A 57,006-nucleotide genomic window follows, 5' to 3' on the forward strand; every position below is an offset into this window, starting at 1 on the left:
GCCCCCAGGGCTACAGCTTCTCCACCCCCGTCACGGGCGGGCGGGTGGGAGACCCCCGGGGTCTGGGGCGGAGCCCCAGGCGCCGGGCCGCCCGACCCCCTGCACGGGCGGGCGGGTGGGAGACCCCCGGGGGGGTGCAGGGGGCGGAGCCGTTCGGCCCTGGGCAACGGGCCGGCGCCCCCGGGGCACCCAAAAAATCGGGGGACCCGGCGAGCCACCCCCGCTACGGTGAACCCCATGTACTCGTACTACTTCTTCCGCTGACCCGCACCGCGCCCAAGCGGCCCGCAGGGGTGCAAAGACAAACCCCGCCGCGCCGCGACACCGCGCTGCCCTCCGCCAGGAAGAAGCCCCCGAGTACCCCCAGGGAACAACCATGCGCCCCCGCGCCCAAACCAGCCCCTCCCAGCTCACCCTCACCGCCGTCTCCAAGGCATACGGAGACCGCCCCGTGCTGGAAGACGTCTCCCTCACCATCCGCCCCGGCGAGAAGACCGCCGTCATCGGCGAGAACGGCTCCGGCAAGTCGACCCTGCTGCGGCTGCTCGCCGGAGCCGAGCAGCCGGACGCCGGCGAGGTCACCGCCGTCTTCCCCGGCGGCACCGCCCACCTCGCCCAGACCCTGGACCTCGCCCCCGACCGCACCGTCCAGGACGCCGTGGACCACGCGCTGGCAGAGCTGCGTACCCTCGAAGCCGCCATCAGCGCTGCGGAGACGCGCCTCGCGGACGCCGACGAAGCCCAACTCGCCGCCTACGGCGACCTGTTGACGGCGTACGAGGAACGCGACGGCTACCGCGCGGATGCCCGCACCGACGCCGCCCTGCACGCCCTCGGCCTCGCCCACGTGACCCGGGAGCGCGCACTCGGCTCGCTCTCCGGCGGGGAACGGTCCCGCCTGGCACTGGCCTGCGTCCTGGCCGCTGCCCCCGAACTGCTGCTGCTCGACGAGCCGACGAACCACCTGGACCGCCGGGCCACCGACTGGCTCGCGGATCAACTCCGCGCCCACCGGGGCACCTTGGTGGTCGTCACCCACGACCGCGCGTTCCTCGAACGCGTCTCGACGACGATCCTGGAGGTGGACCGGGACCTGCGTACCGTCGTCCGGTACGGCGACGGATGGGCCGGATACCGTACGGCCCGGGCCGCCGCGCGGCGCCGCCGGGAGCTGGCGCACCAGGAGTGGCGCGAGGAGCTGGCCCGTGCCCGGGAGCTGGTCGACGCCGCCGGGCAGCGGCTGGCCGCCGACGGCAGGGACCCCCGCCAGGGCTTCGGCAAGCACCGCCGTTCCTCGGAGGGCAAGCTGTCCGCACAGGTCAGGTCGGCCAGGACGCGCCTGGACCGGTTGGAGCGCGAGCCGGTCGCGGCCCCTCCGCCGCCCCTGCGCTTCAACGCCCGTCTGACCACGGCGGCGGCCACCCCCGACGGCCCGCTCGTCGAGCTGACCGGGGTGAAGGTCGGCCACCGCCTCGACGTACCCGGCCTGACCGTCACACCCGGCCGCCGCCTCCTCGTCTCCGGCCCCAACGGCGCAGGCAAGACCACCCTGCTCCGTGTCCTCGCCGGCGACCTCACCCCGGAGGCGGGCGAGGTGCGTCGCACGAGCCGTCATATCGGATACCTGCCACAGGAGTTGAGCCATACCCCGAGCCGCCTGCCCCTCCTCGGTGCGTACGCCACGGGGCGGCCCGGCCTCCCCGAGGAGTACGCCGACGAGCTCCTCGCGCTCGGCCTGTTCCGGGAGGAGGACCTGGACGTTCCGGTCGCCGCGCTCTCCGTCGGGCAGCGGCGGCGGCTCGAACTGGCCCGCCTGGTGACCCGCCCCGCCGATCTCCTCGTACTGGACGAGCCGACGAACCACGTGTCGCTCGCGCTGGTCGAGGAGGTGGAACAGGCCCTCGCCGACTACTCGGGCGCGGTCGTCGTGGTCTCGCACGACCGCCGCTTCCGGTCCTCCTTCGCGGGCGACGAGTTGGAGCTCCGCGCCGGAGCAGCAGTGGGCTGACCCGCACCCGCCCGGCCACGGCGCCCGCGATTCGGGACGGGACGCCGTGGCCCGGCTATAAACGAACACATGACCCTGCACTGGAAACTCGTCGTCGACGCCGCCGACCCGCACGCCCAGGCCGACTTCTGGGCCGCCGCCCTCGGCTACGCGGTCGAGGACAACAGCGTGCTGATCAACCGGCTGCGGTCGGCCGGCGCGATCGGCCCCGAGATCACCCTGGAACACGGCGGCCGGATCGCCTTTCGGGATCTGGTCGCCGTCCGGCATCCGGACGATTCCTACGACCCCGAGAGCGGCACGGGGCTCGGCCGGCGCATCCTGTTCCAGCGGGTGCCCGAGCCGAAGACGGTGAAGAACCGGCTGCACATCGACGTGCACTCGGCGCCCGGAACCCGGGAGGCCGAGGTCAGTCGTCTGACCGGACTCGGGGCGAGCGCACTGCGCCAAGTGAAGGAACCCGGAGGGGAGTTCACGCTGATGACGGACCCCGAGGGCAACGAGTTCTGCGTCCACTAGGGCCGTCCGGGGCCACCGAGGCTCGGCTTTCGATCCACGTCCGTCCACGCAACTGCCCGCATTTTGACGCTAGTTGGGGCCAAGGCGGGCCCAAGTGGGCTCAAGCGGGGCCAAGCGGGACCTCTTCGACCCCCGCACCCCTGCCACGTCCGGAATCCGAACACCCCTGGCCGATTTACGTTCTTGACGCCTCCTGTACCCCTCCTTGACCATCGGGCTCACGTTTCCGTCCCATCCCCCCACATGGAACACGGAGCCCCCCATGCACAGCTCCCACTCCCGGCGCACCCCGGTCGCGGGCGCGGCGCTCGCCACCGCCGCCCTCGCCGTCGGCCTGCTCGCGCCGACTGTCCACGCGGCCCCGGCGGCACCGGTCACCCCCACACCCGCAGCGGCCTCGGCGCCCGACATACCCGTCGCCAACGTCAAGGCGCACCTCGCCCAGCTCCAGCAGATAGCCAAGGCCAACGGCGGCAACCGCGCCCACGGCCGCTCCGGCTACAAGGCCTCGCTCGACTACGTGAAGGGCAAGCTGGACGCGGCCGGATTCACCACCTCCGTCCAGCAGTTCAGCTCCTCCGGCGCCACCGGCTACAACCTGATCGCCGACTGGCCGGGCGGCGACACCTCCCGGACCGTCATGGCGGGCGCGCACCTCGACTCGGTCACCGCGGGCCCCGGCATCAACGACAACGGATCCGGCTCGGCCGGCATCCTGGAGACCGCGCTCGCCGTCTCGCGGGCCCGGCTCAAGCCCGACAACCACCTGCGGTTCGCCTGGTGGGGCGCCGAGGAGCTGGGCATGGTCGGGTCCCGGAACTACGTCAACTCGCTTTCCACCGGCGACCGTTCGAAGATCTCCGGGTATCTGAACTTCGACATGATCGGCTCGCCGAACCCGGGCTACTTCGTCTACGACGACGATCCCACCCTGGAGAAGGTCTTCAAGGACTACTTCGCCACCCTCTCCATACCGACCGAGATCGAGACGGAGGGCGACGGCCGCTCCGACCACGCCCCGTTCAAGAACGCGGGCATCCCCGTGGGCGGCCTCTTCTCGGGCGCCGACTACACCAAGACGGCGGCCCAGGCTCAGAAGTGGGGCGGCTCGGCGGGCAAGGAGTTCGACGCCTGCTACCACTCCTCCTGCGACACGAGCACCAACATCGACGACACCGCACTGGACCACAACAGCGACGCGATCGCGTACGCGCTCTGGCAACTGGCCGGCGGGACCTCGTCGTGACGTACACCGCGCCCGCCTCCGCCGGGACGGCGAACGGCGGCCGCAAGCCCACCTCCTGAGTTCCCCGACGCGTCCCGTACCGGGCCTCCACGAGATGCATGCGTGTGCATAGAATGCACACGCATGCGTTTTGGGTTGCATCTGGCTTACCTACGGAGGGGACCATGGCTCGCGATTTCCTTTTCCTGCTCGGCAGCACCCGCAGCGGCGGCAACACCGAGACGCTCGCCCGGCAGGCCGCCGAGCAGCTCCCGGCAGGCGACACCGCCCGCTGGCTGAGCCTCGCCGAGCTCCAGCTCCCCGAGTTCCGCGACCTGCGCCACACCGAGGACCGCGGCCAGGCCGCCCCCACCGGGGACGCGGCGACACTCCTGGAGGCGACGCTGGCCGCCACCGATCTGGTGATCGCCTCGCCGCTGTACTGGTACAGCGTCTCCACCCCGGTCAAGCACTACCTCGACCACTGGGTGACCTGGCTCTACGACCCCGAGCTCGACTTCAAGCAGCGCATGGCGGGCCGCACCCTGTGGGGCGTGACCGCGCTCGCCGGCGAGGACCACTCGCAGGCCGACCCACTGGTGGGGACCCTGCGGAACTCTGCCGCGTACATGAACATGAACTGGGGCGGGGTGCTGCTCGGCTCCGGCATACGGCCCGGTGACATCGAGGGCGACGCGGACGCGGTGGCCCGTGCCAAGACCTTCTTCAGCTCCGCCCCGGAGTCCGCAGCGCGCGCATGACATGGGCCACCAGGGTCTCGATCCGCTGTTCGTCGGGCAGCACCCGCCCCAGCGCGTGGCGGTAGTAGAGCGGCCCGTAGAGCATCTCCACGGCCAGCGGAAGATCGGCGTCCGGGGGCAGTTGGCCCTGCTCCTGGGCGCCCCGCATGCGCTGGTAGACCAGCGCGACGCGCGGGATGACGAGTTCGTCGTTGACCGCCCTGGCGAGCCGCTCGTCGTGCAGCAGCTCGGCGAGAATGCCGGTGTACGCGGGCCCCACCACCGGCGAGGTGAACAGCCGCACCAGGCTTCCGATGTGCGTGCGCAGATCGGCTTCGATGTCACCGGTGTCGGGCAGTGGTGAAGCACTGGCCACCAGCTCGGTCACCGCGTCGAGCAGAATCGCGCCCTTCGTCGACCACCAGCGGTAGATCGTCTTCTTGCTGACTCCCGCCCGGGCCGCGATGGCCTCGATGGTGACCTTCCCGTATCCGTTCTCCGCACACAGTTCGAGCGCGGCCGACAGCGTCGCGCTGCGCGATTTCTCGCTGCGGCGCCTGGGGCTCGGGTCGGAAACGGACGGGGTGATCATGCCCTCACTCTACGAGCACGCCCCGAACCGGATTGACAGTCGGGCGTACGACTCCAACAATGACGCAGGAAACGGAACGTGTCGTGTCGAGCCGCCACGGGGGTCGGCTCGCACGACCGGTCCGTTCCGGACACTTCACGTCCTGTTCTGGACGCTTCGCATCCTGTTCCGGACGTTCAATGGCCTCTTTTGGGCTGTTGCGCCGTAATGGCCTCGGCCTTCCGGGGTGTCACGCCGTGATGTCCTTCGCCGTGAAACGGGCCCAGGCCGCCGAGCCGAAGACCGCGACGTACAGGGTCTGGAGCTCGAAGTTCTTCACCAGCTGGTCCCAGTAGACGGGCTCGCGCAGAACGTCCGCGAAGGACAGCCAGTAGTGCGGGAAGAGGTACGGCGCGATCGCGGACAGCTGCGGTATCTGGCCCAGGATCTGGACCGTGATCAGCAGCCCGACGGTCGTGGCCATCGCCGCGATCCCGCTGTTGGTCAGCGTCGAGACGAACAGCCCGAGCGCGGCGATCCCGGACAGCGAGGCCGCCACCACCCCGGCGACCGCGACGGCCCGCAGCAGCCCGTCCACGAAGGAGATCTGCGTACCGGAGATCGTCGTGACGTCGCCGAGCGGGAAGAGCAGCGCACCGACCGCGAGCGCGGATGCCGCCACCGCGAGCGTGGCTATCAGACAGAACGCGAGCACCGAGGCGTACTTGGCGAGAAGCAGCCGTGTGCGGCCCGCCGGGGCGACGAGCAGATAGCGCAGGGTCCCGGAGTTGGCCTCGCCGGCCACCGCGTCGCCCGCCACCACCCCGACCGCCATCGGCAGGAACACCGGCAGGGTGGCCGCGAGGCCCGCGAAAACGAGGAAGAGACCGTTGTTGGTGATCTGCGCGACGAAGGCGGGGCCGTCTCCGCCACCGCCGCCCCGGCCTCCCCCGCCGCCGCCCGTCTGGATCTTCACCGCGATGCCGATCAGGACCGGCACGGCGGCCAGCACCCCCAGCAGTGCGAGCGTGCGCCAGCGGCGCAGCACCGTGACCAGCTCGGAGCGGAACAGACCGAGCGACCACAGGACGCCCGGCTTCCGCTCGGGAGCGGGCTCCGGCTTCTCGAGCGCTACGTCCATGGCCTCAGCCCGCGACATCGAAGCCCTCCCCGGTCAGCGCGACGAAGGCGTCCTCCAGGGACGCCCGCTCGGCCACGAAGCCCCGCACCCGCACCCCGGCCCGCACCAACTCGGCATTGATGTCGGCCAACTCCGTGTCCTCTGGCGGCAGTTCCGCTGTTACGCGGTTCTCGTCCACCGTTACGTCGGCGATCCCGCGCTCCTTCAGGAGGCGGGCCGCCGCCCCGGTGTCCGGGGTGGTCACCACGAGCCGACCTCGTGCACTCGCGGCGAGCTCGGCCACCTCGCCCTGCACCACGAGCCGGCCCTGGTTCATCACGGCGGCGTGCGAGCAGACCTGCTCGATCTCGTCGAGGAGGTGCGAGGAAAGGAAGACGGTCGTCCCATCCTCGGCCAACTCCCTGATGAGCGCCCGGATTTCGCGCATGCCCTGCGGGTCGAGGCCGTTGGTCGGCTCGTCCAGGACGAGCAGTTCCCGGCGCTGGAGCAGCGCCGCCGCGAGGCCCAGGCGCTGCTTCATGCCCAGCGAGTACGCCCGCGCCTTCTTGCCCGCCGCCGCCGTGAGGCCCACCCGGTCCAGGGCGGCCGTCACCCGGGCGGTGCGGGTGCGCGGGTCGGCGGTGGGGTCGGCGGCGTCGTACCGCAGCAGGTTGTCGCGGCCGGACAGGAAGCCGTACAGGGCGGGGCCCTCGATCAGGGCGCCCACCCTGGGGAGCACGGTGCGGGCGGCTCTCGGCATGGGGCTGCCCAGGACGCGCGCGGTGCCGTCGGTCGGCTCGATGAGGCCCATCAGCATGCGGATGGTGGTGGTTTTGCCCGAGCCGTTGGGGCCGAGGAAGCCGAAGACGCTGCCGCGGGGCACGGTGAGGTCGAGCCTGTTCACGGCCAGCTGGCCGCCGCGGTAGCGCTTGGTCAGGCCGTGCGTCTCGATGGCCGCCGGTTCTTTCCCCACCCCGCCCCTTCCCACTGTGACATTGTGCGGCTCCGCCGCGTGGCCTCCGAGGGCGTGAATGGGCCGAGGTCCGTTCCCGGGGGCCTGCCCCCGGACCCCCGCTCCTCAACCGCCGGAGGGGCTGACTTTTGCTCGGCGAAGCTGGACATGCCCCGAGCGGCATTCCTTTGTGCGCAGGGCCGGGAAGGGGGCGACCAGCCCTCTTCCCGGCCCCCCTGCTACTTGGCCGAGTTGGCCGCGTTCACCAGTGCGTCCTTCGTCACCGCGCCCACGTACACCTTGCCGTTGTCCGTGATCAGGGCGTTCACCAGGCGGGTCTTGAAGACCGTGCCCGTGCCGAACTTGCCGGAGACCTTGTCGCCGAGGGAGTCCAGGAACTTCTGGGCGTCGCCCCCGCCCTTGGTGTTGTCCGCCTTCGGCATGCCCTTGCCGCCGGTGTCGAGCTCGGCGATGGCGGTCCAGCCCTTGCCGATCACCTTGGTGTTCTTGGCGTTCTTGGCGTCTCCGAAGGAGCCGAGGCCGCCGGGCAGGCTCTGCTCGGGCAGAGACGTCTGCTTCTGCCTGCCGTCGTCCTCGGTGACCTTCGCGCCCTTGGGCGCGCTGAACCTGAAGGTGTCCGCCGACGGCTTCGAGAAGTCGACCTTGGTGAAGCCCGCGTCGACCACGGCCTTGCCGCCCGCGCTCGGCGAGAGCGTGAACTTCAGCGGCACACCCGTCTTGGCGTCCACCGCTATGCGGACCGAGCCGATCGTCGAGCCGGACTGCTTCGGCTTGATCAGGAGCTGGTACGCGTCGCGCCCGGCCACCTGGGACGTGCCGTCGACCGACACCGCGGTGGTGGGGTCGACGTTCTTCAGGAACTCGTCGGCCAGCGCCTTCGGCGTGGTCGGCATGCCCGCGTCCGGGGTCTTCCCGCCGTGGCCCTCCGCCGCGTCCGCCGCGGACTTCTTCGAGTGGAAGACCTGGTTGGAGCCGCTGTCGTACGCCCAGACGTCGTTGCCGTTGTGGATCAGGCTGTACTCGGCCGCGTCCTCCAGGATCGACACCTTCTGGCGGTCCGGGCCGTCGGCCGCGACGCGCAGGGTGTGCGTGCCCGAGGCGAGCTCGGTGAGCTTCGCGTCCGGGGACGCCGACTTGTCCGAGCCGCCGCCCTTGGGGGCGAACGAGCCGAGGCTGCCGAGGCCGGGCAGGCCCAGGTCGGTCGTGATCTTCATCGTGCCGGAGAGCTGCTGCGTGTCCGACGCGGCCATCTTCTCGATGAGCTGCTGCGCGCTGATCTTCGGCAGACTGGGGTCACCGGAAGCGGCGAGCGCCGGGACCAGTCCAATGGTCGCCGCCGCGACCCCCGCCACCCCGACCGGGACGAGATAGCGCGCCGCCTTCCGGCGGCCCGCGCCGAGGTCCCTGGCCTCGTCGGTGGCCTGTGCGCTGTCGTTCGGTGCCATGTGTGCCCTACCTCCGTGGTCGGCGGCGTCCGTCCGTCGTGCTCAGTTCCACCCCGCGCCGCCATTCTCACCCGAATTGGTCAGGAGTGGTGCTTCCAATCTGACCAAAACGACCGCCTCGGCGCGTCAGCCCCCGGGAGCAACCTCACGTACCTCTCCGGTATGACAGAACCCCGAGGCGGCTAGCCCGTCCAGTAGGGGTCGGCGGCGCGTCCGGCCTCCCGGCCGAGTCGCCCGGGTCACACATGCATGGCTCGAAGTGAGTGCCGAGGCGGCCGGATCCGTATCCCTGGGTGAGAGCAAGCGGCACCGTCAAGCCCTGCTGAAGCCCTACCAAGGGGGTTCGCCATGCTCAGGAATCAGCGCATCGCGGTCGGCGCGACAGCCGGGGTCTTCGCCCTCGCGCTCGCCGTCGGCGGATGCGGAAGCAGCAACTCCGGCTCCGGTGGTTCCACTTCCACCACCAGCCCCTCCACCAGCAGCAGCTCAAGCGGCAGCACGGCCCTGCCCGCCGCCGACACCCTCTCCACGGCCAAGGTCGACAAGGTCGGCACGGTGGTCGTCGACAGCAAGGGGTTCGTGCTCTACCGCTTCGACAAGGACACCGCGAAGCCGACGCCCAGGTCGAACTGCTACGGCACCTGCGCCGCCCAGTGGCCGCCCGCCCCCGCGACCGGCAACGTCACGGTGAAGGGCATCGACAAGTCCCTGGTCGGCTCGGTCATCCGCAACGACGGCACCAAGCAGCTCACCCTCGCGGGGTGGCCGCTCTACCGGTACGCCAAGGACGACGAGCCGCACGAGGCGTACGGCCAGGGCGTCGGCGGCATCTGGTTCGCGGCGACGCCGACCGGCGCGAAGGCCATGACGAGCGACACCGGCAGCAGCTCGGGAGGCGGCTCCGGCTACTGACGGCTGAGGCCGGCCGTCAGCCCGCGCGGTGCACGACCGCGTCGCAGAGCTCTTCCAGCGCGGACTTCGCATACCCGGAGGGCAGCGGCGCGAGCGTGGCCCGCGCCTCCTCCGCGTACCGGACGGTGTCCCTGCGCGCCTGCTCAAGGGCCGGGTGGACGCGCAGCCGGCGCAGCGCCTCCGCGTGCCGGGCGTCGTCGCTGAGGTCGCCGTCGAGCAGCGCCACGAGCTCCAGGTCGTCCGGGCGGCCGTACTGGGCGGCCTGCGCCCGCAGGTGCAGCACGGGCAGCGTCGGGATGCCCTCGCGCAGATCGGTGCCCGGGGTCTTGCCGGACTCGTGCGAGTCGCTGGCGATGTCCAGGACGTCGTCGGCGAGCTGGAAGGCAGTGCCCAGGCGCTCGCCGTACTGCGTGAGGATGTCGACGACCGTCTCGTCGGCGCCGGACATCATCGCGCCGAACCGGCCGGAGACCGCGACGAGCGAGCCCGTCTTGCCGGACAGCACGTCGAGGTAGTGGTCGACCGGGTCGCGCCCGTCGCGGGGGCCCGCCGTCTCCAGGATCTGGCCGGTGACGAGCCGTTCGAACGCCTCGGCCTGAATCCGTACGGCCTCGGGACCGAGATCCGCCAGTATGTGCGAGGCGCGCGCGAAGAGAAAATCACCCGTGAGAACCGCGACGGAGTTGCCCCAGCGGGCGTTGGCGCTGTCCACGCCGCGCCGCACATCGGCCTCGTCCATCACGTCGTCGTGGTACAGCGTCGCGAGGTGCGTGAGCTCGACGACCACCGCGGAGGGCACGACGCCCGGCGCGTACGGATCGCCGAACTGGGCGGCCAGCATCACGATCAGCGGGCGGAATCGCTTGCCACCTGCACGGATGAGGTGCTGCGCGGCCTCCGTGATGAACGGAACCTCGCTCTTGGTGGCATCGAGCAGTCCCGCCTCGACAGCCGCCAATCCGGTCTGGACATCGGCTTCAAGTGCCTGGTCCCGCACGCTCAGCCCGAACGGCCCGACGACGGTCACGAGGGGTACTCCTGTCTGCTGACGATCACACGGATTGTCGATGTGTCGCTGCCTTCACTCAAGTCAGCGTATCGGGTCGCTGTTCGATCACCGTGGGCGCCTTCCCGTCACCCCTCGCGCACAGTCCCTTCGACCCCGGTATGTTCTTGATCAGCTCATACGATCAGGAGTGGACCTTTTGTCCGGAACGATGACCGACATCCCCGACGATCCGGCCGCGGAGCAGCCGCCTCCGCGGGACGACCACGCCTTCCTCGGTCAGCCGCGCGGTCTGCTCACCCTCTCCGGCCTGGAGGTCTGGGAGCGGTTCTCGTTCCTCGGGATGCAGGCGATCCTCGTCCTGTACTTCGCCGACTCGGTCGCGAACGACGGCATGGGCATGGCCGCGGGCACCGCCGCCTCCGTCTCGGCCGCGTACGGCACGCTCGTCTATCTGGTCTCGGTGGCCGGCGGCTGGCTCGCCGACCGCATCCTCGGCTCGTACCGCGCGGTCCTGTACGGCGGCGTCCTCATCGCCTGCGGCCACTACGCGATGGCCGTGCCCGCCCCCGCTGCGACCTGGGCCGGGCTCGGTCTGATCAGCGCGGGCACCGGCCTGCTCAAGCCCAATGTGGCGTCCATGGTCGGCAAGCTCTACCGCACCGACGACGAGCGGCGGGACGCCGGATTCGCGCTCTACTACATGGGGATCAACGTCGGCGCCTTCGCGGGCCCGCTGATCACCGGCTGGCTCGGCGACCACAAGGGCTGGCACTGGGGCTTCTCGGCGGCCGCGATCGGCATGACCTTCGGCCTGATCCAGTACGTGCTCGGCCGGCGCCACCTGGCCGGACGCAAGCACGCGGCCGAGTTCGCCCTGCCGCCCGAGGGCATGCGCCGCGCGGTCCACCTCATGGTGCTCGGCGCCCTGCTGGTCGCGGCGCTCGCCGTGCTGCTCGCGCTCGGCGGCTGGCTGACGATGGGCCGCTTCGTCGACCTGCTCACCCTGATCTCGGTGATCGCGCCGGTCGTCTACTTCGCGGTGATGTTCGCCAGCCCCCGTGTGAGCGCCGAGGAACGCGGCCGCCTGAGGCCCTACGTGGTCCTGTTCCTGGCCTCGGTGGCGTTCAACTTCATCCTGTTCCAGGCGTACTCGACGATGATGCTGCTCGCCTCGACCAACGCCGAGACGACCATCCTCGGCTTCCACTTCCCGGCGAGCTGGTACGCCTCCGCGCTGGGCGCGTTCGAGGTGGCGCTCGCGCCGGTGGTGGCCGCCGTGTGGGCCCGCATGGGCCCGCGCCAGCCGCACGCCTCCAACAAGATCGCCTTCGGCGTGATCCTGGGCGGCCTGTCCTTCCTGCTGATGGTCCTGCCGACGGCCGGGCACGGCGGCGACACGTACAAGATGGCGGCCTGGTGGATCGTCGGCTCGTATCTGCTGCTCGGACTCGGCGACATCCTGCTCGAAACCTCCGGCATGTCGGCCACCACCAAGCTCGCCCCTAAGGCCTTCGCCAGCCAGACGATGTCGCTCTGGTTCCTCTCCCTCGCGCTCGCCAACGGCATCCAGGCGCAGACCGTGAAGGTGTACGGAAAGGTCTCCGACCCCGCCTACTTCGGCCTGAACGGCGCCATCGCGGTGGCTGTCGGCATCGCCGTGATCCTCGCCGCCCCCTGGCTCAAGCGCACCATGCACCCCGTCCACTGAGGTTGCCGCCATGCACATCCGCACCGAATTCCCGTACCAGACGCAGCGCGAGGATGTCCGGATCCCGCTGTCCGACGGCACGTTGCTGTACGCGCGCGTCTGGCGCCCGGTCACCGAGGAGCCCGTTCCGGCGCTGCTCGAATACCTCCCGTACCGCCTGACCGACTGGACGGCGCCGCGCGACTGGCAGCGCCACCCCTGGTACGCGGGGCACGGCTATGCGTCCGTACGCGTCGACGTGCGCGGGCACGGCTGCTCCCAGGGCCTGCCGGGCGACGAGTACGACGCGACCGAACTCGCCGACGGTGTCGCGGTCGTCAACTGGCTCGCCCAGCAGCCCTGGTGCACCGGCAGGGTCGGCATGTTCGGCATCTCCTGGGGCGGCTTCAACAGCCTCCAGATCGCCGCCCTCGCACCCGAACCGCTGAAGGCGATCGTCACCGTCTGCTCGACCGACGACCGCTACGACAACGACGTGCACTACATGGGCGGTTCGGTGCTCGCCGTCGACATGCACGCCTGGGCCGCCACCATGCTCGCCTTCGTCTCGCGCCCGCCGGACCCCGCGTTCGTCGGGGAAAAATGGCGAGAAATGTGGCTTGAACGCCTCGAAGCGGTGAAGCCGTTCATCCACACCTGGCTCGCCCACCAGACCCGCGACGACTACTGGAAGCACGGCAGCGTCTGCGAGGACTACGGCGCGATCGACGCGGCCGTCCTCGCGGTGGGCGGCTGGCACGACCCGTACCGCGACACGGTCCTGCGCCTCGTGGAACACCTCCCGCCCGACCGGGTACGCGGCCTGATCGGCCCCTGGTCCCACCAGTACCCGGACCGCGGGCTCCCCCCTGGCCCGGCGATCGGCTTCCTCCAGGAGACCCTGCGCTGGTGGGACCACCATCTCAAGGGCGAGGAGACGGGCGTGATGAAGGAGCCGCTCCTGCGCTCCTGGATCAGCGAGTCGCACCCGCCGGCCACGGTGTACGCGGAGCTCCCGGGCCGCTGGGTGGGCGATCCGGCCTGGCCCTCGCCCCACGTCACACCCGTCTCCTACACACTCCGGGGCGCGCCCGTGCGGGTGCGCTCGCCGCAGCACACGGGCCTGGACGCGGGCCGCTTCTTCCCGTTCGGAAACGACGCGGACCTCCCCCCGGACCAGCGCGCCGAGGACGCCCACTCGGCGGCCTTCGACTTCCCGGTACCGGCGGACTCGGGCCCGCTGGAAATCCTGGGCCGCCCCCAGGTCACCCTCCGCCTGCGCATGGACGTCCCGTACGGCCAGGCGATCGCCCGCCTCTGCGACGTGGCCCCGGACGGCTCGTCGACGCTGGTGACGCGGGGGGTGCTGAACCTGTCGGCGCGGCATGGACGCGACCGGGCGGAGCCGTGGCCCCTGGGCAGGACGGAGGATGTGGCGTTCTCCCTGAACGCCATCGGGCACACCTTCCCCCCGGGCCACCGCATCCGGCTGGCCGTCTCCTCCGCCTACTGGCCGTGGATCTGGCCGCAGGCCGACTCGGTGGGCTTCACCCTCGACCCGGTGGGCTCCGCCCTCCGACTCCCGCTCAGGGAGCACACGTCGAACGACACGATCGCCTTCGCGGACCCCGAGCAGTCCGAGCCGCTGGGCGTCTCGTACCCGGCCCCGCTGGACGAGCCGCGCCCCGAGCGCCTGGTGGTACGCGACGTGGCGAAGGGCGAGTGGCGCCTGGAGGTGGATCCGCGGTACGGGGGCACGCGGGTGTACCCGGACGGGCTCGAATTCACGGAGGACGCGAAGGAGACGTACACGATCGACGAGTCCGACCCGCTGTCCGCGCGGACCCGCTCGGACTGGCATCTGCGGTTGCACCGGCCGGAGTTGGCGTGGGACGTGACGATCGACACGCGCTCGGAGATCACGTGCGATGCGGCGGATTTCATCACCTCTGACGAGGTGGTGTGCCGGGAGGGGGGCGAGGTGGTGTTCCACCGGACATGGGAGCGGCGCATCCCCCGGAACGCGGGGTAGTTCCCCCACCCCGCCCCTTCCCACTGTGACACTCTGCTGGAAGGGGCGGGGTGGGGAGGATCTCAGCCCGCTGCCACCGACATCGCCAGCCGCGGCGACGCGTACTCCGTGCCGCACACGAACCGCATCACCGGCCCGAAGGACGACGCGGCCGGAAGGCCGGTGAAGTACAGGCCCCGCACCGTCGACTGATAGCCCGCGTCCAGCACCGGCGCACCCCGCGACGTGGACAACTGCGTCCGCAGCCCGTGCCCGAGGAAGTCGAGCGCCGCCACGTCCATGCGATAGCCCGTCGCCGCCATCACATGGTCCGCCGAGAGCTCGCGCCCGGACCCCCCGCTCAGGGTGAGCACCGGCCGGCCCTCCTCGACCCGGGCCCGTACGATCCGCCGCCCGTCCGTCACCGCCACCCGCCCGGTGAACCGGTCCCGCAGCCACCACGCCCCCAGCGGCCCCAGCACGTTGCGGACCAGATAGTGGCGGGCCGGCGCGGGCAGATGGCGGAAGTGGGTCGCGTGGTACGAGAAGGCGTGCAGCGACCACGCCCTGCCGAAGGGCGAGTTGGGGGTGAAGCGGGGCTGCTGGTCGGGGGCCGCCCCGAACCGCACGGCCCCCGCCCCGCGCGCGACGACCCGCACGCGGGCCCCCGCCTCGGCCATCAGCACCGCGTCCTCCAGGGCGGACTGGCCGGCCCCGATCACCAGGACCTCACGCCCCGCGAACGCGGACAGGTCGTGGTGCTGGGCGGCGTGCGAGACGGGCCCGGTCGCCGAGGGGCCGTCCGGAACCGCCGCGGCCAGTTCGCGCGGCAGCCGGGCCAGGCCCGAGAGCCCGGTCGCCACCACGACGGCCCGCGCCTCGAAGCTCTCGCCGGAGTCCAGCTTGAGCGCGAAGTGCCCGCCGGGCACCCGGTCCACCGAGACCACCCTGACCTGCTCCAGATCGGGGAAAAGCCGCTCGGCGAACCACTGCCCGTACGCCGCGAAGGTCTCCACGGGGATCAGGTCCCAGTCCGATTCGAGCCGCCGCGCCCCGGTGTCCGCGCAGAAGTCGAGCAGCCCGTACCCCCGCTGCGGAGCATCGATGCTGGAGGCGACCGGCGTCGACTTGAGGACCATGCCCGCCGGCATGTGCTTCCGCCAGCTCACCATCGGCGAGCCGAAGACGCGGACCGGTATGCCCCGGGCGCGCAGATGGGCGGCGGCGGACAGGCCGAACGGCCCCGCCCCGATGACCGCCACCGGACGTGTCGCAGTGCTCACTCGCAGTCCCCTTCTCGGAATGTGACTCACCCCGCTCACGGTCTCGACAACCGTACGGGTCAGGTGAGTTGGTACTGGATCTACTTCGTCACCGCGCGGCGGGAGCTCCGCCAGAGCCGGTACAGATGCTGTGCACCGGGGCCCACGAAACGGGCCATCATCGTGAAGAAGGGTCTGAGGTCGTCCCCGGCGACCCACGCGTACTCGGTGCCGGCCGGGCGTTCGGGCGCATGAGGCGTGGTGTAGCCGCTGCGCCGGTAGGCGAGCAGCGCGGGCAGGTCGATGTTCTCGACGACATAGCGGTGCCCGGCCCGCTGTTCGCCCTCCGGGACCCGGCGGCCGGTGAGGTGGAGGTGCTGGGCGCGGACGACGTCGATGCCCGCCTCGCTCTCGAAGAGCCGGAACTGGGCGCCCATGCGCGGGTTGAAGTCCAGGAGCTTGTAGCGGCCGTCGCGGCGGTCGAAGCGCAGATCGAGGTCGACGATGCCGGTGAAGCCGATCCTCTTGACGAACTGCTCGGCCAGGGCGGCCAGTTCGGGGTTGTCGACGACGTACGCGTTCGCCGTCATCCCCGCGTGCGGCGGCCAGGACCGCACCTTCACGCCGGTGAACAGGGCGAGCGGGCTGGAATTCTCGTCGAAGTACGCGTGCACGATCCAGTCCTCGGCCTGCTCGCGCGGCAGGTACTCCTGGAGGATCACGCCGGGCCGATCGCCCCAGCCGCGGGCCAGCGCGAGCAGGTGCGCGCGGTCCTCGACCCGGGTGGTGCCGGGCACGGCCGGGCTGCGCCGCCGCACGAAGGCCTCCCGGTTCTTGGCCACCACCGGGAAGCGCGCGTGCCGTGCGAAGTCCTCGACGTCGGCGTACGTCTCGGGAAAGGCGGCCGCCGGGGACGGCACTCCGTGCTCCACGCACAGCTCGTGCAGCCCCTGTTTGCTGGCGAGACGCCGGGGTAACTCGGGCGCCACCGAAGGGAAGAGGAAGAGTTCGGCGAGCTCCTTCTGGTGCTCGGCGATCAGCACCGCGGCCTCTTCGTCGGTCGGAATGAGGACGGCCGGCCGCCCGATCCGCCGGCCGATCCCGAGCAGCCCGTCCACCAGAGCGGCCGGCTCCTCGGCACCGGTCGTCGGCCAGGCGAAGGCGCGCCGGAGGTAACGGGAGTGGGCCGCGGGAGTCCAGCGGTCCTCGGTGATCGCGTACATCGGCACCCCGAGTCTGCCCAGACTGCGGATGGCGCCGACTCCTCCGTGATGCAACGGATAGTTCCCGAACTTCACGATCAGGCCCGGTACGTCCCGGTCCGCCCTGAACAGCACGCTACTGCCCGCCACCAGTCCCCCCTCGGGACAGAGAGCCCCCACAGCCCCGCGGGACACGCGGCCCCCTCGCCTGACGCGCCCCGGACAGAGACGCTAAGGGGGAATGACCGCTTCCGGAGGCGGAATTTCCGGACATTACGAACTCTTTAGGCACTGCCGCCCCGCGCACCGCCGACGTAACGTGTGACCCACAAACCGTGGAAAGCGAGGCAGGCACCGATGTCCGAGCAGAGCCCGCTCGAACTGGCCGAGGGCGACCCCTTCGGCCCGCACAATCTCCCGTACGGCGTCTTCTCCACGCCGGACCGCCCGGCCGACCGGAGGGTTGGCGTCCGCATCGGCGACCACGTCCTGGACGCGGGGGCGGCGGCGCACGCGCTGGGCTCCCCGTACGCGGCGCTCCTCGCCAAGCCGAGCCTCAACCCGCTGCTCGCGGCGGGGCGCACGGCCTGGCGCGATGTACGCCGGGCGCTCACCGCCTGGGTGACGGTGCCCGCCCACCGCCCGGTCGTCGAGCCCCTGCTGCACCCGCTCTCCGACGTCGAACTGCACCTGCCCTACGAGGTCGCCGACTACGTCGACTTCTACGCGAGCGAGCACCACGCCACGAACGTGGGCCAGATCTTCCGCCCCGACGGCGCGGCCCTGACCCCCAACTGGAAGCACCTGCCGATCGGTTACCACGGCCGCTCCGGCACGATCGTGGTCTCGGGCACGGAGGTGCCCCGCCCCCAGGGCCAGCGCAAGGCCCCGACGGATCCGGCTCCCGTCTTCGGCCCCTCGGTGAAGCTGGACATCGAAGCAGAGGTGGGCTTCGTCGTAGGCACGCCTTCGGAGCTGGGCTCCCGCGTCGGACTGAACGGCTTCGACGACCACGTCTTCGGCCTGTTCCTCCTGAACGACTGGTCGGCGCGGGACATCCAGGCCTGGGAGTACGTGCCGCTGGGCCCATTCCTCGGCAAGTCCTTCGCGACGTCGGTGTCGGCGTGGGTGACCCCGCTGGAGGCCCTCGCGGCGGCCAGGGTCTCTCCCCCGGCCCGCGACTTCCCCCTCCTCCCCTACCTGGACGACTCCGCGGAGGAGGTCCCGGGCGGGTTCGACCTCCGCATCACGGTGTCGATCAACGGCACGGTCGTGGCCGAGCCCCCGTTCGCCTCGATGTACTGGACGGCGGCGCAGCAGCTGGCCCACATGACGGTGAACGGCGCGTCGCTGCGTACCGGGGACGTGTACGGCTCGGGCACGGTCAGCGGCCCCGAGCGCGACCAGCGCGGCTCGCTCCTCGAACTCACCTGGAACGGCACGGAGCCGCTGGAGCTGCCGACCGGCAAGCGGGCGTTCCTGGAGGACGGCGACGAGGTGACCCTGACGGCGTGGGCACCGGGGGCGCACGGGGTGCGGGTGGGCTTGGGCGAGGTGAGGGGCCGCATCACTCCACCGCGCTGAGTCATCCCCTCCCCGCCCCTTCCTGAGACCCTCCGGGGGGAAGGGGGAGGGCGTTCCTGGGGCTCTGCCCCAGACCCCGTTCGCGCCTTGAGGGCGCTCGTCCTCAAACTCCCCCAAGGCCTTAAACGCCAGGGGGACCCCCATGACGGGCTGAAGATACCGGTGCTGCCGCTATCGATCCTGCTAGGGGCGCGGGGAACTGCGCGACCAGCCGTCCACGGTCTGCAGCCGAACGCTCGCACACTCAGCCTCTCCGGCGTTTGAGGAGCGGGGGTCCGGGGGCGGAGCCCCCGGGGGACGGACCTCAGCCCACCCCACACCCCCGGCGGGTCCAGGGAAGGGGTGGGGAGGGGCCGCAACAGGGTCTGGGGCGGAGCCCCAGCGCCCCCCGCCCAGGAGGAATCCGGCCAGGGCTGTGGATAACTCTCGGGGTGTCGGCGGGGACGCCTATCGTTGCGAGGGTGAACGGTGAGGCAGCAGACGGACCAGTACGGGGGACAGAGCGATGAACGGCACGGGCGGGACGCACACGGTGGACGCGGAGACCGAGGCCCTCCAGACCTTGCACCGCGTCTTCGGATACGAGTCCTTCCGCGGAGCACAGGGCGAGGTCATCGACCACGTAGTGGCAGGCGGCGACGCCGTCGTCCTCATGCCCACCGGCGGCGGAAAGTCGCTCTGCTACCAGATCCCCGCCCTGGTCAGGCCCGGCACGGGCGTCGTGGTCTCCCCCCTCATCGCGCTCATGCAGGACCAGGTGGACGCGCTGCGCGCGCTCGGCGTGCGCGCCGGGTTCATCAACTCGACCCAGGACTTCGACGAGCGCCGCACCGTCGAGGCCGAGCTGATCGCCGGCGAGCTCGACCTGCTGTACCTGGCGCCCGAGCGGCTCCGCGTGGAGGCCACGCTCGACCTGCTCGCCCGTGCCAAGATCTCCGTGTTCGCGATCGACGAGGCGCACTGCGTCGCCCAGTGGGGCCACGACTTCCGCCCCGACTACCTCGCCCTGTCCCTGCTCGGCGAGCGCTGGCCGGACGTACCGCGCATCGCGCTCACCGCGACCGCCACCGACGCCACCCACCGCGAGATCACCCAGCGCCTCGGCATGCCGGACGCCCGCCATTTCGTGGCGAGCTTCGACCGTCCGAACATCCAGTACCGGATCGTGCCGAAGAACGACCCGAAGAAGCAGCTCCTGACGTTCCTCAAGGAGGAGCACGACGGGGACGCGGGCATCGTCTACTGCCTCTCGCGGGCCTCCGTGGAGAAGACCGCGCAGTACCTGAGCGACAACGGGGTGCAGGCCGTCCCGTACCACGCGGGCCTCGACGCCGGGACGCGCGCCGTCAACCAGTCCCGCTTCCTGCGGGAGGACAGCCTGGTCGTGGTGGCGACCATCGCGTTCGGCATGGGCATCGACAAGCCGGACGTGCGCTTCGTCGCCCACCTCGACCTGCCGAAGTCGGTCGAGGGCTATTACCAGGAGACCGGTCGCGCCGGGCGTGACGGCCTCGCCTCGACGGCCTGGATGGCGTACGGGCTCCAAGACGTAGTCCAGCAGCGGAAGTTGATCCAGGGCGGCGAGGGCGACGAGGCGTTCCGGCGCCGGGCGGCCGCCCACCTGGACGCGATGCTGGCGCTCTGCGAGACCGCCTCGTGCCGCCGGGCCCAGCTCCTCGGGTACTTCGGCCAGGAGGCCACGGCCGAGAACTGCGGCAACTGCGACACCTGCCTGACCCCGCCGCAGACGTGGGACGGCACGGTGGCCGCGCAGAAGGTCCTCTCCACCGTCGTACGGCTTCAGCGCGAGCGGGGCCAGAAGTTCGGCGCGGGCCAGATCATCGACATTCTGCTCGGCCGCAGGACCGCGAAGATCATCCAGTTCGACCATGACGCGCTGTCCGTCTTCGGCATCGGCGAAGACCTGTCCGAGCCCCAATGGCGGGGCGTGGTACGGCAGTTGCTCGCGCTGGGCCTGCTCGCGGTGGAGGGCGAGTACGGGACGCTGGTCCTGACGGAGGCGAGCGGACAGGTGCTCGGCGGGCAGCGCGAGGTCCGGATGCGGACCGAGCCGGAGAAGACGGTGCGGGCGGCGGCGCGGAGCGCCTCGAAGAAGCCCGCCGCGGCGGCGGCCGACCTGCCGGCCGAGGCGCTTCCGGTCTTCGAGGCGCTGCGGGCCTGGCGGGGGGCGCAGGCTAAGGAGGCGGGGGTTCCGGCGTACGTGATCTTCCATGATGCGACGTTGCGGGAGATCGCGACGGTTCGGCCCGGGTCGCTGGATGAGCTGGGCACGATTGGCGGGGTGGGCGAGAAGAAACTCGCGACGTGGGGCGAGGGAGTCCTGTCCGTCCTGGCAGCCATGGACTAGCCCTGCTGGACAAGCCCTGGACCAGCCCCGCCCGAGCCCGGGCGGGGCGCCCTGGCCACGCCCCAGGAAGGGGTCCAGGGGACGCGGCCCCCGCAGGGGTTTGGGGCGCAGCCCCGGGAAACGGACCTTCCCCTCCGTCCCCACCCCCGGAGGCCACGCGGCGGAGCCGCAGAGTGTCAGAGCGGGAAGGGGCGGGGTGGGGAATCCCCCACCCCCAACTCCCCTACCGCACAAAGACCCCCGCGCTATGCGCAAGATCAAGGAAGTACTGCGGCGCCACACCCAGCACCAGCGTCACAGCCACCCCCACCCCAATCGCCGTCATGGTCAACGGCGACGGCACCGCCACCGTCGGCCCGTCCGCCTTCGGCTCGCTGAAGAACATCAGCACGATCACCCGGATGTAGAAGAACGCGGCGACCGCCGAGGACACCACACCGACCACGACCAGCGCCCCCGCACCCCCCTCCGCCGCCGCCTTGAACACGGCGAACTTTCCGGAGAAGCCGGACGTCAGCGGGATGCCCGCGAAGGCGAGCAGGAAGACCGCGAAGACCGCCGCCACCAGCGGCGAACGCCGGCCGAGGCCCGCCCACTTGGACAGGTGCGTCGCCTCGCCGCCCGCGTCCCGCACCAGCGTGACCACCGCGAACGCGCCGATCGTCACGAAGGAGTACGCCCCCAGGTAGAAGAGCACCGACGAGATGCCGTCCGCGTTGGTGGCGATGACACCGGCCAGGATGAACCCGGCGTGCGCGATCGAGGAGTAGGCGAGCAGCCGCTTGATGTCGGTCTGGGTGATCGCGACGACCGCGCCGCCCAGCATCGTGATGATCGCGACGCCCCACATCACCGGCCGCCAGTCCCAGCTCATGCCGGGCAGGACGACGTACAGGAGGCGGAGCAGCGCGCCGAAGGCCGCCACCTTCGTGGCCGCCGCCATGAAACCCGTCACCGGAGTGGGCGCGCCCTGGTAGACGTCCGGCGTCCACATGTGGAACGGCACCGCGCCGACCTTGAACAGCAGGCCCATCAGGATCATCGCGCCGCCGATGAGCAGCAGCGCGTCGTTGCCCATGGTCCCGGCAAGGGCCGGGTCCACGTTCTGGACCGAGCCGCTGACGACGTCGGCGATCGTGGCGTACGAGACGGAGCCCGCGTAGCCGTACAGGAGCGCGATGCCGAAGAGCAGGAAGGCCGAGGAGAACGCGCCGAGCAGGAAGTACTTGACCGCCGCTTCCTGCGACATGAGCCGCTTGCGGCGGGCAAGCGCGCACAGCAGGTAGAGGGGGAGGGAGAAGACCTCAAGGGCGACGAACAGGGTCAGGAGGTCGTTCGCCGACGGGAAGACCAGCATGCCGGAGATCGCGAACAGGGCCAGCGGGAAGACCTCGGTCGTGGTGAACCCGGCCTTGACCGCGGCCTTTTCGCTGTCGCTGCCCGGCACCGAGGCCGCCTGAGCGGCGAACGAGTCCACCCTGTTGCCGTGCGCCACCGGGTCCAGACGACGTTCGGCGAAGGTGAAGATCGCCACGATGGAGGCCAGGAGAATGGTGCCCTGGAGGAAGAGCGCCGGGCCGTCGACCGCGATCGCGCCCATGGCCGCGATGTGCGCCTTGGTCGTGCCGTAGCCGCCGGCCGCGAGGCCGACCACCGCCGCGAAGGCGGCGGCGAGCGCGACCACCGACAGGAACACCTGCACGTAGTAGCGGCTGCGGCGCGGGACGAAGGCCTCCACCAGGATGCCGACGATCGCCGCGCCCACCACGATCAGCGTGGGTGCGAGCTGGGCGTACTCGATGTGCGGCGCGGGGATCTTGTCCAGCTTGCCTTCGGCCGCCGTGGTCCACAGGCTGTGGACAGCTGATGAGCTCACTTGGCCGCCTCCACCACCGGGTTGGGGTCCTTCTTCTGTACGTCCGACATGGTCTGCCGCACCGCCGGGTTGACGATGTCGGTGAGCGGCTTCGGGTAGACCCCGAGGAAGATCAGCAGCGCGATCAGCGGGGCCACCACGAGCAGTTCACGGACCTTGAGGTCCGGCATGCCCTGAACCCCGGCCTTGACCGGTCCGGTCATCGTCCGCTGGTAGAGGACGAGGACGTAGAGCGCGGCCAGGACGATGCCGAGGGTCGCGATCACTCCGGCCACCGGGTAGCGGCTGAACGTGCCCACCAGGACCAGGAATTCACTGACGAAGGGAGCCAGGCCCGGCAGGGACAGGGTGGCGAGGCCGCCGATCAGGAACGTGCCGGCGAGCACCGGGGCGACCTTCTGCACGCCGCCGTAGTCCGAGATGAGCCGGGAGCCGCGCCGCGAGATCAGGAAGCCGGCCACCAGCATCAGCGCGGCCGTCGAGATCCCGTGGTTGATCATGTAGAGCGTGGCGCCGGACTGCCCCTGGCTGGTCATGGCGAAGATGCCCATGATGATGAAGCCGAAGTGCGAGATCGACGCGTACGCCACCAGGCGCTTGATGTCGCGCTGGCCGACCGCGAGCAGCGCCCCGTAGATGATGCTGATCACGGCGAGCACCACGATCACCGGCGTCGCCCACTTGCTGGCCTCCGGGAAGAGCTGGAGGCAGAAGCGCAGCATCGCGAACGTGCCGACCTTGTCGACGACCGCGGTGATCAGCACGGCGACCGGCGCGGTCGCCTCGCCCATCGCGTTGGGCAGCCAGGTGTGCAGCGGCCACAGCGGGGCCTTCACCGCGAAGGCGAAGAAGAAGCCGAGGAACAGCAGTCGTTCGGTGTTGGTCGCCATGTGGAGCGAGCCGCTCGCGCGGGCCGCGGCGATCTCGCTCAGCGAGAACGAGCCCGCCACGACGTACAGGCCGATGACCGCGGCCAGCATGATCAGCCCGCCGACCAGGTTGTAGAGCAGGAACTTGACGGCCGCGTACGAGCGTTGGGTCGCCGCCGCCTCGTCGCCCTGCCCCGGCGCGGCAGCGCCGTATTGGGACGGTGCGGCCCGGTCGCCGAAGCCGCCGATGAGGAAGTACATCGGGATGAGCATGGCTTCGAACAGGATGTAGAAGAGGAAGACGTCGGTGGCCTCGAAGGAGAGCACCACCATCGCCTCGACGGCCAGGATCAGGGCGAAGAAGCCCTGCGTCGGCCGCCAGCGGCTGCTATTGGTCTCCAGGGGGTCGGCGTCGTGCCAGCCGGCCGCGATGATGAACGGGATGAGCAGCGCGGTGAGCCCGATGAGGGCGACGCCGATACCGTCCACGCCCAGTTCGTAGCGGACTCCGAAGTCCTTGATCCAGGCGTGCGACTCGGTCAACTGGTAGCGGTCGCCGCCCGGTTCGAACCGTACGAGCTGGATCGCGGCCAGCGCCAGAGTGCCGACCGAGACCAGCAGGGCCAGCCATTTGGCGGCGGTGCGCCGGGCCGCCGGGACGGCCGCGGTCGCGATCGCGCCGAGCGCCGGGAGCGCCGCCGTCGCGGTAAGGAGGGGGAAGGACATTGCGTTACACCGCCCTCATCAGCAGAGTCGCGGCGATGATCACCACAGCACCTCCGAACATCGAGACCGCGTAGCTGCGGGCGAAGCCGTTCTGCAGCTTGCGCAGCCGGCCGGAGAGCCCGCCGACCGAGGCGGCGGTTCCATTGACGACTCCGTCGACCAGGCTGTGGTCGAGGTAGACGAGCGAGCGGGTGAGGTGCTCGCCGCCGCGCACCAGGACGACGTGGTTGAAGTCGTCCTGGAGCAGGTCGCGGCGGGCGGCCCTGGTGAGCAGCGAGCCGCGCGGGGCGACGACCGGGACGGGCTTGCGGCCGTACTGCGCGACGGCAAGGCCCACGCCGATCAGCAGGCAGACGATGGTGGCTGCGGTGACCGTCCACTCCCCCACCGGCGAGTCGCCGTGGCTGAAGGACGTGATCGGCTCCAGCCACTTCACGAACCGGTCGCCGATGCCGAAGATGCCGCCCGCGAAGACCGAGCCGAAGGCGAGCACGATCATGGGGATCGTCATGGACTTCGGGGACTCGTGCGGGTGCGGCTCGTCGTGGGCGCCGTGCGTCTCGGCGGCGGGCTCCACGCCCGGCTGGTCCGGCGAGGGGGTCTTCGCGTGCTTCCAGCGCTCCTCGCCGAAGAAGGTCAGGATCATCACGCGCGTCATGTAGTACGCGGTGATCGCGGCGCCGAGCAGGGTGACCGCGCCGAGGATCCAGCCTTCGGTGCCGCCCTTGGCGAACGCCGCCTCGATGATCTTGTCCTTGGAGAAGAAGCCGGACAGGCCCGGGAAGCCGATGATGGCGAGGTAGCCGAGGCCGAAGGTGACGAAGGTGACCGGCATGTACTTGCGCAGACCGCCGTACTTCCGCATGTCGACCTCGTCGTTCATGCCGTGCATGACCGAGCCCGCCCCGAGGAAGAGCCCGGCCTTGAAGAAGCCGTGCGTCACCAGGTGCATGATCGCGAAGGCGTAGCCGATCGGGCCGAGGCCGGTGGCCAGGATCATGTAACCGATCTGCGACATCGTCGAGCCGGCCAGGGCCTTCTTGATGTCGTCCTTGGCGCAACCGACGATCGCACCGAACAGGAGCGTGACCCCGCCGACGATCACGACGACCGTCTGGACGTCGGGCACCGCGTTGAAGACCGCGCCGGAGCGCGTGATCAGGTAGACGCCCGCGGTCACCATGGTCGCCGCGTGGATCAGGGCCGAGACCGGTGTCGGGCCCTCCATCGCGTCGCCGAGCCAGGACTGCAGCGGCACCTGCGCCGACTTGCCGCAGGCGGCGAGCAGCAGCATCAGGCCGATGGCGGTGTTGCGTCCCGAGCTCGCGCCGTCCGCACCACCGAGGACGGCGGGGAAGGCGAAGGAGCCGAACGTCGTGAACATCACCATGATGGCGATGGACAGGCCCATGTCGCCGACCCGGTTGACCAGGAAGGCCTTCTTGGCGGCGGTCGCCGCGCTGGGCTTGTGCTGCCAGAAGCCGATGAGCAGGTAGGACGCGAGGCCCACGCCTTCCCAGCCGACGTACAGCAGAAGGTAGTTGTCGGCGAGGACCAGGAGCAGCATCGCCGCGAGGAACAGGTTGAGGTAGCCGAAGAAGCGGCGGCGGTTCTCGTCGTGCTCCATGTAGCCGATCGAGTAGATGTGGATCAGCGTGCCCACACCGGTGATCAGCAGCACGAAGGTCATCGAGAGCTGGTCGAGCTGGAAGCCGACGTCGGCCTGGAAGCCCTCGACCGGAACCCAGCTGAACAGGTGCTTGGTCACCGTCCGGTGGCCGGCCGCGCGGTCCAGCATGTCGAGGAAGAGCACCGCGCCGAGGACGAAGGACGCGCCCGCCAGCAGCGTGCCCAGCCAGTGGCCGATCCCGTCCAGTCTCCGTCCGCCGCACAGCAGTACGGCCGCTCCGAGCAGAGGCGCCGCGATGAGCAGCGCAATGAGGTTGTCCACGATTCAGCGACCCCTTACAGCTTCATCAGGCTGGCGTCGTCGACCGAGGCCGAGTGGCGGGAACGGAAGAGCGACACGATGATCGCGAGCCCGACGACGACCTCCGCGGCGGCGACGACCATCGTGAAGAACGCGATGACCTGGCCGTCGAGGTTGCCGTGCAGCCGGGAGAAGCAGACGAACGCGAGGTTGCAGGCGTTGAGCATCAGCTCGACGCACATGAAGACCACGATCGCGTTCCGCCTGATGAGCACTCCGGCGGCGCCGATGGTGAACAACAGGGCTGCAAGGTAGAGGTAGTTGACCGGATTCACTTGACCGCCTCCTCGTCCCGGCCGAGCCGTTCCTCGGAGCGCTGCTCCAGGGCCTTGAGGTCGGCGAGCGCCTCGCTGGACACGTCACGGATCTGGCCGCGGCCGCGCAGCGTCTGGTTGACGGTGAGCTCGGAGGGCGTGCCGTCGGGGAGCAGGCCCGCGATGTCCACCGCGTTGTGCCGGGCGTAGACGCCGGGGGCGGGCAGCGGGGGCAGGTGCTTGCCGCGTACGCGCTCCTCGGACATCTCCCGCTGGGTCTTGGCGCGCTCGGTGCGCTCCCGGTGGGTGAGCACCATCGCGCCGACCGCCGAGGTGATCAGCAGGGCGCCGGTGATCTCGAAGGCGAAGACGTACTTGGTGAAGATGAGGGTGGCAAGACCCTCGACGTTTCCGTTGGCGTTGGCCTGGCCGAGTCCGTTGAAGCTCTTCAGCGAGGCGTTGCCGATGCCGGCGATCAGGAGCACCCCGAAGCCGAGCCCGCAGGCCGCGGCCCACCAGCGCTGGCCCTTGATCGTCTCCTTCAGCGAGTCGGCGGCCGTGACGCCGACCAGCATGACGACGAAGAGGAACAGCATCATGATCGCGCCGGTGTAGACGACGATCTGGACGACGCCCAGGAAGTACGCGCCGTTGGCGAGGTAGAAGACCGCGAGGATGATCATGGTTCCGGCCAGGCAGAGCGCGCTGTGCACGGCCTTCTTCATGAGGATGGTGCACAGGGCGCCGATCACGGCGACCGTGCCGAGCACCCAGAACTGGAAGGCCTCACCGGTCGAGGTGTGCGAGGCGGCCGCGGCGAGCAGTTCGGTGGGCGCGCTCATGCCCCCACCACCTTGCTGGAGGCGGGCTCGTCCTCACCGAAGGTCGAGGCGCCCTCCTGGGGCCGCTCCCCCTTGCTGAGCGCCACCTGCCGGACGGTGCCGGGCGCGGCCTCGGTGACCAGGCCCCGGTAGTAGTCCTGCTCATCCATGCCCGGGTAGATCGCGTGCGGGGTGTCGACCATGGTGTCGTCGAGCCCGGCGAGCAGCTGCTCCTTGGTGTAGATCAGGCTCTCGCGCGAGGAGTCGGCCAGCTCGAACTCGTTGGTCATCGTCAGCGCCCTGGTCGGGCAGGCCTCGATGCACAGGCCGCACAGGATGCAGCGGGCGTAGTTGATCTGGTAGACCCGGCCGTAGCGCTCGCCCGGCGAGTAGCGCTCCTCGTCCGTGTTGTCCGCGCCCTCCACATAGATGGCGTCGGCGGGACAGGCCCAGGCGCACAGCTCGCAGCCGACGCACTTCTCCAGGCCGTCCGGATGCCGGTTGAGCTGATGGCGGCCGTGGAAGCGCGGCGCGGTGGTCTTCTGCTGTTCCGGATACTGCTCGGTCAGCCGCTTCTTGAACATGGCCTTGAAGGTCACGCCGAAGCCGGCCACGGGGTTGAGGAACTTCTCCCCCGGCTCCCCGGGCTTCCCCGACTCTCCGGGCTTCCCCGACTTACCGGTCGATGACTCAGACACCGTCGTCCTCCCTTCCTTCTCGGTCACTCTCAGTATCGACCCCGCCACTGACAATCAACTCGCGCTCCTGGCGCGGCCGTCGGCGGGGTACGGGCGGAAGGGTCTGGCCGGGCAGCGGGGGTACCGGGAATCCGCCGGCCATCGGGTCGAAGGCCGCGGGCGGCGCCTTCGCCTCCTCGGCCTCCTTCTTGCCGCGGAAGATGTCCGCGACGAAGGAGAGCAGCAGCACCACGATGACCGCGCCTCCGACGTACAGCACGATCTTCGAGAAGTCGTAGCCGTCGTTGCGCAGCGCCCGCACGGTCGCGACCAGCATCAGCCAGACCACGGAGACCGGGATGAGGACCTTCCACCCGAGCTTCATCAGCTGGTCGTAGCGGACCCGGGGCAGGGTGCCGCGCAGCCAGATGAAGAAGAAGAGCAGCAGCTGGACCTTGATGACGAACCAGAGCATCGGCCACCAGCCGTGGTTCGCGCCGGCCCAGAAGGTGCTGATGGGCCAGGGCGCGCGCCAGCCGCCGAGGAAGAGGGTGACCGCGACGGCCGAGACGGTGACCATGTTGACGTACTCGGCGAGCATGAACATCGCGAACTTGATGGACGAGTACTCGGTGTTGAAGCCACCGACCAGGTCGCCCTCGGACTCCGGCATGTCGAACGGGGCGCGGTTGGTCTCGCCGACCATCGTGATGATGTAGATGATGAAGGAGACCGGCAGCAGCACGATGTACCAGCGGTCGCCCTGCGCCTCGACGATCTTCGAGGTCGACATCGACCCCGAGTACAGGAAGACCGAGGCGAACGCCGCGCCCATGGCGATCTCGTACGAGATCATCTGCGCGCACGAGCGGAGACCGCCGAGCAGCGGATACGTCGAACCGGACGACCAGCCCGCGAGCACGATGCCGTAGATCCCGACCGAAGCCACGGCCAGGACGTACAGCATGGCGATCGGCAGGTCGGTGAGCTGCATCGTGGTGCGGTGGCCGAAGATCGACACCTCGTTGCCCGAGGGCCCGAACGGGATCACGGCGATCGCCATGAACGCCGGGATCGCGGCGATGATCGGGGCGAGGACGTAGACGACCTTGTCGGCCCGCTTGACGATGACGTCTTCCTTCAGCATCAGCTTGATGCCGTCGGCGAGCGACTGGAGCATGCCCCAGGGGCCGTGCCGGTTGGGGCCGATGCGCAGCTGCATCCAGGCGACGACCTTGCGCTCCCACACGATGGAGAACAGCACGGTCACCATCAGGAACGCGAAGCAGAAGACGGCCTTGACGACGACGAGCCACCAGGGGTCGCGGCCGAACAGGGAGAGGTCCTCCGCAGCGAGCGTGATCACGCCTCCACCACCTCCGAGGGGGCTTCCGTAACGGCCGGGCCGATGCGGACGACCTGGCCGGGGACCGCGCCGGTGTCGGCGGTGACTCCGCCGCCGACGGAGTTCATCGGCAGCCACACCACCCGGTCGGCCATCTCACTGACCTGGAGGGGGAGTCGGACGCTGCCGGACGGTCCGGTGACCTCCAGGAGGTCTCCGTCCTTGACGCCGGACTCGGCCGCGGTGGTCGCGGAGAGCCGGGCCACGGCCGCGTGCCGGGTTCCGGCGAGCGCCTCGTCGCCCTCCTGGAGCGAGCCCTGGTCGAGCAGCATCCGGTGTCCTGCGAGCACCGCCTCGCCCTCGCCGGGCCTCGGCAGCGCCTGCGCCGACTCCAGGGGCTCGCTCGCGCGCGGCCCGTCCCAGGTGCCGAGCCGCGTCATCTCGCCCCGTACGGCGCGGACATCGGGCAGCCCGAAATGGACGTCGAGCGCGTCGGCCAGCATGTGCAGCACGCGCGCGTCCGTGGGCGCCGGAGTGCGGGTCAGCTGCTCCGGCTTGAGCGCGGCCTCGAACAGGCGGGCCCTGCCTTCCCAGTTGAGGAAGGTGCCGGGCTTCTCGGCGACGGCCGCGACCGGGAAGACCACGTCCGCGTGGGCGGTGACCTCGGTGGGCCGCAGCTCCAGGCTGACCACGAAGGCCTCCGCGAGGGCCTCGCGGGCGCGCGCCGGGTCCGGCAGGTCCGCCGGGTCGACGCCCGCGACGAGCAGCGCGCCCAGCTCGCCGGTGGCCGCGGCCTCGACGATCTGGCCGGTGTCGCGCCCGTAGCGGTGCGGGAGTTCGCGTACGCCCCAGGCCGATGCGACCTGTTCGCGGGCGCGCGGGTCGGTGGCCGGGCGGCCGCCGGGCAGCAGCGACGGGATCGCACCCGCCTCCACCGCGCCGCGCTCGCCGGCCCGGCGCGGGATCCACACCAGGTCGGCGCCGGTCGCCGCGGCCGTGCGTACGGCGGCGGTCAGCGCGCCGGGCACGGCCGCGAGCCGCTCGCCGACGACGAGGACGGCGCCCGGGGAGCGCAGCGCCTCGGCCGCCTTCATGCCGGCCGTGTCCAGGCCGACGCCGCCCGCGAGCGCGTCCAGCCACTCGGTCTCGGTGCCGGGCGCCGCGGGCAGCAGCGTGCCGCCCGTCTTCTGCAGGCCGCGGGACATGTGGGTGGCGAGCGAGAAGGTGCGCTGGCCGTGCTTGCGCCAGGCCTTGCGCAGCCGCAGGAAGACGCCGGGCGCCTCCTCCTCGGACTCGAACCCGGCGAGCAGGACGGCCGGTGCCTTCTCCAGGGAGGTGTAGGTGGCGCCGCGCCCGTCGAGGTCCCGGCCGTGACCGGCGACCCGGGCCGCCAGGAAGTCGGCCTCCTCGGCGGAGTGCACACGGGCCCGGAAGTCGACGTCGTTGGTGTCGAGGGCGATCCGCGCGAACTTGGCGTAGGCGTACGCGTCCTCGACGGTCAGCCGGCCGCCGGCGAGCACCCCGGCCCGGCCGCGCGCGGCGGCGAGTCCGGCGGCGGCCGCCTCAAGGGCCTCGGGCCAGCCGGCCGGCTGGAGCTCACCGGTCTCGGAGTCGCGCACCAGGGGCGTCGTCAGACGGTCCGCCTTCTGCGCGTACCGGAATCCAAACCTGCCCTTGTCGCAGATCCACTCCTCGTTGACCTCGGGGTCGTCGGCCGCCAGGCGCCGCATGACCTTGCCGCGCCGGTGGTCGGTGCGGGTCGCGCAGCCGCCCGCGCAGTGCTCGCACACCGACGGCGACGACACGAGGTCGAAGGGCCGGGAGCGGAATCGGTACGCCGCCGAGGTCAGCGCGCCGACCGGGCAGATCTGGATGGTGTTCCCGGAGAAGTACGACTCGAACGGGTCGCCCTCGCCCGTGCCGACCTGCTGGAGCGCGCCGCGCTCGATCAGCTCGATCATCGGGTCGCCGGCGATCTGGTTGGAGAACCGGGTGCAGCGCGCGCACAGGACGCAGCGCTCGCGGTCCAGGAGCACCTGGGTGGAGATCGGGACCGGCTTCTCATAGGTGCGCTTCTTGCCTTCGAAACGCGAATCCGTGTCACCGACCTGCATGGCCTGGTTCTGCAGCGGGCACTCTCCGCCCTTGTCGCAGACCGGGCAGTCCAACGGGTGGTTGATCAGCAGGAGTTCCATCACTCCGCGCTGGGCCTTCTCGGCGACCGGCGAGGTGAGCTGGGACTTGACGACCATGCCGTCGGTGCAGGTGATGGTGCAGGACGCCATCGGCTTGCGCTGGCCCTCGACCTCGACGATGCACTGGCGGCAGGCGCCGGCCGGGTCGAGCAGAGGATGGTCGCAGAACCGGGGGATCTCGATGCCGAGCTGTTCGGCGGCTCGGATCACCAGCGTGCCCTTGGGGACGCTGATGTCGATGCCGTCGATGGTCAGCGAGACGAGGTCCTCCGGCGGCACGGCCGCCTCGCCGCCCCCGGAGGAAGCGCTACTCGTCGTCACAGTCATGCGTTCACCTCCGTGCTGTCGTCCGCCCAGGCGGTGGACCTGGCGGGGTCGAAGGGGCAGCCCTTGCCCGTGATGTGCTGCTCGTACTCGTCGCGGAAGTACTTCAGCGAGGAGAAGATCGGCGAGGCGGCGCCGTCGCCGAGGGCGCAGAACGACTTGCCGTTGATGTTGTCGGCGATGTCGTTCAGCTTGTCGAGGTCGTCCATCGAGCCCTGGCCGGCCTCGATGTCGCGGAGCAACTGGACCAGCCAGTACGTCCCTTCACGGCACGGTGTGCACTTGCCGCAGGACTCGTGGGCGTAGAACTCGGTCCAGCGGGTGACCGCCCGCACCACGCAGGTGGTCTCGTCGAAGCACTGGAGCGCCTTGGTGCCGAGCATCGACCCGGCCGCGCCCACGCCCTCGTAGTCCAGCGGCACATCGAGGTGCTCGTCGGTGAACATCGGGGTGGAGGAGCCGCCCGGCGTCCAGAACTTGAGCCGGTGGCCGGCCCGCATCCCGCCGCTCATGTCGAGCAGCTGGCGCAGTGTGATGCCGAGCGGCGCCTCGTACTGGCCGGGGCCCGCGACGTGCCCGCTCAGCGAATACAGCGTGAAGCCGGGCGACTTCTCGCTTCCCATCGATTTGAACCAGTCTTTTCCGCGGTGCAGGATCGCGGGAACCGACGCGATGGATTCCACGTTATTGACGACAGTGGGGCACGCGTACAGACCGGCTACCGCGGGGAAGGGGGGTCGCAGCCGGGGCTGGCCGCGACGGCCTTCGAGGGAGTCCAGGAGTGCGGTCTCCTCGCCGCAGATGTACGCGCCCGCGCCCGCGTGCACGGTGAGTTCGAGGTCCAGACCGCGGCCCAGGATGTTCTTGCCGAGGTAGCCCGCCGCGTAGGCCTCCTTCACGGCCTCGTGCAGGCGCCGCAGTACGGGGACGACTTCGCCCCGTAGATAGATGAAGGCATGCGACGACCTGATCGCGTAACAGGCGATCACGATCCCCTCGATGAGGGAATGCGGGTTGGCGAACAGGAGCGGGATGTCCTTGCAGGTCCCGGGCTCCGATTCGTCGGCGTTGACCACCAGATAGTGCGGCTTGCCGTCCCCTTGGGGGATGAACTGCCACTTCATCCCGGTGGGGAAGCCCGCGCCGCCACGGCCGCGCAGGCCCGAGTCCTTGACGTACGCGATGAGGTCGTCCGGCGTCATGGCGAGCGCCTTGCGCAGCCCCTCGTAGCCGTCGTGGCGCCGGTAGGTGTCCAGCGTCCAGGATTCCGGCTGGTCCCAGAACGCGGAGAGGACCGGGACCAGGAGCTTCTCGGGGCTGCTCCCGTTCCCGTTTCCTGCGATCTCGGTTGTCAAGGTCATCACTCCCCCTCCTCGTTGACCGGGTGCCCGTCCTGCGGCTCCTCGCCGCGCGGGTGCACCACGCGGGCTCCCGGCGTCTCGCCCCTGGCGAGCCTGAGGCCGGCCAGCGAGGCAGGTCCCGCGCCGCCGGTCGCGGCCACCGCGCCGGGCCGCTCGTCGGGGAAGCCCGCGAGGATGCGCGCGGTCTCCTGGTATGTGCACAGGGGCGCGCCCCGGGTGGGTTCGACCTGGCGGCCGGCGCGCAGGTCGTCGACGAGGCGCTTGGCGCTCTCGGGGGTCTGGTTGTCGAAGAACTCCCAGTTGACCATCACGACGGGTGCGAAGTCGCAGGCGGCGTTGCACTCGATGTGTTCGAGGGTGACCTTGCCGTCCTCGGTCGTCTCGTTGTTGCCGACGCCCAGGTGCTCCTTCAGCTCCTCGAAGATGGCGTCGCCGCCCATCACCGCGCACAGCGTGTTGGTGCAGACGCCGACCTGGTAGTCGCCGGAGGGCTTGCGCCGGTACATGGAGTAGAAGGTGGCGACGGCCGTGACCTCGGCCGTCGTCAGTTCCAGCAGGTCCGCGCAGAAGGCCATGCCGGTGCGCGAGACGAAGCCCTCCTCGGCCTGGACGAGGTGGAGCAGCGGCAGCAGCGCGGAGCGGCTGTCGGGGTAGCGGGCGACGATCTCCTTGCCGTCCGCTTCGAGCCGGGCGCGTACATCGGCCGGGTAGCCGGGCGGGGGCAGTTGAGGCATGCCCAATTGGATGTCTGTCACCGGTCGACGCCTCCCATCACGGGGTCGATGGACGCGACGGCGACGATGACGTCGGCCACCTGGCCGCCCTCGCACATGGCCGCCATGGCCTGCAGATTGGTGAAGGACGGGTCGCGGAAGTGGACCCGGTAGGGGCGGGTTCCGCCGTCGGAGACGAGATGGACGCCGAGTTCGCCCTTGGGCGACTCGACGGCCACGTAGGCCTGTCCGGCGGGGACCCGGAAGCCCTCGGTCACCAGCTTGAAGTGGTGGATCAGGGACTCCATCGAGGTGCCCATGATCTTCTTGATGTGGTCGAGGGAGTTGCCGAGTCCGTCCGGGCCGAGCGCGAGCTGCGCGGGCCAGGCGATCTTCTTGTCCTCGACCATGACCGGTCCCGGCTCGAGCCGGTCCAGGCACTGCTCGACGATCCTGAGTGACTGGCGCATCTCCTCCAGGCGCACCAGGAAGCGGCCGTAGGAGTCGCAGCTGTCGGCGGTCGGGATGTCGAACTCGTAGTCCTCGTAACCGCAGTACGGATCGGTCTTGCGCAGGTCGTGCGGCAGACCGGCCGAGCGCAGAATCGGTCCTGTGGCGCCGAGTGCCATGCAGCCGGTGAGGTCGAGGTAGCCGACGTCCTGCATGCGGGCCTTGAAGATGGGGTTGCCGGTGGCGAGCTTGTCGTACTCCGGCAGGTTCTTCCGCATGGTCTTCACGAACTCGCGGAGCTGGTCCACCGCACCCGCGGGCAGGTCCTGGGCGAGTCCGCCGGGGCGGATGAACGCGTGGTTCATGCGCAGGCCGGTGATCAGCTCGTAGATGTCGAGAATGAGTTCACGATCGCGGAAGCCGTAGATCATGATTGTGGTCGCGCCGAGTTCCATGCCGCCGGTGGCGATGCAGACCAGGTGCGAGGAGAGCCGGTTGAGCTCCATGAGCAGGACCCGGATGACCGAGGCCCGGTCGGGGATCTGGTCGGTGATGCCGAGGAGCTTCTCGACGCCGAGGCAGTACGCCGTCTCGTTGAAGAACGGCGTCAGGTAGTCCATGCGCGTGACGAAGGTGGTGCCCTGCGTCCAGGTGCGGAATTCGAGGTTCTTCTCGATGCCGGTGTGCAGATAACCGATTCCGCAACGGGCTTCAGTGACGGTCTCGCCCTCGATCTCCAGGATCAGCCGGAGCACGCCGTGCGTGGAGGGGTGCTGGGGGCCCATGTTGACGACGATGCGCTCGTCGTCGGCCTTGGCCGCGGACTGGACGACCTCGTCCCAGTCTCCGCCGGTGACCGTATATACGGGTCCCTCGGTGGTCTCGCGGGCAGAAGCGTGCGACGTTCCGTTCGATGTGGACATCAGCTGTACGACCTCCGCTGGTCCGGAGCCGGGATCTGGGCGCCCTTGTACTCGACCGCGATGCCGCCGAGGGGGTAGTCCTTGCGCTGCGGGAAGCCCTGCCAGTCGTCCGGCATCATGATCCGGGTGAGGGCGGGGTGACCGTCGAAGACGAGGCCGAAGAAGTCGTACGTCTCGCGCTCGTGCCAGTCGTTGGTCGGGTAGACCTCGACGAGCGAGGGGATGTGCGGGTCGCTGTCGGGGGCGCTCACTTCGAGCCGGATCAGCCGGCCGTGGGTCAAGGAGCGCAGGTGGTAGACGGCGTGCAGCTCACGCCCCTTGTCCCCCAGGAAGTGGACGCCGCTCACGCCCGTACAGAGCTCGAAGCGCAGGGCGGGGTCGTCGCGCAGGGTGCGGGCGACGCGCACGAGGTGTTCGCGGGCGATGTGGAAGGTGAGCTCGCCGCGGTCGACGACCGTCTTCTCGATGGCGTTTTCGGGCAGCAGGTCCTGCTCCTCCAGGGCGCCTTCGAGTTCGTCGGCGACCTCGTCGAAGTAACCGCCGTAGGGCCGCGAGGAGGCGCCGGGCAGCGTGACGGTGCGTACGAGACCGCCGTAGCCGCTGGTGTCACCGCCGTCCGCGGCGCCGAACATGCCCTTGCGTACGCCGATGACCTCGCCGGTGTCGTCGCGCTGGGCGGGCACACCGTTCTGTTCGGGGGTGTCCGGAGTGTCGGGAGAGCTCACCGCAGCAGCCCCTTCATCTCAATGGTGGGGAGCGCCTTGAGGGCCGCCTCCTCCGCCTCGCGGGCCGCCTCCTCCTGATTGACCCCGAGCTTGGAGCCCTGGATCTTCTGGTGGAGCTTGAGGATGGCGTCGAGCAGCATCTCGGGCCGGGGTGGGCAACCGGGCAGGTAGATATCTACCGGGACAATGTGGTCAACACCCTGAACAATTGCGTAATTGTTAAACATTCCGCCCGATGAGGCGCAAACCCCCATGGAAATCACCCACTTGGGGTTCGGCATCTGGTCGTAGACCTGCCGCAGGACCGGCGCCATCTTCTGGCTGACCCGGCCGGCCACGATCATCAGGTCGGCCTGGCGCGGGGAGCCGCGGAAGACCTCCATGCCGAAGCGGGCCAGGTCGTAACGGCCCGCGCCGGTCGTCATCATCTCGATGGCACAGCAGGCCAGGCCGAAGGTGGCGGGGAAGACGGACGCCTTGCGCACCCAGCCCGCGGCCTGCTCAACAGTGGTCAGTACGAAGCCGCTAGGCAGTTTCTCTTCGAGTCCCATAGGTGCCCCTCAGCCCCTCAGTCCCATTCCAGGCCGCCGCGCCGCCACACATACGCGTAGGCGACGAAGACGGTGAGCACGAAGAGCAGCATCTCCACGAGCCCGAAAAGCCCCAGGGCGTCGAAGGTGACCGCCCAGGGGTAGAGGAAGACGATCTCGATGTCGAAGACGATGAAGAGCATCGCCGTCAGGTAGTACTTGATGGGGAAGCGCCCGCCGCCGGCCGGCGTGGGAGTGGGTTCGATGCCGCACTCGTACGCCTCAAGTTTGGCCCGGTTGTACCTTTTTGGGCCGATTAGCGTGGCCATGACCACGGAAAAGATCGCAAACCCTGCCCCGAGGGCGCCGAGCACGAGGATGGGCGCGTAGGCATTCACGCTCCTCGCTCCTTCCAGTCGTCCTTGACCGTTGGACCGCACAGCGGGTCTCGCAAACGTCTCGCCGCCTCACGGTTCGCGGAAGATCGCGTACATGTGAGGCAGTTCACAAGCCCGACTGCTCCGCATCCTATGCCCGGCGGTCTGTGATCTGCGACACGGGGTACACCAACGCCTTTGTGATCTCCACCACCTGACGAAGGATCATCAAGTCGGATGAGCGGTGATCTTCATACGTGAAGCGCCCGAGTGATCACGAGAGGTGACATCTGGAGGTGTTACCGCTGGTCGGCGACCGTCTGGCGTTATCAAGACATGTGCGCTACAGGCAAATTGGCAATGAGCGGGCGTCCAGTGATAAGCGGGCGCCCGTCACCCGCGAGAGGGACTTCGGCACCCAAAGATGGACGCGTGCACCTCTTCACGAGAGCCGCCTCCGCTGCCCAGGAGGGCGCCACCCAACCGGATCAACCCATGATGTGACCTGCGTCACACGTCAACGGTCGTGGAATCAACGGGGCTTGGCCATCGACGTGAGGGGATGGTAGGCGCCGGGCAATTCGGGCGTTTCATGGAAAACACATGATCACAGCCCTGATCGCGCATGCCAGGTTTGTCCGTTACGGCGTCAATAAGTGCTGGCAAGAAGCGGATTCACCTCTTCCGGCACCAACTGTGGCGCAGCACACGTTTCTTGAAGGGAACCCTGAACCCCTGATAGCGGTTGTACCCATGTCCCACACCGCTCACATACCCAGCCACCGGAAGCCCCGCCGCAGCGCCTCGAAGGTCTCGCTTCGGGCCGGAGTTGCCGGTGGCGTACTCAGCACCATCGCGCTGGCAGGCGCGGCCGCCCCGGCCATCGCCGCCCAGCCGGTGACCGAGACCATCGAGATGCCGACGCTGACGGGCGACCTCGCGACCACCGCGGCCGCCACGGCGCAGGCCACCAAGACCGTCGCCGCCGACCTCCAGCTCCAGGCCGCCCAGGACGCCGCCGCGTCCAACGCCGCCAAGGACGCCAAGAAGGCCAAGGACGACGCCGAGCAGAAGGCCGCCGAGGCCAAGGCGAAGGCCGAGGCGGAGGCGAAGGCCAAGGCCGACGCCGCAGCGCGCGCCTCCCGCTCCTCCGAGCGCACCACGCTCAAGTCCTCCTCCTCGGACGGCGGCTCCACCTCCGGCAGCACGTCGTTCAAGGCGTCCAACGCCACCGGTTCCGCCGCCACCATCGTGAACTTCGCGCTGGCCCAGGTCGGCAAGGCGTACGTCTCGGGTGCCACCGGCTCCAGCGCGTACGACTGCTCCGGTCTCGTGCAGGCCGCCTACCGCCAGATCGGCGTCGACCTGCCGCGTGTCTCGCAGGACCAATCGGCGACCGGCACCCAGGTCTCGCTGTCGAACCTGCAGCCGGGCGACATCCTGTACTGGGGCGGCTCCGGCTCCGCGTACCACGTGGCGATCTACGTGGGCGGCGGCAAGTTCGTCGGCGCACAGAACCCCTCCACCGGCGTCGTCGAGCGCAGCCTGGACTGGGACCAGCCCACGGGCGCCGTCCGCGTTCTCTGAGGCGTACAGCGGCCTTCTGAGCCGCACCTCCACCGCCTGCAAGGGCCGTTGCTCCCCCGCTCGGGAGGAACGGCCCTTCGGCATGCCCGGAATGTGTTGAACTCTGCCTGTTCCGGGGCACCATGCACATATCAGGGGGGTGCGCGCATGGACGAGCAGGTGCGGGACTCGGAACCGCAGTCCTACGAGGTCTACGCCGACGGGCTCGGCATGTTCGCCGCGATCGGGATCGTGTTCATGGTGCTCGGCCTGTGGATGCTGACCGGCATCCGCCCCTGGCACGGGCCCGTCGACTGGGCCAAACTCGCCTTTGGCTGGGGTTTCGCCCTGTTCGTCCTCGGCGCCGGCGCGTTCCTGGTCCTGGCCTGCGTGTACGGGGCGGTGCGCCCGGTCATCCGCGCGGACGCGGCGGGGGTGCACCTCGCCACGCGCTTCGACGCACCCTGGGCGGAGGTCCGGGAGATCGAGGTCGGCACCGTGGCGATCTGGGAGCACGGCGACGAGAGCCACGCGGGTGGCTACGAGCACCATCGCGCGGTGTGGGTGACGCTGCACAGCGGCAAGCGGCACGAATACATAGCCCGCCGCCAGGGCGGGGACCTCTCCGCGGACGAACTGCGCACCGGTCTGTCCCGGTTCGCCGGAGAAGTCCCCGTCCGCTGGACGGACGAGGTGGAGCGGCGCTTCTAGAAGTGGAACGGTTTGAGAAGGGGAGCAGAGCTCCTGGAAAGGGCGCTCGGCTCAGGCCTTCGGCGCTACCTTCGAGAGCCCGTTGATGATGCGGTCCATCGCGTCGCCGCCCGTCGGGTCGGTCAGGTTGGCCAGCATCTTCAGCGTGAACTTCATCAGCATCGGGTGCGTGAGCCCGCGCTGGGTCGCGATCTTCATGACCTTCGGGTTGCCGATCAGCTTCACGAAGGCGCGGCCCAGCGTGTAGTAGCCGCCGTAGGTGTCCTTGAGGATCTTCGGGTAGGCGTGCAGGGCCAGTTCGCGCTGGGACGGGGTCGCGCGGGCGTGTGCCTGGACGATGACGTCCGCGGCGATCTGCCCCGATTCCATGGCGTATGCGATGCCTTCGCCGTTGAACGGGTTCACCAGACCGCCCGCGTCACCCACGAGCAGCAGGCCCTTGGTGTAGTGCGGCTGGCGGTTGAAGGCCATCGGCAGAGCGGCGCCGCGGATCGGGCCCGTCATGTTCTCGGGGGTGTAGCCCCAGTCCTCGGGCATGGACGCGCACCACGCCTTGAGGATCTCGCGCCAGTCCAGCTCGCGGAACGCGGAGGACGAGTTCAGGATGCCGAGGCCGACGTTGGACGTGCCGTCGCCCATGCCGAAGATCCAGCCGTAGCCGGGAAGCAGGCGGTCCTGCGGGCCGCGCCGGTCCCACAGTTCGAGCCAGGACTCCAGATAGTCGTCGTCGTGCCGGGGCGAGGTGAAGTACGTCCGCACGGCCACGCCCATCGGGCGGTCCTCGCGCCGGTGCAGGCCCATGGCGAGCGAGAGCCGCGTCGAGTTGCCGTCGGCCGCGACGACGAGCGGGGCGTGGAAGGTGACCGGGGTCTTCTCCTCGCCGAGCTTGGCGTTGACGCCGGTGATGCGGCCGTTGCGCTCGTCGATGATCGGGGCGCCCACGTTGCAGCGCTCGTAGAGCCGGGCGCCGGCCTTCTGCGCCTGCCGGGCGAGCTGCTCGTCGAAGTCGTCGCGCTTGCGCACGAGTCCGTAGTCCGGGTACGAGGCGAGGTCGGGCCAGTCGAGCTGGAGGCGGACGCCGCCGCCGATGATCCGCAGGCCCTTGTTCCGCAGCCAGCCGGCCTCTTCGGAGATGTCGATCCCCATGGAGACGAGCTGCTTGGTGGCGCGCGGGGTCAGCCCGTCGCCGCACACCTTCTCGCGCGGGAAGGCGGTCTTCTCCAGGAGCAGCACATCGAGTCCGGCCTTGGCCAGGTAGTACGCGGTCGTCGATCCGGCAGGACCGGCCCCGACGACGATCACGTCCGCGGTGTGTTCGGAGAGCGGCTCGGTCACAGCGGGATCTCCCGAAGACTCGAATTTGCGTGCCGAGAAGCACAGGACATGTGCAGTCTATGGGTGGCTGTTGATCGACATCGCGAAGGGTTGCCCACGCCATGAGCTCCGTCTCCCCCGAGTCCCCCATACCGTCGTCGGTACCGTCCGCCGTACCGGACAAGCCCCTGCCCGTAGTACGGCTGCGCGTGCCCACCGAGGAGGACGCGTACGCCTGGCACCGGGTGTTCGACGACCCGGAGGTGATGGAGTTCCACGGCGGCCGCTCCGCCGAGGTCTCCGTCTACGAGGAGTTGACCGCCCGCCAGCGCAGACACGACGCCGAACACGGCTTCTGCTTCTGGACGATGCTGGACGAGAACGACGAGGTCATCGGCTTCACCGGCGCCCAGCCCTGGCCGCTGGACGACTGGGGCCCGGCGGGCGAGGTGGAAATCGGCTGGCGCCTGGGCCGCGCGCACTGGGGCCGCGGCTACGCGACGGCGGCGGCCCGCGCCACGCTCGACCGCGTCCGCGCGAAGGGCCTGGACCACGTGGTGGCGATGGTCCACCCCGACAACACCCGCTCGCTGGCAGTGACGGAGCGGCTGGGGATGACGCTGTCGACCACGTACGAGTCGAGGGTGTCGGGCCTGGGAATCCCGTGCTTCCGGCTGGAGCTGGGCACAGCCAGCGCCTGAGGGCCCCTGCCCCTTCAGCCTTGGGGGAGTCCGAGTGAGCGGGGGGTGTGGGAGCGGCGCCCCCGCACGACCCCGTTACGCCTTGAAACCCCGGTGCAGCGCCACAACCCCGCCCGTGAGGTTGCGCCAGGCCACCTTGGACCAGCCCGCCCCCTGAAGCCGCGCGGCAAGCGCATCCTGGGCGGGCCAGGCCCGGATGGACTCCGCGAGGTACACGTACGCCTCCGGGTTGGAGGACACGGCCGTGGCCACCGGGGGCAGCGCCCGCATCAAGTACTCCGTGTACACCGTCCGGAACGGCTTCCACGTCGGCTGCGAGAACTCGCAGATCACGACACGGCCGCCCGGCTTGGTGACCCGGTACATCTCCCGCAGCGCGGCGTCCGTGTCCTGGACGTTGCGCAGCCCGAAGGAGATCGTCACCGCGTCGAACGTGTCGTCGCGGAAGGGCAGCTTCGTCGCGTCGCCCGCCGTGAACGGCATGTGGGGCTGGCGCTCCTTGCCGACCTTGAGCATCCCGAGCGAGAAGTCGCAGGGCACGGTGTACGCGCCCGCCGCGGCGAAGGGCTGCGAGGAGGTGGCCGTGCCGGCCGCGAGGTCGAGCACCTTCTGCGCGGGCCGCGCGTCGACCGCCTTCGCGACCTCCTTGCGCCAGAGCCGGGTCTGGCCGAGGGAGAGCACGTCGTTGGTGAGGTCGTAGTGCGCGGCGACGTCGTCGAACATCGAGGCGACTTCGTGCGGCTGCTTGTCCAGGGATGCGCGGGTCACGCTTCCCATTCAAGCAGTACGCCGCACAGCCGGGTGCCCGGCCCTCACCGGCACAGCCGGGCCGCGTACATTCTCCTTTCCGTGCCACGGGGGCGCGGAACCACGAGAGCGGGTGCACACGACATGCGGAGTTTCCTGAGGGTGCCGGTCGCGGGGCTCGGCGCCTTGGCCGCGCTGGTGTGCGCGGGGTGCTCCTCGGCCCCGGACGTGGCACCCGAGGCCCCGGCCGGGCCCGCCGCGCACGGCCCGCTGAACAGCGCGTACTCCCCCTACGTCAGCGCCACCACGGCCTCGCCGACCGACGCCGTCGGCTCCCCAGCCGTCTACAACCTGGCGTTCGCCGTCGCGCACGGGAACACCTGCCGGGCGGTGTGGGACGACGACACGGCCATCGTGGACCAGGACGTCAAGGACCGGGCGGCCGGGCTGAAGAAGTCGGGCGCCGCGGTGCGGGTGTCCTTCGGCGGGCAGGCCGGCAAGGAGCTGGCCCTGACCTGCCGGACCCCCGCCCAGTTGGCCACGGCGTACGGCTCCGCGCTCGACGCGGCCGGCGCCGGTGAGGCCGACTTCGACATCGAGGGCGCCGCCCTTGCCGACTCCGCCGCGCTCACCCGGCGCGCGGAGGCGATAGCCCAGCTCCAGAAGCAGCGGGGCCTCAAGGTGACGTTCACGCTCGCGGTGATGCCGACGGGGCTCACGCCCCAGGGCACGGCGCTGCTCAAGTCGGCCAAGGACCACGGCGTGAAGGTCTCGGCCGTCAACATCATGACGATGAACTACGGCACCTCCTTCGGAGGGGACATGGGCGACTACGCGGTGAAGGCCGCGACCGCCGCGCACGGCCAGCTCCAGCAGGTCCTGGGCCTCTCGGACGCTGCGGCCTGGCAGGGGCTCGGGGTCACGTCGATGATCGGCGTCAACGATGTGAAGGGCGAGACGTTCACCCTGGACGATGCCGCGAAGGTACGGAAGTTCGCCCAGGACAAGGGCGTCGGACGGCTGTCGATGTGGGTGACGTACCGCGACCAGAAGTGCGGTGGCGGCATCAACTCGGCTGCGGCGCAGGCGAGTTGCAGCGGCGTGGACCAGGAGCCGGGCGCCTTCGCGAAGGCGCTGTCCGGAAGCTGACCTAGCGGCGCCGGTGCACCAGCCGCCCGCCGATGACGGTGGCGATACAGGTCCCGGCGCCCTCTGCGGCCAGCGCGTCCTCGTCCGGTACGGCGAAGACGGCGAACCGGGCGGGGCCGCCCACGGCGAGCGGGCCCCGGAAAGCCTCGCTCGGCCCGGTGCCGGCGAGGGGATCCAGGGCGCCCTCGCCACCCTCGCTCATCAGCACTTCAAGTCCCGCCCGCTGTACGGCAGTTCGTACCGCCGGGGTGGTGAGGGGCCCGGTCACCGCGACCACGCCGTGGGCGAGGAGTTTCTGGGTGCAGCGGCGGGCGCTGTTGCCCCGGCGGGACTCGCTCGGGCCGAGGGCGGCGAGCGCGGCGCCGGTCAGCGGTTCGGTGCCGAGTTCGTCGACCTCGAAGGGGTCGTCCGGGAAGTAGGTGCGCTCAAGGAGGGCGGCGCCGTGCCGGTTGACGAGGCCGGGGGTGAGCACGCCGGGCCAGCGGCGGACGCGGGCGGAAGGGTGCTCGGCGGCCACGTCCTCGTATGCGCCGATCATCGCGATCCGGTCGCCGTCGACCAGGACCGCGCCGCCCGGGACCGGCTCGCGGTCCCCGGGCAGTACGAGGTCGGCGGCGTGGATCGTCAGCAACGCGGCCTCAGTTGGAGGCGAGGAGCTTCAGCTCCGGGTGGGCCGTGCCGCCCTCGATCGCGGTCGAGGAGATGTGCGACTGGACGCGCGCGTCGACCGGGTCGTTCGCCGGGTCGTCGTGCACGACGAGGTGCTCGTAGGTGGTCGCGCGCTGGGCGGGCACCCGGTCGGCCGTGCGGATCATGTCGATCATCTCGCGGAGGTTCGAGCGGTGCTTGGCACCGGCCGACGAGACGACGTTCTCCTCCAGCATGACCGAGCCGAGGTCGTCCGCGCCGTAGTGCAGGGTGAGCTGCCCGGCCTCCTTGCCGGTGGTCAGCCAGGAGCCCTGGATGTGCGCGACGTTGTCGAGGAAGATCCGGGCGATCGCGATCATGCGGATGTACTCGAAGATCGTCGCCTGGGTGCGGCCCTTGAGGTGGTTGTTCTCCGGCTGGTACGTGTACGGGATGAACGCGCGGAAGCCGCCCGTACGGTCCTGCACGTCGCGGATCATGCGCAGGTGCTCGATGCGCTCGGCGTTGGTCTCGCCGGTGCCCATGAGCATGGTGGAGGTGGACTCGACGCCCAGGCCGTGCGCGGTCTCCATGATCTCCAGCCAGCGCTCGCCGGACTCCTTGAGCGGCGCGATCGCCTTGCGCGGCCGCTCGGGCAGCAGCTCGGCACCGGCGCCGGCGAAGGAGTCGAGCCCGGCGGCGTGGATCCGCGTGATGGCCTCCTCCACGCTCACCTTGGAGATGCGGGCCATGTGCTCGACCTCGGAGGCACCGAGGGAGTGGATGACCAGCTGGGGGTAGGCCTTCTTGATCGCGGCGAAGTGCTCTTCGTAGTACTCGACGCCGAAGTCGGGGTGGTGCCCGCCCTGGAACATGATCTGAGTGCCGCCCAGCTCGATGGTCTCCGCGCACCGGCGCAGGATGTCGTCGAGGTCGCGGGTCCAGCCCTTGGCGGTGTCCTTGGGCGCGGCGTAGAACGCGCAGAACTTGCACGCCGTCACGCAGACGTTCGTGTAGTTGATGTTCCGCTCGATGATGTACGTCGCGATGTGCTCGGTACCGGCGTAGCGGCGGCGGCGCACCGCGTCGGCGGCGGCACCGAGCGCGTGCAGCGGCGCGGACCGGTACAGGTCGAGCGCTTCCTCCGGGGTGATCCGCCCACCCTCAGCGGCACGGTCGAGAACGGACTGAAGATCGGCCTTCTCAGTCACCGGGGGTGTCCCTTTCGGAGGGGATATGGACGGACCGATCCAGCCTACGCCAGCGGCTCCGCCCCGCTGAGCGGGGGCCGCAGGGCTCCCTATCCGGCGAGCCCGCCCAGGAGCAGGCCGCCGAAGGACCCGGCGATCATGAAGGGGCCGAGCGGGAACGCGGTCGTACGGTTCGCCCTTCGCAGCACCAGAAGCCCGCCCCCATAGACCGCGCCCAGTACGAGCCCGAGCAGGGCTCCCGCGAGGAGCACCGGCCAGCCGTACCACCCGAGGACGGCCCCGAGCCCGAGCGCGAGCTTGGCGTCGCCGAGGCCCATGCCCGCCGGGTTGATCAGCACAAGCACCACGTACCCACCGCCCAGGGCGAGTTCACCGAGCAGAGCCGTGGTCCAGGCCCCCGCATCCCCCGGCAGCAGCGAGGCGAGCCCGAGCAGCAGGGTGGCCGCGAGGGCGAAGGGCAGGGTCAGCACATCGGGCAGCCGGTGTACGCCCCGATCGACAACCCCGAGCAGCACGGCCACCGGCGCGAGCAGCAGCCAGACCCCCAGCTCCGGGCGGGCGCCGGTGGTGCAGGCTAGCCCCGCGCAGACCAGCGAGGTCAGCACCGCGAGACCCGGAGCCGAGGGCCCGTACCCGCGAGCGGCCCCGAGCCAGCCCCGGGCGGGGCCGGCGAACGGCCGCCCGTCGGGGTCCGCGGACCGCCACGGCTCGTCGGGTTCGACGGACAGCCGGTACGCCGGGCGGGGCAGCAGCACCCCGGCGGCCGCGCCCCACAGCGCGGCTCCGGCGACGAGAAGCCCGTTCACCGCTTCAGGCCCGTTCACTGCTTCGTCAGGATGCCGGACGGCCTTCCGGCGGCCGCCTCCTCGGACTGGTACGTGAGCTTGCCGTCGCCGCCGAGGGTGAAGACCAGTTCGGCGGTGCCGGTGGTGCACAGGCCCGCGGTGCCGGGCTTGCGCGGGTCGGTGCGCTCCTCGATGCGCACCTCGCCCGCCGTGCCGGAGACCAGCTTGCCCACGCCGTGGCACTCCACCTTCGTACCCAGCACCTCGATCGTCGAGGTCGTCAGGACGACGTCGCTGCCCGTCCTGCCCGCCGTGAAGGCGGCGGTGACCGTGCCGTGCGGCTGGCCGGTGCTCTGCTCCGTGGTCGGGCCCTGCCAGGTTCCGATGAACTGGGCGGGCAGTTCGGCCAGTTGGGTGCCGGGCGGCGAGCCCGAAGGGGTCGCGGCGTCGGTCGGGGCCTGCGTGCCCGGTTCGGGCGTGTCCGTTCGTGAGCTCGAAGCCGGCGGCTTCGCGCCCGTATTGGTCGCTTCGCTGCCGCCGCCCGGCAGCATGTCGAAGAGGAAGGCCGCGCCGACCGTGACGGCGGCCAGGGCACCCGCCACCGCGAGGGCCACCGTGCAGCTGACCTTGCGGCCGCGGCCGCGTTCGCCCGGTTCGGTGGCGGTCGCCACGGAGAGGGCTACGCGCGGGCCCTTGTCCACCGGTCCCGGCGGGGCCGTGGGCGGCGGGGGTGTGCGGGGGCCGGGGACCGGGGCCGCGTCCCTGCCGTACGAGGCGTCCGGCGGCCCGAAGGTACCTGCGGAGCCGGACGCGGGACCCGTGCCGACCCCGACCGCCGGGCTGCTGAACGGGATCGGCCCCGAGCCGCTCACCGACTCCTCGGGCTCCAGGTCGAGCAGCCGCACCGCGGACCGGCTGACCTCCTCCACCAGCGGGCCCGGCAGCCAGCCGCCTTGGACCAGCGCCGCCGCGCCGGCCGGGGCGAGGCGGGCCGCGAGGGCGGCGGGGGCGGGGCGGTCGGCCGGGTTCTTGGCGAGGCAGGCGCCGACCGCGTCGCGCAGCTCGCCGGTGAGGCCCGCGCCCAGTTCGGGCGGCTCGTGCACCACCTTGTAGAGGAGGGCCGCCGAGGAGTCGCCGGGGAAGGGCGGCTCGCCGGTCGCCGCGTACGCGAGGACCGCGCCGAGCGAGAACACGTCGGCGGCGCCGGTGACGCCCCGGCCGAGGATCTGCTCGGGCGACATGTAGCCGGGCGAGCCGATGGAGACGCCGGTCGCGGTGAGCGAGGCGGTGCCGTCGGTGGCGCGGGCGATGCCGAAGTCGATGAGGCGGGGCCCGTCGAGGGTGAGCAGCACGTTCGACGGCTTCACATCGCGGTGGACCAGGCCGAGCGCGTGCACCGCGGCCAGGGCCTCGGCGAGGCCGGCGCCCAGGACGCGTACCGAATGCTCGGGGAGCGGGCCGCGGTCCATGACGGCCTGGGTCAGCGAGGGGCCGGCCACATAGCCCGTCGCCACCCACGGAACCGGCGCCTCCGGGTCCGCGTCGAGGACCGGCGCCGTCCAGTCGCCGCCGACCCGCCGGGCCGCCTCGACCTCGTGCCGGAAGCGGGCCCGGAACTGTTCGTCGAGGGCGAAGTGCGGGTGCACCACCTTGACCGCGACCGTGCGGCCACCCGCACTGCGGCCCAGGTACACCCGGCCCATGCCGCCCGCGCCGAGCCGGCCGAGCAGCCGGTAGGCACCGATCGTCTGCGGTTCGCCCGCTTCCAGCGGCTGCAACGACTGCATCCGGTGCTCCCCCAACGCCCACCCTGGTCAAGCCGGTCGCACAGCAGCGTAGAGCCGCACGTGCGCGGGATCACCCTCAACCGAGACTGATCCGATGCTTACCTGAGCGAACCGAAGGGCGGGTTCCGCCCTCTTGACTGGCGTAGTTCATGCTTAATCGCCCAAAATGCCACCGCCCCAGCCAGATTCACGGAGTCCCGAATGAACCGTCGCCGCCCTGGCGCTCTGATAGCAGCTGCCGTCATCGGCGCGGTCGTGCTGGTCTCCGGCTGCTCCGACGAGGGCAAGCCGGTCAGCTTCGACTCGGGGCCGAGCAGCCCGTCGGGGAACGCCTCGCCGCAGGGCGGGCAGAAGCAGGGCGGGCAGAAGAAGAACGACGACGCCTCCGAGAAGAACGGCGCGGCCGCGCAGACGCTCCTGCCGACCGGCCCGAAGGCCGAGTTCACCACGCAGAGCAGCCTCGGCGACGGCACCAAGATCGGCGTGACCACGCTCAAGGGCGCCAAGTCCGGGTTCACGGGCAAGGTGTGGGTGTGGGCGCCGAAGCAGTACTTCGAGGAGAAGTACAAGAACAGCGGCTTCCCGGTGCTCATCGCACTGCCCGGCGGAAACGGTTATCCCAAGAACTACTGGATGGGCACCGACCTCAAGCTGCAGAGCAGCATCAGCGAGTGGTCCAAGACCGGCAAGAGCCTGCCGTTCATCGTGGTCATGCCGGTCCTCAACCCGGACACCAAGCACTATTACGACGGCAGCGACATCCCGGGGCAGCCGAAGATGGGCACCTGGATGACCGAGGACGTGCCGGACCTGGTGCGGGCCAACTTCCGCACGTTCAAGTCCCGTGACGGCTGGGCCTTCATGGGCTCCTCGTCGGGCGGCTTCGTCGGCCTGAAGTCGGTGCTCAAGCGGCCCGACCTGTTCAAGGCCGCGATCGCCTCGGGCCCGGACATCGTGCCGGACTCCCCGCTGTGGGCCGGCCACGAGGCCGAGAAGCAGGCGAACAATCCGGAGAAGCTCGCCCAGGACCTGATCGACAAGAAGGGCCCCGAGGTCGCCCTCGCCTTCCAGGTGGGCACGAAGGAAGGCACCGTCGTGCCGAACGTGAAGAAGTTCATCGACACGTACGGCAAGGGCCCGGTGAAGACCCGCCTCCAGCTGATCGAGGGCGGCACCCACAACGCCCACACCTACGTGAAGGGCATGGGCGAGGGGACCATGGAGTGGATCAGCAAGCAGATGCTCGCCCCGGTCCCGTCCTCCTGAACCGGCCGAAGATCTTTTACGGAGCGAGCAGCTCCACCTTCACATCCGCGGGGAACCCGGTGGTCGGCCCCGTACGCCGGGCGAACTCCCGCACGCCTTCGAGCTGTTGGTCCCCGAAGCGGAAGTCCAGCGTCGTGAAGTAGCGCTCCAGGAGCTCGGCGTCGAACACCTCCCAGCGCGCGGCCTGCTCCGCCACCTTGCCGACCTCCTCCAGGGAGAGGTCCCGCGACGCGAGGAACGCCTCGTGCACCTGCTGTACGACGTGGGGCTCGCGGGCCAGGTAGTCCTTGCGGGCCGCCCACACGGCGAAGACGAACGGCAGCCCCGTCCACTCCTTCCACATCGTGCCCAGGTCGTGGACCTGGAGCCCGAGCCGCGGGGCGTCGTGCAGGGAGGCCCGCAGCGCGGCGTCCCCGATCAGCACGGCGGCGTCCGCCTCGCGCATCATCAGGCCGAGGTCGGGCGGGCACGTGTAGTAGTCGGGGGCGACCTGGTACCGCTCGGCGAGCAGCAGCTGCGCCAGGCGTACGGAGGTGCGCGAGGTGGACCCGAGCGCGACCCGGGCCCGGTCCAGGTCCTCCAGGGGCCGCTGCGAGACGATCACGCAGGACATGACCGGCCCGTCGCAGCCGACCGCGATGTCGGGGAAGGCGACCAGGTCGTCGGCGTTGCGCAGGAACTCCACGAGGGTGATCGGCGCGATGTCCAGGTCACCGTTCACCAGCTGCTCGCTGAGCTTCTCCGGGCTGTCCTTCGTCAGCTCCAGGTCGAGCAGCGTCCCCGTCCGTGCCAGGCCCCAGTACAGGGGCAGGCAGTTGAGGAACTGGATGTGACCGACGCGCGGCCGGCCGCCGTGGTGCTGGGGGCTGGTTGAATTGTCCACATGGCGAGGCTAGACCCGTCCCAATCCGTGGACTCCGCCGGGCCCTGCCGGGAGTGCCGCGGGGGCGCTGCGGGGGTGTCCCGGCTGGGCCGTACGGGGTGCCGCGCGGGAGGGCTTGATCACCTGCTCAGCCCCCGGTCAAACGTCCGGGTGGAGTGATCTTTCCCTCTACCGCAGCACCTGAGCTGCGTGCTACGCTCAGCGCAAGTTGCAGTTTGGTTTCCCTTGCAGTACAGAGCCTGCGGAGCATGTAACCCGCAGGCTTTTGTAGTTTTCAGACTTGTTTGCAGGTTCTGGAGCAGGGCAACCCTTTGGCCCAAGGAGGGCTTATGGCTACCGGAACCGTGAAGTGGTTCAACGCTGAAAAGGGCTTCGGCTTCATCGCCCAGGACGGCGGCGGCCCGGATGTCTTCGTCCACTACTCCGCGATCAACGCGTCTGGTTTCCGCTCCCTGGAGGAGAACCAGGTCGTGAACTTCGACGTCACCCAGGGTCCGAAGGGCCCGCAGGCGGAGAACGTCACCCCGGCCTAACTTGCCCGGGTTGGCGATCGCTGACTTAGCAGTACCCAAGGAGCCCCGTCCTCTCGGACCGGGGCTCCTGCCTTTTGCCCCCCGGGGGCGGTGCGCTTCCCTCTGCGGACTGTGCCGGGCCACTTGCGCAGTTCCCCCGCCCCCCGAAGGGTCCGGTGTCGGCTGCGGACCGTGATGGCTTGCTCGCGCAGTTCCCCGCGCCCCCGGCAGGGCTGGGATTGCGCAGAACCCACGGTTCAGGGACTTCGCCCCTGCAGGACACCCCCCACTTGTGCGCGCCGGCCCACACCCATGCCGCTAGGGGCGCGGAGAACTGCGCGAGCAACCACCCACGTCCCGGGGCCGAAAGCCGGGTTAGGGGCGCGGGGAACTGCGCGAGCGCCCCGGATCGGCCTGCACCCGAACGCGAACCGCCCCGCTCAGCGGTAAAGCCCCTCGATCTCGGCCGCGTACCGCTCCAGAATCGCCTTCCGGCGCACCTTCAAGGTGGGGGTCAGCTCACCCCGCTCCACCGAGAAGTCCCGCGGCAGAACCGCGAACCCCCGGATCCGCGCAGGCCGGGACACCTCCGCGTTGGCCGCCTCGACCGCAGCCCGGACGAGCTCGCGGACCTCGCCCGCATCCCGCCCCGCCGTCTCCTCCGCATCGACCGTGATCAGCGCGACCGGATACGGCCGCCGGTCCCCCACCATCACCGCGTGCGAGACGACCCGGGCCCGCTCGATGACCCGCTCCACGTGCGAGGGGGTCAGATTCTTCCCGGCGGACGTGATGATCAGGTCCTTCTTGCGGCCGGTGATCGTGAGGTAACCGTCCGCGTCCAGCGCCCCCAGATCCCCCGTGTGCAGCCACCCGTCCGCATCCAGCGCCTCCGAGGTGCCCTGGGCGTTCGCGTGGTACCCGGGGAAGATCATCGGCCCCCGGGCCAGCACTTCCTCGTCGTACGCGATCTTCACCTCGCACCCCGAGACCGGCCGTCCCACCGTCCCGTACCGCACCGCCCCGGGATGGTTGAGCGAGATCACGCCCGCGGACTCGGTCATCCCGTACCCCTCGAAGACCTGGATCCCGCAGGCCCGCAGGAAGTCCAGGATCGCCGGGTCGATCGGGGCGCCGCCGGTCAGCGCCCAGCGGAGCCGTCCGCCGAAGGCCGCTCTGACCAGGCTGAACAGCGAGGCGTCGGCGGCCTCGTACTCACTCTGCCGCTCGGGCGGAAGCTGCCCGTCCGCCGCGAGGACGCCGACCGCGACCGCCGCGTCGAACCGCTCACCGCCGCCCTCCGCCGCCTCGGCGAGCGAGCGCACCACCGAGTAGACCTTCTCGAAGAGGCGCGGTACGGAGGGGAGATGGGTCGGCTGCGCCTCGGCGAGCTCGCCGACCACGTCCTCGATCCGGCCGCCGAAGTAGCAGAGCTCGCCGCCGTACAGGAGGGTCGAGAACTGGATCAGCTGGGCGAGGAGGTGCGCGAGGGGCAGGTAGAGGTAGGTGCGGTCGCCGGGGCCGCCCTCGATGAGGTTCAGGGTCGCGTCCTGGACCGCGCCCATGTTGCCGTGCGTGAGCCGGCAGCCCTTGGGCGGGCCGGTGGTCCCGGAGGTGTAGACGAGCTCGGCGTCGTCGCCGGGGCGGACGGCCGCGGACCGGGCCCGCAGCTCGTCGAGCGGCACGGATTCGCCCCGGACCGCGAGATCCGCGAGCGGCACGGCGGACCCGTCGGGCGACTCCCCCGTCATCAGCAGGACGTGAGCGAGCTCGGGAAGGTCCCCTCGCAGCCCCTCCACCCGGGCCGCCTCCGCAGGGCCCTCGCAGATCACCGCCTTCGCCGCGGAGTCGGCGAGCACCCACGTGGCCTCCTCGTCGCCCGCCGTCGGGTACACCGGCACCACCACCGCGCCCGCCGCCAGGCAGGCGAAGTGCGCGTACGTCCACTCGGGGCGGGTCTCGGCGAGGATCGCGACCCGGTCGCCGGCCCCGATGCCGAGCGCGAGCAGGCCGCGCGCGGTGCGGCGTACGGTCTCGCGCAGCTCGGCGTACGTGACCGTCGCCCAGCCCCCGCCCGCCTCGCGGAACCTGAGGGCCGGCCGGTCCGGGTGGCGCGCGGCCGCCCATGCGGTGAACACGGCGAGCGTCTCGGGGCGCGGGCTCTCGTACGGGCTCTGGGGGGTCATGATCCGACGGTAGGTACGACTGCGGGCCATACGGGATGACGGGAAACGTCACCCCGGCTGACCTCAACGCTCAACCCGGCTACCGTCGTTGACCATGGCGAAGCCGACGATCACCGTGCACCACGTGCGGGCCGTGCTGCGCGGCGCCGAGCGGCACGGCATCGACACCGTGCCGCTGCTCCAGGCGTCCGGCATCCCCCCGCTGCTGCTCGGCGACGACCGGGCGCGGGTCACCCCGGCCCAGTTCGCGCAGCTCTTCCGGGCCCTGTACCGGGCGACCGGGGACGAGTTCCTCGGGCTCGGCGGCGCCCCCAGCCGCCCCGGCACCTTCGCGATGATGTGTTACGCCGTGCTCGGCTGCCGCGACCTCGGCGGCGCGATGCGACGCGGCACCGCGTTCTACGGCCTGTTCGCGCACGGCCCCGACCTCACCCTCGACACAGCCGGCCCCGAGGCGGTGTTCGCGGTGCGGGGCGACCTCGCGGGCCGGGACGAAGACCGGTTCCTGACCGAGTGCCTCGTGATCATCTGGCACCGCCTGTGCAGCTGGCTGGTGGGCCGCCGCATTCCGCTGACCCGCGCCGCGTTCGGCTATCCGCCGCCCCCGCACAAGGACGAGTACGAGTCGCTCTTCGGCTGCCCGGTCCGGTTCGGGGACACCCGCACGGAGGCGGTGTTCGACGCGCGCTGGCTGACCGCCCCGCTCGTACGCGACGAGGCCGCCCTCGGCCAGATGCTGCGCCGCTCCCCCTTCGAACTGCTCAGCCGCCGCGCGTACGGGACGACCGTGGGCGAACAGGTGGGCCGGGCCCTGTCCGCCGCCCTGCGCGCATCCCCCCGGCTGCCCACCCTCGACGAGACGGCTGCCCGCCTGGCCATGTCTCCGGCGACTTTGCGGCGCCGCCTGGCGCAGGAGGGCACGTCGTTCCAGCAGCTCAAGGACGCGGTACGGCGCGATGCCGCGATCGCGGGCCTGGCGGAGGGCCGCGAGCCGATCGCCGAGATCGCGGCCCGCCTCGGCTTCTCGGAGGACACGAGCTTCCACCGGGCGTTCCGCCGCTGGACGGGAGCGACACCGGGGTCGTACCGGCTGGGCCGCTGAGCCTTTGGTACGTGTCGGAGGGCTCAGCACTGAACCACCGAGGGCCATAGGGGTCAGTGAAGGTGAGCGGTACGGTCAGCTCCGTACCTACCGGTCAGTCACTACCTTCTCCTCAACTGCCCGCGCCCCATAGGACCGTTGGGAGAGCCGCATGCACGTCCGTACCAGAGTGGCCGGTGCCATCACCGCCGCACTCCTCCTGTCGGCAGCCACCCCCACCGCGTTCGCCGACGACACGGCGACCGCCTCGCCCGGGGACATCGTCACCCAGTCCCCCACCGAGTTCCATCCGCTGCCGGGACAGTGGACCAACACCAAGGCCTGGCACGTCACCTACCGCTCCACCAACGCCAAGGGCGGCCCGAACGTCGTCTCCGGGACGGTCATCGTGCCCAACGACGGCCGCACGGGCCCGCGCCCGGTCGTGACCTACGCCGTCGGCACGGTCGGGCTCGGCGACTCGTGCGCGCCGAGCGCCAACTTCCCGTACGGGACGGCCGTCGAGGCCACGCTGATCAACCAGGTCGTGCAGAAGGGCTGGGCGGTCGCGGTCACCGACTACGAGGGACTGGGCACACCCGGCGACCACACGTACACGGTCGGCCGGGCCGAGGGCACCGCCATGCTGGACGCCGCCCGCGCCGCCGAACGCCTCGGCATCCCCGGCGTCGACACCAACTCGCCCGTCGGGATCATGGGTTACTCGCAGGGCGGCCAGGCCAGCAGCTGGGCGGCCGAGCTGCACGACTCGTACGCCCCCGACCTGAAAGTGAAGGGCACCGCGACCGGCGGCGTCCCGGCCGACCTGATGAAGGTGGCCGCGTCCAACGACGGCGGCCTCGGCTCCGGCCTCATCTTCATGGCGGCGGCCGGCCAGAACGCGGCCTTCCCCGAGCTGAAGCTCGACTCGTACCTGAACCCGGCGGGCCAGGCCCTTGTCGACTACTTCAAGAACAACTGCGTGGCGATCGACACGACGGTGGGCTCGTTCAAGCATGTCACCGACCTGACCGTGAAGAACCCGCTCGAACAGCCGGACTGGCAGGCCAGGCTGGCCGAGTCGAAGCTCGGCACGCACCGCCCGGACGCGCCGGTGTACCTCTACCACGGCACGGTGGACGAGCTGATCCCGTACGCGGTGGGCCAACAGCTCCGCTCGGACTGGTGCGCCAAGGACGCGAACGTGGAGTGGCACGCACTGCCGCTGCTCGGCCACATCGGCGGGGTGACGGTGGGCGGAGTCCCGGCGGCGAACTGGCTGGCGGACAGGTTCGCGGCAAGGCCGACCAGCTCCAACTGCTAGTGACGCACGGCAAGTTGGGCCCGTCTTCGGCGCTTGCCGAAGACGGGCTCAGCACATGTGGCGCTACAGGCCATACCTACGGGCGGACTCCTCCTGCTGGGCCAGGCGGTGGAGGGCGCGCAGGATCGGGTCGACGAGGATGGTGGCCGCGACGGCGACCTCGACCTTCTCGGCCTCGGAGGGGTGAGTCTCGACGAAGTCGAGATCGCGGACGGCGGCCTGGTGCATGAGCCGGGCGTACGGGGCCATGAGCTCGGCGTCCCAGGAATAGCCGAGCCGACGCAGGGTGGCGACGGCGGTGATCAAAGCCCGGTGGTCGGGAGAGAGTTCACCGAGCTCGCGAGCGGTGGCCCACCCCAGCATGTCGAGCAGCCGGTCCACCTCGCCCCGGGCGGCAACCACGGCCTCGTCCCCCTCATCGGGGTCGGGCCCGTGAGGCAGGGCCCACAAGGCGGCACCGAGGCGGATGGTGCGGTCGAGGGAGTCGTCGTCGACGTACCCGATGACCTCCTTGGCCGTGGCCACCGGGAGCCGCCCGACCTCGATCAGGGCGCGCACGAGGCGGAGCCGGCGCAGATGGCTCTCGTCGTAGTCGGCCGTGGTGGCACCCACTTTGCGCCCCGGCGCGAGCATGCCCTGCCGCAGGTAGTACTTGATCATCGCGGTGGAGACCCCGCTCCGCTCGCTCAACTCGGCAAGCCGCATCTCTTGCGCCCTTCCTCGGATAACGCCATTATCCAAGATATCGACCCTGGGTAACTCCGTTATCCAACACGGGAGTTGACGCCCGGGGAAGCCGTCCGTCGAGGAGCACCGTCGAGGAGCTGGAGGCACCATGTCCGCGAAGAGGATCCCGAACCGCACGACCGCCGCCGTCGAGGGTGACGTGGTGGTCCTGCTGATCGGGATGCGCGTCAACCACTTCTGGGCGATGCACCAGTGGGTGCCGGTGGGCCTGGCCATGTTCCGCATGCTCGGCGAACTCGGCAAGGACAAGAGCCGCGGCCTCCTCGGACACGTCCTGCTCACCGCGTCGCCGCGCACGTACTACGTGGTCCAGTACTGGGAGTCCAAGGAGAAGCTGTACGCCTACGCGCACTCGCCGGAGATGTTCCACCACCGGGCGTGGGCGATCCTCAACCGCAAGGAGCGCAAGGGCAAGCTGCGCGGACACGTGGGGCTGTGGCACGAGACGTACATCGTGCCCGAGGGCTCGTACGAGTCGATCTACGCGGACATGCCACCGTTCGGCCTCGCGGCGGCAACGGGGGTCGTACCGCTGGAGGCGCGGGGGCGGAGCGCGGCGGAACGGCTCGGGCGCCGGGTGAAGGGGGGCTCTGCCCAGCCGCCCGCCCGTGCGGGAGCCGGGGAAAACTGACCCTGGGCCGGTTATTTGCAGGGGCGCGGGCCTCTGACACTCCGCTCCCCCGCCTTCCAGGCGGGAGCAACGGCGCCGGGTCACCTACAGGGGCGCGGAGAACTGCGCGACCAGCCACACACAACTCGCACCCGACACCGCCCTCCCCCAAGGGGCGCGGGGAACTGCGCAATCCCCCGGCGCCCCGCAGCCGGCGCCTACTCCGCAGCGCGACGGCGACGCGTGGCCACCAGGATCCCCGCACCGCCCGCAAGGGCAACGGCGGTACCCCCAGCAGCCCAAGGCAGCGCCGACCCCGCTCCGGTGGAGGCGAGGGAGGTGCCCCCGGCAGGGGTGCTCTGGGAGGCGGCGGTCACAGCCTTGCCTCCCTTGTCACCCGAGCCGGTGCCGACGGCAGCACCGGCGCCCTTGTCGGCCTCCTTGGAGGCGTCGGGCTTGGGCTCGCCCTCACCCTTCTTCCCGTCGTCCTTCTTGCCCTTGTCCTTGTCTTTGTCCTTGTCCTTCGCGGCAGCGGCGTCGGCCTCGTCCTTCTTGCGGGCCTCGTACTGCCCCTTGTCGAGGAATGCCTGAACGTCTTCGGGGGTGCCGTTGAGCGCCTTCCTCGCAGCTGCCTTCACGGCGGGGCCGCCCTTGCTGGCGATCTGAGTGGCCAGCACCCGGTTGTCGATGATGCGGGCTTCGTACTGCCCCTTGTCGATAAAGGCCTGCACATCCTCGGGCGTACCCTGGAGCGCCTTGATCCCGGCCGCCTTCACACCCGGACCACCGGCGTTGATGATCTGACTGACGAGGACGCGATTGTCGATGATGCGCGCCTTGAACTGGCCGACCTCAAGGAACTCCTTGATGGATTCACGGGTGCTCACGTTCAGCGCCGCCTTCCCGGCTTCCCGCACCGAACGCCCGCCCACGCTGATGATCTGAGCCACGCGCACCCGGTCGTCCTGGAAGCGGACCTCGTACTGATCCACCTCAAGGAACTTGCG

At 70.4% G+C, this 57,006-nt stretch carries 49 protein-coding genes (1 of these 49 only partly in view); 18 read left to right on the forward strand and 31 right to left on the reverse strand.

Annotation, left to right across the window (positions count from 1 at the left end; all coding sequences use genetic code 11):
- The first annotated feature begins 376 nt into the window (after window positions 1-376).
- From abc-f to ABD346_RS35255, 4 genes are all read left to right on the forward strand, one after another.
- Window positions 377-2,008, forward strand: coding sequence for a ribosomal protection-like ABC-F family protein (gene abc-f / locus ABD346_RS35240; RefSeq protein ID WP_344380397.1), 1,632 nt, complete (start codon window positions 377-379; stop codon window positions 2,006-2,008).
- 69 nt (window positions 2,009-2,077) lie between these two features.
- Window positions 2,078-2,527, forward strand: coding sequence for a VOC family protein (locus ABD346_RS35245; protein WP_344380398.1), 450 nt, complete (start codon window positions 2,078-2,080; stop codon window positions 2,525-2,527).
- A gap of 262 nt (window positions 2,528-2,789) precedes the next feature.
- Window positions 2,790-3,773, forward strand: a complete 984-nt coding sequence (locus ABD346_RS35250) for a M28 family metallopeptidase (RefSeq protein WP_344380399.1) — start codon at window positions 2,790-2,792, stop codon at window positions 3,771-3,773.
- Window positions 3,774-3,937: 164 nt separating this feature from the next.
- Window positions 3,938-4,513: a flavodoxin family protein gene (locus ABD346_RS35255; RefSeq protein WP_344380400.1), complete on the forward strand. Its 576-nt coding sequence runs from the start codon at window positions 3,938-3,940 to the stop codon at window positions 4,511-4,513.
- On the opposite strand, the gene ABD346_RS35260 is transcribed toward ABD346_RS35255, so the two are convergent.
- The 4 genes from ABD346_RS35260 to ABD346_RS35275 form a co-directional block, all read right to left on the reverse strand.
- Entirely contained in the window at window positions 4,479-5,084 is a 606-nt protein-coding gene (locus ABD346_RS35260) for a TetR/AcrR family transcriptional regulator (protein ID WP_344380401.1), read from the reverse strand. The two genes, ABD346_RS35255 and ABD346_RS35260, sit on opposite strands and share 35 nt — an antisense overlap.
- Window positions 5,085-5,313: 229 nt before the next feature.
- Window positions 5,314-6,222, reverse strand: a complete 909-nt coding sequence (locus ABD346_RS35265; protein ID WP_381224642.1) for an ABC transporter permease — start codon at window positions 6,220-6,222, stop codon at window positions 5,314-5,316.
- A complete protein-coding gene (locus tag ABD346_RS35270; RefSeq protein ID WP_344380403.1) occupies window positions 6,209-7,156 on the reverse strand; it encodes an ABC transporter ATP-binding protein in 948 nt (315 codons plus the stop codon). The genes ABD346_RS35265 and ABD346_RS35270 overlap by 14 nt, the downstream gene beginning before the upstream one ends.
- A 218-nt stretch (window positions 7,157-7,374) precedes the next feature.
- The gene (locus ABD346_RS35275; protein ID WP_344380404.1) at window positions 7,375-8,601 is read right to left on the reverse strand and encodes a LolA family protein; all 1,227 of its coding nucleotides are present in this window, start codon (window positions 8,599-8,601) and stop codon (window positions 7,375-7,377) included.
- Window positions 8,602-8,949: 348 nt separating this feature from the next.
- Here ABD346_RS35275 and ABD346_RS35280 point away from each other — a divergent pair, with 348 nt between their 5' ends.
- Entirely contained in the window at window positions 8,950-9,513 is a 564-nt protein-coding gene (locus ABD346_RS35280) for a hypothetical protein (RefSeq protein ID WP_344380405.1), read from the forward strand.
- A 16-nt stretch (window positions 9,514-9,529) separates the two neighbouring features.
- On the opposite strand, the gene ABD346_RS35285 is transcribed toward ABD346_RS35280, so the two are convergent.
- Window positions 9,530-10,540 (reverse strand): polyprenyl synthetase family protein, encoded by a 1,011-nt coding sequence (locus tag ABD346_RS35285; protein ID WP_344380406.1) that lies wholly within the window; start codon window positions 10,538-10,540, stop codon window positions 9,530-9,532.
- A gap of 190 nt (window positions 10,541-10,730) precedes the next feature.
- Between ABD346_RS35285 and ABD346_RS35290 the strand changes: the two genes are divergently transcribed.
- Both ABD346_RS35290 and ABD346_RS35295 read left to right on the forward strand, forming a co-directional pair.
- Complete coding sequence (locus ABD346_RS35290) at window positions 10,731-12,230, forward strand: peptide MFS transporter (RefSeq protein ID WP_344380499.1); 1,500 nt, start codon at window positions 10,731-10,733, stop codon at window positions 12,228-12,230.
- A 10-nt stretch (window positions 12,231-12,240) separates the two neighbouring features.
- On the forward strand, window positions 12,241-14,241 hold the full coding sequence (locus ABD346_RS35295; protein WP_344380407.1) for a CocE/NonD family hydrolase: 2,001 nt from the start codon (window positions 12,241-12,243) through the stop codon (window positions 14,239-14,241).
- A gap of 62 nt (window positions 14,242-14,303) precedes the next feature.
- Here ABD346_RS35295 and ABD346_RS35300 read toward each other — a convergent pair whose 3' ends face one another.
- Window positions 14,304-15,503: an FAD-dependent oxidoreductase gene (locus ABD346_RS35300; protein ID WP_344380408.1), complete on the reverse strand. Its 1,200-nt coding sequence runs from the start codon at window positions 15,501-15,503 to the stop codon at window positions 14,304-14,306.
- Window positions 15,504-15,583: 80 nt separating this feature from the next.
- Window positions 15,584-16,819 (reverse strand): carboxylate--amine ligase, encoded by a 1,236-nt coding sequence (locus tag ABD346_RS35305; protein WP_344380500.1) that lies wholly within the window; start codon window positions 16,817-16,819, stop codon window positions 15,584-15,586.
- Between the two features lie 222 nt (window positions 16,820-17,041).
- Here ABD346_RS35305 and fahA point away from each other — a divergent pair, with 222 nt between their 5' ends.
- Both fahA and recQ read left to right on the forward strand, forming a co-directional pair.
- Window positions 17,042-18,268: a fumarylacetoacetase gene (gene fahA, locus ABD346_RS35310; protein ID WP_344380409.1), complete on the forward strand. Its 1,227-nt coding sequence runs from the start codon at window positions 17,042-17,044 to the stop codon at window positions 18,266-18,268.
- 505 nt (window positions 18,269-18,773) lie between these two features.
- A complete protein-coding gene (gene recQ, locus ABD346_RS35315) occupies window positions 18,774-20,636 on the forward strand; it encodes a DNA helicase RecQ (protein ID WP_344380410.1) in 1,863 nt (620 codons plus the stop codon).
- A 223-nt stretch (window positions 20,637-20,859) separates the two neighbouring features.
- Here recQ and nuoN read toward each other — a convergent pair whose 3' ends face one another.
- From nuoN to ABD346_RS35385, 14 genes are all read right to left on the reverse strand, one after another.
- Entirely contained in the window at window positions 20,860-22,512 is a 1,653-nt protein-coding gene (gene nuoN, locus ABD346_RS35320) for an NADH-quinone oxidoreductase subunit NuoN (protein ID WP_344380411.1), read from the reverse strand.
- Complete coding sequence (locus tag ABD346_RS35325; protein ID WP_344380412.1) at window positions 22,509-24,107, reverse strand: NADH-quinone oxidoreductase subunit M; 1,599 nt, start codon at window positions 24,105-24,107, stop codon at window positions 22,509-22,511. The genes nuoN and ABD346_RS35325 overlap by 4 nt, the downstream gene beginning before the upstream one ends.
- 4 nt (window positions 24,108-24,111) lie before the next feature.
- The gene (nuoL, locus tag ABD346_RS35330) at window positions 24,112-26,058 is read right to left on the reverse strand and encodes an NADH-quinone oxidoreductase subunit L (RefSeq protein ID WP_344380413.1); all 1,947 of its coding nucleotides are present in this window, start codon (window positions 26,056-26,058) and stop codon (window positions 24,112-24,114) included.
- Between the two features lie 14 nt (window positions 26,059-26,072).
- Window positions 26,073-26,372 carry an NADH-quinone oxidoreductase subunit NuoK gene (nuoK, locus tag ABD346_RS35335; RefSeq protein ID WP_053728780.1) on the reverse strand — a complete coding sequence of 100 codons (300 nt, stop codon included), beginning with the start codon at window positions 26,370-26,372 and terminating at the stop codon, window positions 26,073-26,075.
- On the reverse strand, window positions 26,369-27,193 hold the full coding sequence (locus ABD346_RS35340; protein ID WP_344380414.1) for an NADH-quinone oxidoreductase subunit J: 825 nt from the start codon (window positions 27,191-27,193) through the stop codon (window positions 26,369-26,371). Before ABD346_RS35340 ends, nuoK begins: the two co-directional genes overlap by 4 nt.
- Window positions 27,190-27,786, reverse strand: a complete 597-nt coding sequence (gene nuoI / locus ABD346_RS35345) for an NADH-quinone oxidoreductase subunit NuoI (RefSeq protein ID WP_381224744.1) — start codon at window positions 27,784-27,786, stop codon at window positions 27,190-27,192. The genes ABD346_RS35340 and nuoI overlap by 4 nt, the downstream gene beginning before the upstream one ends.
- Before the next feature lie 76 nt (window positions 27,787-27,862).
- Window positions 27,863-29,215 (reverse strand): NADH-quinone oxidoreductase subunit NuoH, encoded by a 1,353-nt coding sequence (nuoH, locus tag ABD346_RS35350; protein WP_344380416.1) that lies wholly within the window; start codon window positions 29,213-29,215, stop codon window positions 27,863-27,865.
- Entirely contained in the window at window positions 29,212-31,716 is a 2,505-nt protein-coding gene (locus ABD346_RS35355; protein ID WP_344380417.1) for an NADH-quinone oxidoreductase subunit G, read from the reverse strand. The genes nuoH and ABD346_RS35355 overlap by 4 nt, the downstream gene beginning before the upstream one ends.
- Window positions 31,713-33,074, reverse strand: coding sequence for an NADH-quinone oxidoreductase subunit NuoF (nuoF, locus tag ABD346_RS35360; protein ID WP_344380418.1), 1,362 nt, complete (start codon window positions 33,072-33,074; stop codon window positions 31,713-31,715). Before nuoF ends, ABD346_RS35355 begins: the two co-directional genes overlap by 4 nt.
- On the reverse strand, window positions 33,074-33,808 hold the full coding sequence (gene nuoE / locus ABD346_RS35365) for an NADH-quinone oxidoreductase subunit NuoE (RefSeq protein WP_344380419.1): 735 nt from the start codon (window positions 33,806-33,808) through the stop codon (window positions 33,074-33,076). The genes nuoF and nuoE overlap by 1 nt, the downstream gene beginning before the upstream one ends.
- Before the next feature lie 17 nt (window positions 33,809-33,825).
- The gene (locus ABD346_RS35370) at window positions 33,826-35,160 is read right to left on the reverse strand and encodes an NADH-quinone oxidoreductase subunit D (protein ID WP_344380420.1); all 1,335 of its coding nucleotides are present in this window, start codon (window positions 35,158-35,160) and stop codon (window positions 33,826-33,828) included.
- Window positions 35,160-35,885: an NADH-quinone oxidoreductase subunit C gene (locus ABD346_RS35375; RefSeq protein WP_344380421.1), complete on the reverse strand. Its 726-nt coding sequence runs from the start codon at window positions 35,883-35,885 to the stop codon at window positions 35,160-35,162. The genes ABD346_RS35370 and ABD346_RS35375 overlap by 1 nt, the downstream gene beginning before the upstream one ends.
- Window positions 35,882-36,436: a NuoB/complex I 20 kDa subunit family protein gene (locus tag ABD346_RS35380; protein WP_100578785.1), complete on the reverse strand. Its 555-nt coding sequence runs from the start codon at window positions 36,434-36,436 to the stop codon at window positions 35,882-35,884. Before ABD346_RS35380 ends, ABD346_RS35375 begins: the two co-directional genes overlap by 4 nt.
- A gap of 17 nt (window positions 36,437-36,453) precedes the next feature.
- Entirely contained in the window at window positions 36,454-36,813 is a 360-nt protein-coding gene (locus tag ABD346_RS35385; RefSeq protein WP_030494815.1) for an NADH-quinone oxidoreductase subunit A, read from the reverse strand.
- A gap of 732 nt (window positions 36,814-37,545) precedes the next feature.
- Here ABD346_RS35385 and ABD346_RS35390 point away from each other — a divergent pair.
- Both ABD346_RS35390 and ABD346_RS35395 read left to right on the forward strand, forming a co-directional pair.
- A complete protein-coding gene (locus ABD346_RS35390) occupies window positions 37,546-38,379 on the forward strand; it encodes a C40 family peptidase (protein WP_344380422.1) in 834 nt (277 codons plus the stop codon).
- Between the two features lie 147 nt (window positions 38,380-38,526).
- Window positions 38,527-39,069, forward strand: a complete 543-nt coding sequence (locus ABD346_RS35395; RefSeq protein ID WP_344380423.1) for a hypothetical protein — start codon at window positions 38,527-38,529, stop codon at window positions 39,067-39,069.
- A 51-nt stretch (window positions 39,070-39,120) separates the two neighbouring features.
- On the opposite strand, the gene ABD346_RS35400 is transcribed toward ABD346_RS35395, so the two are convergent.
- Entirely contained in the window at window positions 39,121-40,404 is a 1,284-nt protein-coding gene (locus ABD346_RS35400; protein ID WP_114040340.1) for a geranylgeranyl reductase family protein, read from the reverse strand.
- 101 nt (window positions 40,405-40,505) lie between these two features.
- On the opposite strand from ABD346_RS35400, the gene ABD346_RS35405 reads away from it, so the two are divergent.
- Window positions 40,506-41,084 (forward strand): GNAT family N-acetyltransferase, encoded by a 579-nt coding sequence (locus ABD346_RS35405; RefSeq protein ID WP_344380424.1) that lies wholly within the window; start codon window positions 40,506-40,508, stop codon window positions 41,082-41,084.
- Window positions 41,085-41,159: 75 nt separating this feature from the next.
- On the opposite strand, the gene ABD346_RS35410 is transcribed toward ABD346_RS35405, so the two are convergent.
- On the reverse strand, window positions 41,160-41,852 hold the full coding sequence (locus ABD346_RS35410) for a demethylmenaquinone methyltransferase (RefSeq protein WP_344380425.1): 693 nt from the start codon (window positions 41,850-41,852) through the stop codon (window positions 41,160-41,162).
- Window positions 41,853-41,975: 123 nt separating this feature from the next.
- Between ABD346_RS35410 and ABD346_RS35415 the strand changes: the two genes are divergently transcribed.
- Window positions 41,976-42,980 (forward strand): chitinase, encoded by a 1,005-nt coding sequence (locus tag ABD346_RS35415; RefSeq protein ID WP_344380426.1) that lies wholly within the window; start codon window positions 41,976-41,978, stop codon window positions 42,978-42,980.
- A 1-nt stretch (window position 42,981) separates the two neighbouring features.
- On the opposite strand, the gene ABD346_RS35420 is transcribed toward ABD346_RS35415, so the two are convergent.
- The 4 genes from ABD346_RS35420 to ABD346_RS35435 all read right to left on the reverse strand — a co-directional run bounded on the left by ABD346_RS35420 (window position 42,982) and on the right by ABD346_RS35435 (window position 47,381).
- Window positions 42,982-43,611, reverse strand: coding sequence for an amidohydrolase family protein (locus tag ABD346_RS35420; protein ID WP_344380427.1), 630 nt, complete (start codon window positions 43,609-43,611; stop codon window positions 42,982-42,984).
- Window positions 43,612-43,618: 7 nt separating this feature from the next.
- Window positions 43,619-44,818 (reverse strand): cyclic dehypoxanthinyl futalosine synthase, encoded by a 1,200-nt coding sequence (gene mqnC, locus ABD346_RS35425; RefSeq protein ID WP_189968829.1) that lies wholly within the window; start codon window positions 44,816-44,818, stop codon window positions 43,619-43,621.
- 89 nt (window positions 44,819-44,907) lie between these two features.
- Window positions 44,908-45,642, reverse strand: coding sequence for a prepilin peptidase (locus ABD346_RS35430; RefSeq protein ID WP_381224673.1), 735 nt, complete (start codon window positions 45,640-45,642; stop codon window positions 44,908-44,910).
- Window positions 45,639-47,381, reverse strand: a complete 1,743-nt coding sequence (locus ABD346_RS35435; protein WP_344380502.1) for a serine/threonine-protein kinase — start codon at window positions 47,379-47,381, stop codon at window positions 45,639-45,641. The genes ABD346_RS35430 and ABD346_RS35435 overlap by 4 nt, the downstream gene beginning before the upstream one ends.
- A gap of 210 nt (window positions 47,382-47,591) precedes the next feature.
- On the opposite strand from ABD346_RS35435, the gene ABD346_RS35440 reads away from it, so the two are divergent.
- On the forward strand, window positions 47,592-48,656 hold the full coding sequence (locus tag ABD346_RS35440) for an alpha/beta hydrolase (protein WP_344380428.1): 1,065 nt from the start codon (window positions 47,592-47,594) through the stop codon (window positions 48,654-48,656).
- A gap of 16 nt (window positions 48,657-48,672) precedes the next feature.
- On the opposite strand, the gene ABD346_RS35445 is transcribed toward ABD346_RS35440, so the two are convergent.
- Window positions 48,673-49,539 carry a menaquinone biosynthetic enzyme MqnA/MqnD family protein gene (locus ABD346_RS35445; RefSeq protein ID WP_344380429.1) on the reverse strand — a complete coding sequence of 289 codons (867 nt, stop codon included), beginning with the start codon at window positions 49,537-49,539 and terminating at the stop codon, window positions 48,673-48,675.
- Between the two features lie 329 nt (window positions 49,540-49,868).
- Between ABD346_RS35445 and ABD346_RS35450 the strand changes: the two genes are divergently transcribed.
- On the forward strand, window positions 49,869-50,072 hold the full coding sequence (locus tag ABD346_RS35450; RefSeq protein WP_003967102.1) for a cold-shock protein: 204 nt from the start codon (window positions 49,869-49,871) through the stop codon (window positions 50,070-50,072).
- Window positions 50,073-50,491: 419 nt separating this feature from the next.
- Here the strand turns inward: ABD346_RS35450 and ABD346_RS35455 are convergent, their stop codons facing one another.
- Window positions 50,492-52,237 carry an AMP-dependent synthetase/ligase gene (locus tag ABD346_RS35455; protein WP_344380430.1) on the reverse strand — a complete coding sequence of 582 codons (1,746 nt, stop codon included), beginning with the start codon at window positions 52,235-52,237 and terminating at the stop codon, window positions 50,492-50,494.
- A gap of 94 nt (window positions 52,238-52,331) precedes the next feature.
- On the opposite strand from ABD346_RS35455, the gene ABD346_RS35460 reads away from it, so the two are divergent.
- Window positions 52,332-53,339 carry an AraC family transcriptional regulator gene (locus ABD346_RS35460; protein ID WP_344380431.1) on the forward strand — a complete coding sequence of 336 codons (1,008 nt, stop codon included), beginning with the start codon at window positions 52,332-52,334 and terminating at the stop codon, window positions 53,337-53,339.
- A 151-nt stretch (window positions 53,340-53,490) separates the two neighbouring features.
- The gene (locus ABD346_RS35465) at window positions 53,491-54,642 is read left to right on the forward strand and encodes a lipase family protein (protein ID WP_344380432.1); all 1,152 of its coding nucleotides are present in this window, start codon (window positions 53,491-53,493) and stop codon (window positions 54,640-54,642) included.
- 63 nt (window positions 54,643-54,705) lie between these two features.
- Here the strand turns inward: ABD346_RS35465 and ABD346_RS35470 are convergent, their stop codons facing one another.
- Window positions 54,706-55,347 (reverse strand): MerR family transcriptional regulator, encoded by a 642-nt coding sequence (locus ABD346_RS35470; RefSeq protein ID WP_344380433.1) that lies wholly within the window; start codon window positions 55,345-55,347, stop codon window positions 54,706-54,708.
- Window positions 55,348-55,477: 130 nt separating this feature from the next.
- Here ABD346_RS35470 and ABD346_RS35475 point away from each other — a divergent pair, with 130 nt between their 5' ends.
- Window positions 55,478-56,020, forward strand: a complete 543-nt coding sequence (locus ABD346_RS35475) for a DUF4188 domain-containing protein (protein ID WP_344380434.1) — start codon at window positions 55,478-55,480, stop codon at window positions 56,018-56,020.
- 197 nt (window positions 56,021-56,217) lie between these two features.
- On the opposite strand, the gene ABD346_RS35480 is transcribed toward ABD346_RS35475, so the two are convergent.
- Window positions 56,218-57,006: the 3' portion of an ALF repeat-containing protein gene (locus tag ABD346_RS35480; RefSeq protein ID WP_344380435.1), read on the reverse strand. The gene runs 252 nt beyond the window's last position; the window shows 789 of its 1,041 coding nt (coding positions 253-1,041); the start codon falls outside the window, past its right edge — the gene reads right to left on this strand; it ends in the stop codon at window positions 56,218-56,220.

This window comes from Streptomyces mauvecolor (assembly GCF_039532965.1).
In the GTDB taxonomy this organism is placed as follows: Bacteria; Actinomycetota; Actinomycetes; order Streptomycetales; family Streptomycetaceae; genus Streptomyces; species Streptomyces violascens.

Excerpts from the sequence above, each read along its gene's own strand:
- abc-f (WP_344380397.1), top strand. The coding sequence starts at position 377 with ATGCGCCCCCGCGCCCAAACCAGCCCCTCCCAGCTCACCCTCACCGCC.
- ABD346_RS35245 (WP_344380398.1), top strand. The coding sequence starts at position 2,078 with ATGACCCTGCACTGGAAACTCGTCGTCGACGCCGCCGACCCGCACGCC.
- ABD346_RS35250 (WP_344380399.1), top strand. The coding sequence starts at position 2,790 with ATGCACAGCTCCCACTCCCGGCGCACCCCGGTCGCGGGCGCGGCGCTC.
- ABD346_RS35255 (WP_344380400.1), top strand. The coding sequence starts at position 3,938 with ATGGCTCGCGATTTCCTTTTCCTGCTCGGCAGCACCCGCAGCGGCGGC.
- ABD346_RS35260 (WP_344380401.1), bottom strand. The coding sequence starts at position 5,084 with ATGATCACCCCGTCCGTTTCCGACCCGAGCCCCAGGCGCCGCAGCGAG.
- ABD346_RS35265 (WP_381224642.1), bottom strand. The coding sequence starts at position 6,222 with ATGTCGCGGGCTGAGGCCATGGACGTAGCGCTCGAGAAGCCGGAGCCC.
- ABD346_RS35275 (WP_344380404.1), bottom strand. The coding sequence starts at position 8,601 with ATGGCACCGAACGACAGCGCACAGGCCACCGACGAGGCCAGGGACCTC.
- ABD346_RS35280 (WP_344380405.1), top strand. The coding sequence starts at position 8,950 with ATGCTCAGGAATCAGCGCATCGCGGTCGGCGCGACAGCCGGGGTCTTC.
- ABD346_RS35290 (WP_344380499.1), top strand. The coding sequence starts at position 10,731 with ATGACCGACATCCCCGACGATCCGGCCGCGGAGCAGCCGCCTCCGCGG.
- ABD346_RS35295 (WP_344380407.1), top strand. The coding sequence starts at position 12,241 with ATGCACATCCGCACCGAATTCCCGTACCAGACGCAGCGCGAGGATGTC.
- fahA (WP_344380409.1), top strand. The coding sequence starts at position 17,042 with ATGTCCGAGCAGAGCCCGCTCGAACTGGCCGAGGGCGACCCCTTCGGC.
- recQ (WP_344380410.1), top strand. The coding sequence starts at position 18,774 with ATGAACGGCACGGGCGGGACGCACACGGTGGACGCGGAGACCGAGGCC.
- ABD346_RS35325 (WP_344380412.1), bottom strand. The coding sequence starts at position 24,107 with ATGTCCTTCCCCCTCCTTACCGCGACGGCGGCGCTCCCGGCGCTCGGC.
- ABD346_RS35340 (WP_344380414.1), bottom strand. The coding sequence starts at position 27,193 with ATGAGCGCGCCCACCGAACTGCTCGCCGCGGCCGCCTCGCACACCTCG.
- ABD346_RS35355 (WP_344380417.1), bottom strand. The coding sequence starts at position 31,716 with ATGACTGTGACGACGAGTAGCGCTTCCTCCGGGGGCGGCGAGGCGGCC.
- nuoF (WP_344380418.1), bottom strand. The coding sequence starts at position 33,074 with ATGACCTTGACAACCGAGATCGCAGGAAACGGGAACGGGAGCAGCCCC.
- nuoE (WP_344380419.1), bottom strand. The coding sequence starts at position 33,808 with ATGCCTCAACTGCCCCCGCCCGGCTACCCGGCCGATGTACGCGCCCGG.
- ABD346_RS35370 (WP_344380420.1), bottom strand. The coding sequence starts at position 35,160 with ATGTCCACATCGAACGGAACGTCGCACGCTTCTGCCCGCGAGACCACC.
- ABD346_RS35380 (WP_100578785.1), bottom strand. The coding sequence starts at position 36,436 with ATGGGACTCGAAGAGAAACTGCCTAGCGGCTTCGTACTGACCACTGTT.
- ABD346_RS35390 (WP_344380422.1), top strand. The coding sequence starts at position 37,546 with ATGTCCCACACCGCTCACATACCCAGCCACCGGAAGCCCCGCCGCAGC.
- ABD346_RS35395 (WP_344380423.1), top strand. The coding sequence starts at position 38,527 with ATGGACGAGCAGGTGCGGGACTCGGAACCGCAGTCCTACGAGGTCTAC.
- ABD346_RS35405 (WP_344380424.1), top strand. The coding sequence starts at position 40,506 with ATGAGCTCCGTCTCCCCCGAGTCCCCCATACCGTCGTCGGTACCGTCC.
- ABD346_RS35415 (WP_344380426.1), top strand. The coding sequence starts at position 41,976 with ATGCGGAGTTTCCTGAGGGTGCCGGTCGCGGGGCTCGGCGCCTTGGCC.
- ABD346_RS35440 (WP_344380428.1), top strand. The coding sequence starts at position 47,592 with ATGAACCGTCGCCGCCCTGGCGCTCTGATAGCAGCTGCCGTCATCGGC.
- ABD346_RS35450 (WP_003967102.1), top strand. The coding sequence starts at position 49,869 with ATGGCTACCGGAACCGTGAAGTGGTTCAACGCTGAAAAGGGCTTCGGC.
- ABD346_RS35455 (WP_344380430.1), bottom strand. The coding sequence starts at position 52,237 with ATGACCCCCCAGAGCCCGTACGAGAGCCCGCGCCCCGAGACGCTCGCC.
- ABD346_RS35460 (WP_344380431.1), top strand. The coding sequence starts at position 52,332 with ATGGCGAAGCCGACGATCACCGTGCACCACGTGCGGGCCGTGCTGCGC.
- ABD346_RS35465 (WP_344380432.1), top strand. The coding sequence starts at position 53,491 with ATGCACGTCCGTACCAGAGTGGCCGGTGCCATCACCGCCGCACTCCTC.
- ABD346_RS35470 (WP_344380433.1), bottom strand. The coding sequence starts at position 55,347 with ATGCGGCTTGCCGAGTTGAGCGAGCGGAGCGGGGTCTCCACCGCGATG.
- ABD346_RS35475 (WP_344380434.1), top strand. The coding sequence starts at position 55,478 with ATGTCCGCGAAGAGGATCCCGAACCGCACGACCGCCGCCGTCGAGGGT.